This window comes from Streptomyces sp. NPDC018045, assembly GCF_044327445.1.
Lineage (GTDB): Bacteria > Actinomycetota > Actinomycetes > Streptomycetales > Streptomycetaceae > Streptomyces.
This window is the reverse complement of the sequence record NZ_JBIRFL010000033.1, coordinates 1-57523: the sequence shown is the minus strand read 5'-3', so window position 1 is coordinate 57523 and position 57523 is coordinate 1. Positions and strand designations below refer to the sequence as shown.

General features: G+C 72.7%; 47 protein-coding genes and 1 pseudogene (1 of these 48 cut by a window edge). 12 read left to right on the top strand and 36 right to left on the bottom strand.

Annotated elements, in window-relative coordinates:
• Positions 1–1108: the 5' portion of an isochorismate synthase DhbC gene (gene dhbC, locus ACH4EB_RS35090; protein WP_398352386.1), read on the bottom strand. Its footprint begins 98 nt before the window's first position; the window shows 1108 of its 1206 coding nt (coding positions 1–1108); the start codon lies at positions 1106–1108; the stop codon falls past the left edge of the window.
• 129 nt (positions 1109–1237) lie between these two features.
• On the bottom strand, positions 1238–2026 hold the full coding sequence (locus ACH4EB_RS35085) for a 2,3-dihydro-2,3-dihydroxybenzoate dehydrogenase (protein ID WP_398352385.1): 789 nt from the start codon (positions 2024–2026) through the stop codon (positions 1238–1240).
• A 662-nt stretch (positions 2027–2688) separates the two neighbouring features.
• On the opposite strand from ACH4EB_RS35085, the gene ACH4EB_RS35080 reads away from it, so the two are divergent.
• Complete coding sequence (locus ACH4EB_RS35080; RefSeq protein ID WP_398352384.1) at positions 2689–3486, top strand: ABC transporter ATP-binding protein; 798 nt, start codon at positions 2689–2691, stop codon at positions 3484–3486.
• A gap of 244 nt (positions 3487–3730) precedes the next feature.
• Here ACH4EB_RS35080 and ACH4EB_RS35075 read toward each other — a convergent pair whose 3' ends face one another.
• The gene (locus ACH4EB_RS35075) at positions 3731–4930 is read right to left on the bottom strand and encodes a glycosyltransferase (protein WP_398352383.1); all 1200 of its coding nucleotides are present in this window, start codon (positions 4928–4930) and stop codon (positions 3731–3733) included.
• Positions 4931–5194: 264 nt separating this feature from the next.
• Between ACH4EB_RS35075 and ACH4EB_RS35070 the strand changes: the two genes are divergently transcribed.
• The gene (locus ACH4EB_RS35070) at positions 5195–5962 is read left to right on the top strand and encodes a 2OG-Fe dioxygenase family protein (RefSeq protein WP_398352382.1); all 768 of its coding nucleotides are present in this window, start codon (positions 5195–5197) and stop codon (positions 5960–5962) included.
• Between the two features lie 139 nt (positions 5963–6101).
• Here ACH4EB_RS35070 and ACH4EB_RS35065 read toward each other — a convergent pair whose 3' ends face one another.
• Positions 6102–6581, bottom strand: a complete 480-nt coding sequence (locus ACH4EB_RS35065; RefSeq protein ID WP_398352381.1) for a glutamate-cysteine ligase family protein — start codon at positions 6579–6581, stop codon at positions 6102–6104.
• A 470-nt stretch (positions 6582–7051) separates the two neighbouring features.
• Here ACH4EB_RS35065 and ACH4EB_RS35060 point away from each other — a divergent pair, with 470 nt between their 5' ends.
• Together ACH4EB_RS35060 and ACH4EB_RS35055 are read left to right on the top strand one after the other, a co-directional pair.
• Positions 7052–7714, top strand: coding sequence for a HemK2/MTQ2 family protein methyltransferase (locus ACH4EB_RS35060; RefSeq protein WP_398352380.1), 663 nt, complete (start codon positions 7052–7054; stop codon positions 7712–7714).
• On the top strand, positions 7695–8012 hold the full coding sequence (locus tag ACH4EB_RS35055) for a CDGSH iron-sulfur domain-containing protein (RefSeq protein WP_398352379.1): 318 nt from the start codon (positions 7695–7697) through the stop codon (positions 8010–8012). Before ACH4EB_RS35060 ends, ACH4EB_RS35055 begins: the two co-directional genes overlap by 20 nt.
• Here ACH4EB_RS35055 and ACH4EB_RS35050 read toward each other — a convergent pair.
• Together ACH4EB_RS35050 and ACH4EB_RS35045 are read right to left on the bottom strand one after the other, a co-directional pair.
• Entirely contained in the window at positions 7992–8969 is a 978-nt protein-coding gene (locus ACH4EB_RS35050; RefSeq protein WP_398352378.1) for an iron-containing redox enzyme family protein, read from the bottom strand. The two genes, ACH4EB_RS35055 and ACH4EB_RS35050, sit on opposite strands and share 21 nt — an antisense overlap.
• 177 nt (positions 8970–9146) lie before the next feature.
• Positions 9147–10451: an aromatic acid exporter family protein gene (locus ACH4EB_RS35045; RefSeq protein WP_398352377.1), complete on the bottom strand. Its 1305-nt coding sequence runs from the start codon at positions 10449–10451 to the stop codon at positions 9147–9149.
• Between the two features lie 507 nt (positions 10452–10958).
• Here ACH4EB_RS35045 and ACH4EB_RS35040 point away from each other — a divergent pair.
• Positions 10959–11201: a hypothetical protein gene (locus ACH4EB_RS35040; RefSeq protein WP_398352376.1), complete on the top strand. Its 243-nt coding sequence runs from the start codon at positions 10959–10961 to the stop codon at positions 11199–11201.
• Between the two features lie 145 nt (positions 11202–11346).
• The gene (locus ACH4EB_RS35035) at positions 11347–12003 is read left to right on the top strand and encodes a hypothetical protein (RefSeq protein ID WP_398352375.1); all 657 of its coding nucleotides are present in this window, start codon (positions 11347–11349) and stop codon (positions 12001–12003) included.
• A 48-nt stretch (positions 12004–12051) separates the two neighbouring features.
• Here ACH4EB_RS35035 and ACH4EB_RS35030 read toward each other — a convergent pair whose 3' ends face one another.
• The 7 genes from ACH4EB_RS35030 to ACH4EB_RS35000 form a co-directional block, all read right to left on the bottom strand.
• Positions 12052–13107 (bottom strand): cytochrome P450, encoded by a 1056-nt coding sequence (locus ACH4EB_RS35030; RefSeq protein ID WP_398352374.1) that lies wholly within the window; start codon positions 13105–13107, stop codon positions 12052–12054.
• A 48-nt stretch (positions 13108–13155) separates the two neighbouring features.
• Complete coding sequence (locus ACH4EB_RS35025; protein ID WP_398352373.1) at positions 13156–13299, bottom strand: tryptorubin family RiPP precursor; 144 nt, start codon at positions 13297–13299, stop codon at positions 13156–13158.
• A 618-nt stretch (positions 13300–13917) separates the two neighbouring features.
• Positions 13918–15018 (bottom strand): DUF2637 domain-containing protein, encoded by a 1101-nt coding sequence (locus ACH4EB_RS35020; RefSeq protein WP_398352372.1) that lies wholly within the window; start codon positions 15016–15018, stop codon positions 13918–13920.
• A gap of 139 nt (positions 15019–15157) precedes the next feature.
• A complete protein-coding gene (locus ACH4EB_RS35015; protein ID WP_398352371.1) occupies positions 15158–15352 on the bottom strand; it encodes a hypothetical protein in 195 nt (64 codons plus the stop codon).
• Between the two features lie 399 nt (positions 15353–15751).
• Positions 15752–16345, bottom strand: a complete 594-nt coding sequence (locus tag ACH4EB_RS35010) for a helix-turn-helix domain-containing protein (RefSeq protein ID WP_398352370.1) — start codon at positions 16343–16345, stop codon at positions 15752–15754.
• A 251-nt stretch (positions 16346–16596) separates the two neighbouring features.
• A complete protein-coding gene (locus ACH4EB_RS35005; protein ID WP_398352369.1) occupies positions 16597–18438 on the bottom strand; it encodes a trypsin-like serine peptidase in 1842 nt (613 codons plus the stop codon).
• A gap of 139 nt (positions 18439–18577) precedes the next feature.
• Positions 18578–20533, bottom strand: a complete 1956-nt coding sequence (locus tag ACH4EB_RS35000; protein WP_398352368.1) for a lytic murein transglycosylase — start codon at positions 20531–20533, stop codon at positions 18578–18580.
• A 1671-nt stretch (positions 20534–22204) separates the two neighbouring features.
• Between ACH4EB_RS35000 and ACH4EB_RS34995 the strand changes: the two genes are divergently transcribed.
• The gene (locus tag ACH4EB_RS34995; RefSeq protein WP_398352367.1) at positions 22205–22381 is read left to right on the top strand and encodes a hypothetical protein; all 177 of its coding nucleotides are present in this window, start codon (positions 22205–22207) and stop codon (positions 22379–22381) included.
• 465 nt (positions 22382–22846) lie between these two features.
• Positions 22847–24034 (top strand): Ig-like domain-containing protein, encoded by a 1188-nt coding sequence (locus tag ACH4EB_RS34990; protein WP_398352366.1) that lies wholly within the window; start codon positions 22847–22849, stop codon positions 24032–24034.
• A gap of 107 nt (positions 24035–24141) precedes the next feature.
• Here ACH4EB_RS34990 and ACH4EB_RS34985 read toward each other — a convergent pair whose 3' ends face one another.
• From ACH4EB_RS34985 to ACH4EB_RS34945, 9 genes and pseudogenes are all read right to left on the bottom strand, one after another.
• Positions 24142–24633, bottom strand: coding sequence for a VanZ family protein (locus ACH4EB_RS34985; protein ID WP_398352365.1), 492 nt, complete (start codon positions 24631–24633; stop codon positions 24142–24144).
• A gap of 202 nt (positions 24634–24835) precedes the next feature.
• A pseudogene (locus ACH4EB_RS34980) lies at positions 24836–24925 on the bottom strand (IS5/IS1182 family transposase); the annotation flags it as partial.
• Between the two features lie 299 nt (positions 24926–25224).
• Positions 25225–26553: a class I SAM-dependent RNA methyltransferase gene (locus ACH4EB_RS34975; RefSeq protein WP_398352364.1), complete on the bottom strand. Its 1329-nt coding sequence runs from the start codon at positions 26551–26553 to the stop codon at positions 25225–25227.
• Between the two features lie 188 nt (positions 26554–26741).
• The gene (locus ACH4EB_RS34970; protein ID WP_398352363.1) at positions 26742–28793 is read right to left on the bottom strand and encodes an APC family permease; all 2052 of its coding nucleotides are present in this window, start codon (positions 28791–28793) and stop codon (positions 26742–26744) included.
• Positions 28794–29053: 260 nt separating this feature from the next.
• Positions 29054–34090 (bottom strand): DNA repair ATPase, encoded by a 5037-nt coding sequence (locus tag ACH4EB_RS34965; RefSeq protein WP_398352392.1) that lies wholly within the window; start codon positions 34088–34090, stop codon positions 29054–29056.
• Positions 34091–34331: 241 nt separating this feature from the next.
• On the bottom strand, positions 34332–36341 hold the full coding sequence (locus ACH4EB_RS34960) for a flotillin family protein (protein ID WP_398352362.1): 2010 nt from the start codon (positions 36339–36341) through the stop codon (positions 34332–34334).
• Between the two features lie 96 nt (positions 36342–36437).
• Positions 36438–37040, bottom strand: a complete 603-nt coding sequence (locus ACH4EB_RS34955; RefSeq protein WP_398352360.1) for a hypothetical protein — start codon at positions 37038–37040, stop codon at positions 36438–36440.
• 187 nt (positions 37041–37227) lie between these two features.
• Positions 37228–38319 (bottom strand): PucR family transcriptional regulator, encoded by a 1092-nt coding sequence (locus ACH4EB_RS34950; RefSeq protein ID WP_398352358.1) that lies wholly within the window; start codon positions 38317–38319, stop codon positions 37228–37230.
• A 138-nt stretch (positions 38320–38457) separates the two neighbouring features.
• Entirely contained in the window at positions 38458–40479 is a 2022-nt protein-coding gene (locus ACH4EB_RS34945) for an NAD-binding protein (RefSeq protein WP_398352390.1), read from the bottom strand.
• A 380-nt stretch (positions 40480–40859) separates the two neighbouring features.
• Here ACH4EB_RS34945 and ACH4EB_RS34940 point away from each other — a divergent pair, with 380 nt between their 5' ends.
• Both ACH4EB_RS34940 and ACH4EB_RS34935 read left to right on the top strand, forming a co-directional pair.
• Positions 40860–41528 (top strand): potassium channel family protein, encoded by a 669-nt coding sequence (locus ACH4EB_RS34940; protein WP_398352356.1) that lies wholly within the window; start codon positions 40860–40862, stop codon positions 41526–41528.
• Positions 41525–42193, top strand: coding sequence for a TrkA family potassium uptake protein (locus tag ACH4EB_RS34935; RefSeq protein WP_030021240.1), 669 nt, complete (start codon positions 41525–41527; stop codon positions 42191–42193). Before ACH4EB_RS34940 ends, ACH4EB_RS34935 begins: the two co-directional genes overlap by 4 nt.
• 252 nt (positions 42194–42445) lie before the next feature.
• On the opposite strand, the gene ACH4EB_RS34930 is transcribed toward ACH4EB_RS34935, so the two are convergent.
• The 4 genes from ACH4EB_RS34930 to ACH4EB_RS34915 all read right to left on the bottom strand — a co-directional run bounded on the left by ACH4EB_RS34930 (position 42446) and on the right by ACH4EB_RS34915 (position 47163).
• Positions 42446–43306: a DUF3159 domain-containing protein gene (locus tag ACH4EB_RS34930; protein ID WP_398352355.1), complete on the bottom strand. Its 861-nt coding sequence runs from the start codon at positions 43304–43306 to the stop codon at positions 42446–42448.
• Positions 43307–43309: 3 nt separating this feature from the next.
• Positions 43310–43708 carry an OB-fold nucleic acid binding domain-containing protein gene (locus ACH4EB_RS34925; protein WP_398352353.1) on the bottom strand — a complete coding sequence of 133 codons (399 nt, stop codon included), beginning with the start codon at positions 43706–43708 and terminating at the stop codon, positions 43310–43312.
• A gap of 79 nt (positions 43709–43787) precedes the next feature.
• Positions 43788–44471: a response regulator gene (locus tag ACH4EB_RS34920; RefSeq protein ID WP_030021237.1), complete on the bottom strand. Its 684-nt coding sequence runs from the start codon at positions 44469–44471 to the stop codon at positions 43788–43790.
• Between the two features lie 124 nt (positions 44472–44595).
• Entirely contained in the window at positions 44596–47163 is a 2568-nt protein-coding gene (locus tag ACH4EB_RS34915; protein WP_398352352.1) for an ATP-binding protein, read from the bottom strand.
• Between the two features lie 317 nt (positions 47164–47480).
• On the opposite strand from ACH4EB_RS34915, the gene ACH4EB_RS34910 reads away from it, so the two are divergent.
• A complete protein-coding gene (locus ACH4EB_RS34910; RefSeq protein ID WP_398352350.1) occupies positions 47481–48029 on the top strand; it encodes a GNAT family N-acetyltransferase in 549 nt (182 codons plus the stop codon).
• A gap of 107 nt (positions 48030–48136) precedes the next feature.
• Here ACH4EB_RS34910 and kdpC read toward each other — a convergent pair whose 3' ends face one another.
• From kdpC to ACH4EB_RS34875, 7 genes are all read right to left on the bottom strand, one after another.
• Complete coding sequence (gene kdpC, locus ACH4EB_RS34905) at positions 48137–48790, bottom strand: potassium-transporting ATPase subunit KdpC (protein WP_398352349.1); 654 nt, start codon at positions 48788–48790, stop codon at positions 48137–48139.
• Positions 48791–48796: 6 nt separating this feature from the next.
• Positions 48797–50911 carry a potassium-transporting ATPase subunit KdpB gene (gene kdpB, locus ACH4EB_RS34900; RefSeq protein WP_398352389.1) on the bottom strand — a complete coding sequence of 705 codons (2115 nt, stop codon included), beginning with the start codon at positions 50909–50911 and terminating at the stop codon, positions 48797–48799.
• Positions 50912–50952: 41 nt separating this feature from the next.
• Entirely contained in the window at positions 50953–52629 is a 1677-nt protein-coding gene (gene kdpA, locus ACH4EB_RS34895) for a potassium-transporting ATPase subunit KdpA (protein WP_398352347.1), read from the bottom strand.
• Positions 52630–52637: 8 nt separating this feature from the next.
• Complete coding sequence (gene kdpF, locus ACH4EB_RS34890; RefSeq protein ID WP_073760453.1) at positions 52638–52727, bottom strand: K(+)-transporting ATPase subunit F; 90 nt, start codon at positions 52725–52727, stop codon at positions 52638–52640.
• A gap of 313 nt (positions 52728–53040) precedes the next feature.
• Positions 53041–53823, bottom strand: a complete 783-nt coding sequence (locus ACH4EB_RS34885; RefSeq protein ID WP_398352345.1) for a DUF3710 domain-containing protein — start codon at positions 53821–53823, stop codon at positions 53041–53043.
• Position 53824: 1 nt separating this feature from the next.
• Entirely contained in the window at positions 53825–54346 is a 522-nt protein-coding gene (gene dut / locus ACH4EB_RS34880) for a dUTP diphosphatase (protein WP_398352344.1), read from the bottom strand.
• Complete coding sequence (locus ACH4EB_RS34875; protein ID WP_398352343.1) at positions 54343–54936, bottom strand: PaaI family thioesterase; 594 nt, start codon at positions 54934–54936, stop codon at positions 54343–54345. Before ACH4EB_RS34875 ends, dut begins: the two co-directional genes overlap by 4 nt.
• A gap of 58 nt (positions 54937–54994) precedes the next feature.
• Between ACH4EB_RS34875 and ACH4EB_RS34870 the strand changes: the two genes are divergently transcribed.
• Positions 54995–55438, top strand: coding sequence for a DUF3093 domain-containing protein (locus ACH4EB_RS34870; protein WP_398352342.1), 444 nt, complete (start codon positions 54995–54997; stop codon positions 55436–55438).
• A gap of 176 nt (positions 55439–55614) precedes the next feature.
• On the opposite strand, the gene ACH4EB_RS34865 is transcribed toward ACH4EB_RS34870, so the two are convergent.
• The 3 genes from ACH4EB_RS34865 to ACH4EB_RS34855 form a co-directional block, all read right to left on the bottom strand.
• Positions 55615–56466 (bottom strand): hypothetical protein, encoded by an 852-nt coding sequence (locus ACH4EB_RS34865; protein ID WP_398352341.1) that lies wholly within the window; start codon positions 56464–56466, stop codon positions 55615–55617.
• Between the two features lie 15 nt (positions 56467–56481).
• Complete coding sequence (locus tag ACH4EB_RS34860; protein ID WP_003982531.1) at positions 56482–56784, bottom strand: DUF4193 domain-containing protein; 303 nt, start codon at positions 56782–56784, stop codon at positions 56482–56484.
• A 545-nt stretch (positions 56785–57329) separates the two neighbouring features.
• Positions 57330–57523 (bottom strand): sensor histidine kinase (locus tag ACH4EB_RS34855; RefSeq protein ID WP_398352340.1); only part of this gene is annotated, 194 nt, incomplete at its 5' end.

Sequence of the window (57523 nt, the reverse complement as noted above, 5' to 3'; positions counted from 1 at the left end):
CGGCGTACAGGCGCAGGGCGCGCTCCTCGGCCTCGGCGCAGCGGATGGTCACCACCCACTCGCCGTCGCCGGACGCGTCGCCCCAGCCGACCATGCCGGTGAAGAAGCCGCGGTCGAACGGTTCGGTGTCGGCTATCACCTGGCGGGCGGTGTCGGTGGGGGTGCCGCAGACCGCCGGGGTGGGGTGCAGGGCGCAGGCCAGTTCCAGCGCGGAGGTCTCCGGTGCGGCGAGGGTGCCGGTGACGGTGGTGGACAGGTGCCACATGGTGGCGGTGCGCAGCAGGGTGGGCCGGCCGGGGACGTCGAGGTCGGCGCAGTACGGGGCGAGGGCCCGGTGGACGGCGTCCACGACGACGGCGTGCTCGTGCAGGTCCTTGGCGGACTCCAGCAGGGCGGCGGCCCGGCGGACGTCCTCGGCCAGGTCGTCGCTGCGCGGCGTGGAGCCGGCCAGGGGGTTGGCGACGACCCGGTGGCCACGGCGCGAGACGAGCAGTTCGGGGCTGGCGCCCAGAAGGGTGCGGCCGGGCGCGGTGGGCAGCGCGAAGGTGTAGCCGGAGGGGTCGCGGCGGGCCAGGCGCTGGAGCATCGCGGGGATGTCGAGCGCTTCGGGGGTGGTCAGTTCGAGGGTGCGGGCGAGGACGACCTTGCTGAACTCGCCGCGCCACATGCGCTCGACCGCGGCGGCCACGCCGGCGCCGTACTCCTCGGGGGCCGGTACGGGTCTGATGTCCCACCGGGCCGCGGCGGGCGGGTCGGCGGGCAGCGCGATCAGCGGGTCGGCGGTGAGCGGCGGCGCGGTCCGCGCGGTGGCGGGCACGGTGAGCGCGGCGGGGGCCGTCTGGTCGAAGGGCACGGCGCCGACGACCAGGGGCGCGCCGTGTCCGGCGGCCCGCGCGGCGTCGAGGGTGGCGGCGACCCGCTGCGGCAGGGGGCGTTCGTCGTGCGGGACTTCGCTGTGGGTGCCCTGCGCGAGGAGGGTGCGCGTGGGGGTGCCGAGGAAGCGGGCGCCGGGGGTGTAGGCGCCCAGGAGCGAGGTCGCCGCTCCTACGGCGGGGTGGGCCGGCTCGGCGAGGGGGACGTGCGTGGCGACTTCGGGTGCCGTCGGCACGGGAGCTCCAATTCTCGGAAGGCTGCGAGGTTCCGGGGCTGGCTGGTACGGGTGGTGGTGCGGAGGGGGTGAGCGGTCGTGCGGGGCGGGCGCTCCCGGCGGCCGGTGGGCGGCGGGGCGCGGCGCGGGTCACCGCAGGGTGGCGCCGCCGTCGACGTACAGCTCCTGCATCGTGATGTGCCGGGCGCGGTCGGAGGCGAGGAAGACGACCGCGTCCGCGATGTCGGAGGGGTCGGCGATCCGGCCGAGGGGGATGCCGGTGCGGTACGTCTGCGGGTCGCCGGCGATCACGCGGCGGGGTGCGTCGTCGTCGGTCCACAGCGCGCGTTGCATGGCGGTGTCGGTGGAGCCGGGCGCGACGATGTTGCAGCGCACGCCGCTGCGGGCGAGTTCGAGCCCCAGGCACTTGGTGTACATGGCCGCCGCGGCCTTGGAGGCGGCGTACGCGGCCATTCCGGTACGGGGGATCCCCGCGGCGTTGGAGCCGACGGTGACGATGCTTCCGGAGCCGCGTGTGGCCATGTGCGGGGCGACGGCGCGGGAGGTGTGGAAGACGCCGGTGGTGTTCACGGCGAAGGTGTCGGCCCAGTCGGCGTCGGAGAGCTCGGCGGCGGCGCCGGGGCGCAGGACGCCGGCCACGTTCACCAGGACGGCGATCGGGCCCAGTTCGCGTTCGACGCGTTCGACGGTGGCGTCCACCGCGGTGCGGTCGGTGACGTCCATGGCCTCGGTGGTGACCGGTCCCGCGGTGCCGCCTTCGGGCGGCGGGGCCGCGGGTGCGGTGCGGTCGGTGGCCACGACGTGGGCGCCCTGTCGCGCCAGGGCCGCGGCGACCGCGGCGCCGATGCCCTGCCCGGCGCCGGTCACCAGCGCGATGCGCCCGGTGAATTCGGCGCGGCCCGGTATGTGCTCAGGCATGAGCAACCTCCCCATTTTGTTAGGCAAGCCTAACCTAATATAGGACAGGTGCCCAGCCACTCCGGCATTCCGCGCGCACCCAGGGCAAATGGTTAGGCTAGCCTCACCTTATGCAAAACCAGCGTGCGAGCATAGCCGCCGGGTCCCGCGAACACGGAGCCGAGGGCGGCACGTTGCCGGACGCGGTGGCGCGAAAGGGTGCCCGGCCCCCTGCTCATGACCCGCACTTTGCCTCCGCGTGGCCCGGCACGGGCGCCGGGGCGGCCACCCCACGCCGGACCGTCGCGCTCGCCTCGGGGCAGCCGGTTGCCCGCTCCGGGCCGTCATCCGTAACCCACTCGCCGGGACCGGTCCGCCCGGCGTCATCGCCGAGGCCTCGCCGGGTGTCGTCGCGGGCGGCACGCTGACGGGTCCGGACAGCGGCTGTGCTCACCGTGGCAGCGCGTTCGCGGGCGATCGTCGCCGGCGATCCGATGCCGCTCATCACGGGCCACGGGGGGGTGCGGGGGGGGCGGTCATGACCGAGTCGGCCGCCGAGAAGCGCACGCCGGGCAAGGCGGGGCGGCAGTCGCACTTCCGCCGATTGGCTTTAAGGTTAGCCTTACCTTATGACAAAGCGGCAAGAGGTGTGACCTCTCGCCCCCGGGGAAAGGCCGGCATCAGTGGAACTCCGCGTCGAGCAGCTCACCGCCGGATACGCCGGCCACCCGGTCGTCGACGGGGTGGACCTGACGGTCGCGTCGGGCACGGTGGTGGCGGTGGTCGGTCCCAACGGCTGCGGCAAGTCCACGCTGCTGCGCTGCATGGCCCGTCTGCACGAGCCCGCGTCGGGCCGGGTGTTCGCGGGCGACGCCGACGTGTGGCAGCTCAAGCAGCGGGCGGCGGCCCACCGCATCGCACTGCTCCCCCAGTCCCCGCAGGCGCCCGAAGCGGTCACCGTGGCGGGCCTCGTCCGGTACGGACGCCACCCGCACCAGGGCCTGTTCCGCCAGTGGTCCCCCGAGGACGAACGGGCCGTGACGCGCGCCCTGGAGGCGACCGGCACCACCGGCCTGGCCGACCGCCGCCTCGACCAGCTCTCCGGCGGCCAGCGCCAGCGCTGCTGGCTGGCCATGGCCCTGGCCCAGGAGACCCCGGTCGTCCTGCTCGACGAACCCACCAGCGCCCTCGACATCGGCCACGCCGTGGAGGTGCTGGACCTGGTCCGCGAGGTCGCGGCGGCCGGGCGGACCATCGTCATGGTCGTCCACGATCTCGCGGCGGCGGCCCGGTACGCCGACACGGTCATCGCCATGCGGGCGGGCCGCGTGGTCGCCGCGGGCCCGCCGCGCGAGATCATCGACGCGGCGCTCGTGAAGGAGCTGTACGGCGTCGACGCGGAGATCCTCGCCGCGCCGTCCGACGGCTCCCCGGTGGTCGTCCCGACGGCCCGCGCGGCCGCGGAGCCCGTACGGTCCTGAAGCGCCCGTCCCCGGGAACGCGCCCGGCCCCGGGGACGTACCCGCCGTCCGCACGGCCGGGGCGGTGCGTCGGCCGAGCCGTACGGCCGCGACGGCACGGCGCCCGAGCAGCGCGCCTGAAGGTGCGCGGCCGGGGACACGACGCGCCCGCCCGGTGACGGACCCGCCGGCCCCCGGCCGGTTGCGCCTCAGGCCCGGCCCTCGGCCGGTGCCACTTCAGGCCCGTCCCCCGGCCGGTTGCGCCTCAGGCGATGATCTTCTCCAGGTCGTCCACGACCTGTCCGACGTCCGGCAGGGCGAGGCTGGCGCGCTGCGCCTGCCGGATGCGGGCGGCGATGCCGCGGTCGTCCAGGATCTCCCGGCAGACGGCGGCCACCGCCTCCGGCGCGGTGTCGGTCAGATGCCGTCCGAGGCCCAGCTCCTGCACCCGCCGGGCGTTGGAAGGCTGGTCGCCGAAGTTCGGGAGCACCGCCATGGGCGTGCCCGTGCGCACCGCTTCCCGGACGCTGTTGTAGCCGCCATGGGTGACGAACAGGTCGGCGCACTCCAGCAGCAGCGGCTGGGCGAGACGATCCGTCAGGCGGACGTGCGCGGCGGGCTCCACGCCGGCCGGCTCGATGCCGCCGGTCGCCACCACGGCCGTGCAGTCCAGTCGGGACAGGCCCGCGACGATCGTGGCCAGTTGCTCGGCCGGGTCGGTCATCCCCGCCGGCAGCGGCGTGCCCTCGGGCAGCACCTCGTGGAACATCGGCAGTGCGGTGCCCACCGCGGCGAACACCAGCGGCCGGTCGGTGGGCAGTTCGGCCACCCAGCCGGGCAGCCCGGCGGTGCGGTCGACGACGGTGGACTGGCGGTAGGCCAGGACCGTGGCCGGGAACTGGGCGAAGGAGTACGCGGCGGGCAGGTAGTCGAAGCGGCCGTGCGGGTAGAGCGAGCCGGGCGACTTCTGCACGGGCAGGCCCAGCCGCTCGCGCAGCCTGTTCAGCCCCGGCAGCAGGACCGCCGGGTCGAGCACGTTGACCGTGCCCGCGGGGATGGGCAACTGCGGGATGCCGAGCCGCTCGGCGAGCAGGCACGCGCCGAAGTCCATGCCGTCCCGGATGATGACGTCCGGGCGTACGGTGCGCGCGAGTTCGGCCAGGATGTCATGGCCCTGGACGGCCATGTCGCCGGCGAGCCGGTCGACCAGGATCCGCAGGTGCACGTCCTCGTCGGAAGCGGCGTCCGCGCCCTGCGCCTCGTCGACGTCCTGCTGCCAGCCCGACGCGAAGTCGATCCGTGGCAGACAGGCCTCCACCTGGACGGCGTCCGCGGCGAAGACGGGCGCCACGTCGGACGTCGTGGCCACCGTGACGTGGTGGCCGGCCCCGGCCAGGGCGCGGGCCAGGGGCAGCAGGGCTCTGCCGTGCGACGGTGAGCCGGTCGCGGTGCACAGGACGCGCATGGGTTCCTCTTCTCCGGGCGGGGGCGGTGCGATCACCGTAGGAAGCCCCGAAAACGTGTGTCAAAGAAAGGTGACGGCATACGGCGACATTGAGTCATCCGGCATGAACAGGCCGCCGGGTGGGCAATGCCGGGGCCATGATCCACCGCGGCGTTCCCGCACCACGGGCCGGGTGCGCGCAAGATGCGATCAGCGGCCGGCCGCCACACGATGGGATCACGCAGGCGCTGCGGCGCACGCCCGGCAGGAAGGCGGACAACCGACGTGGAGCACATCGACGACCGCTCGGCGCCGTCCGGCAGCGGCGGTGCGGCCGGGGCGGACTCCCCGGTCGAGGCCGCGCGCTCGTGCCTGACCCACTCAGCCGTCTGTCTGATGTCCCCGGCCGCGGTCCGGGCGCAGATGGGCGCGGACGACGAGGCGTGGGCGCGCTTCGCCGCGCACTGGGACGAGCTGGGCGAGGACCGGTACGCGGCCGAGCAGGGCACCCGCAGGCTGCGTCGGTACGGCCAGTTCTCCCTCACCCCGGCCACCGGGGAACTCGTCCAGCTTCCCCACACTCCGTTCGTGCAGCCGAAGGACACCAACCCGCTGTACGAGACGGTGGACCGGCACTTCGATCCGCTGACCGACGCGTTCGTCTCCGACCCGCTCCTGAAGCCGCTGTTCACCCTGCTGGGGCAGGCGGCGGCCGCTCTGGACGACGCCGGACGGTGGATCGTCAAGGTGCATCCCTTCCGGGTCGTGGCGACGGCCGACGACGCGGGCGACCCCACCCCGGAGGGCCGCCACAAGGACGGCGTCACGCTGGTGTCCTCCCTGCTCGTCAACCGCGACAACGCCACCGGCGGCCAGAGCAGCGTCTACACCCACGACGGGCGGGAGTTGCTGTCCACCACCCTGTACCGGCCGGGCAGCCTGCTGCTGTCGGACGACCGGGACTCGCTGCACTGCGTCTCCCCGATCCGGCCGATGGACCGCTCGCGTCCCGCCTACCGCGACGTGCTGGTGACCACCCTCACGGCCGCGTGAGGAGTGCCGTTCCCCACCGCGGCAGGCACCCACCGGGGCGCCGTTCCCCAGCATCGCCTGTCGCCCACCGGGGCGCCGTTCCCCACCGCCGAACGACCCGAACCGACGTGCCCCGACCCGATGGGTGACGCCTGACGTCTCACGGATGCGTGACCGCGACCGCCGGGCGTTCCGGGGCGCCCGCGGTCAGCTCCGTGAGGTCGTCCACACCGTCGCCCGGCCGGCCGTCGCGCGCCGCGCGCCAGCAGGCCGCCCGGACCAGCTCGCCGCACACCCGCGGGCCGCGGTCGCCGTCGCGCACCAGCTCGACCGACCGCGCCACCAGCGCCCTGACCGGTCCCGCGAGGGCGACGGTGTCCTCGGCGTCGGCGGGCACGTCCATGACCCGGACTTCCAGGGTCGGGTGGCGCGGATTGGGCCGTACGTCCCGGAACGGTACGTCGGCGTCGAGCATCGCCTCGGAGGCGTGCAGGGCCCGGGTGAGCTGCCGGTAGTCGTGGAGGGAGGTGACGTACGGCTGCGGGCCGAGCGCCGGGAAACGGCCCCGGACGACGGTGCGCCAGCTCGCGTACCCGGTGTCGCGGCCATCCGCGAACGGCGAGTTGGCGCTCAGCGCCATCAGCAGGGGCAGCCAGGGCCGACGCGCAGATCCGTACGCCCTCGGCGACCGCGGCACCGGCGGCGGCCGTCCGTACCGCGGCCAGCTCCCGGCGCAGGTCGCCGGCGCCCGCGCACGGTGGCGTCTTCACCTCGATCTGGCACCGGTCGAATGCACCGGAGACGAGGTCACCGGCCGTCCGCGCGGCCCGGGCGACGACGCGGTCGCCCGCCGGTACGAGAGCGCCGCTGCCGGGCGGGACGAGGAAGAACTCCTCCTCCACGCCGAGGGTGGGCGCCTGCCCCGGCTCCGCCGGAGGCGGCCCGGGACGCTGTGGACTGCTCACTTCCGCAGCATCGGCCGTCACGGTGGCCCTGTCGCGGCGCGCGGCGCGCGCGGGGCCCCGGGGTGCGCACGGGGTCCGTGCACCGCGCGAACGGCGATATCCGCCCGTCGTGGGATGAACGAGGTATCCGGGGTACCCGTGGCGCGTGTTCTTCATCAAACCGCCCGGCGTGTACGCGCCCCAGGAAGACACCGCGATGCTGGCCGCGGCCCTCCGGCGAGAGACGCTGCGGTCCGGCGCGGAGGTGCTGGACGTGGGCGCGGGCAGCGGTGCCCTGGCGGTCGCCGCGGCCCGGCACGGCGCCGGGCGGGTCACCGCGACGGACGCCGCGTTCGCCGCCGTCCTCACCACGCGGCTGAACGCCTGGTTCGCCGGGTACGGCGGCCGGGTGCGCGCGCACCGGGGGGACCTGCTGCGCCCGGTGTCCGGCCGCCGCTTCGACCTGGTCATGGCGAACCCGCCGTACGTGCCCTGCCCGGCGCCCGTGCTGCCGCGCGGCGGCCGGGCACGGGCGTGGGACGCCGGGCCGGACGGCCGGGCCGTACTGGACCGGCTGTGTGCGCAGGTGCCCGGGCTGCTGGCACCGGACGGTGTGCTGCTGCTCGTCCATTCGCAGCTCTGCGACCCCGGCCGGACCGTGGAACTGCTGACGGACGCCGGGCTCCGGACCGCGGTCACCGACCGGCGGTTCATCCCTTTCGGGCCCGTGATGCGCCGGCGTGCCCCGTGGCTGGAGGCCCAGGGGCTGATCGACCCGGGCCAGGACAAGGAAGAGCTGGTGGTGGTCCGTGCGCAGCGAGCCGCGTGAGCGGGAGGACGTACCGGAGCGCGAGGAGCCCGTACGCCCCGTCCGTAAGGAGGCGCGCCGGGTGGTCCAGGATCCCGGGGGCCCGGTGCTCATCGAGGGCCCGGTCGAGGTGGAGCTGGACGACGGGACCACGGCGCGTTCGGACCGGCCGTTCGTGGCGCTGTGCATGTGCCGCCGCAGCCGGAGCTTCCCGTGGTGCGACACCAGTCACCGCGGCCGCAAGCGGCCCCCGGCAGCGCGTACGGTCCAGGGCGCGGCCCCGCGGCGGGGCGGCGCGTCACAGCGGGGCGAACAGTGAGGACTCGCCCGCCCGCCAGGCGCTGAGCAGGTGCTCGCCCAGCCGGTCCTCCAGCAGCTCGGTGGCCGCGATGCCGAACGCGACGTCCGGGGCGAGCGCGGGCTCCTCCCGCAGCAGCCCCGTCACGATCTGGTGGCGCACCACCTGTTCGTGCACGGCGTCCGCCTCGACGTGCTCGGCGTAGAAGTGCACGGCCGCCCGCCCGGCCTCCAGCCGCTCCAGCGCCTGCGCGAGGCGGCGCGAGCCGGGGGACGAGGTGACCTCCACCCAGGCGAAGTGGCCGACCAGGGCGCCGCGGTGCGCGCGGTGCAGCCCGAAGAGCGACATCAGGTTGTTGACGGCGAGCATCTGCCGCGAGCAGGCGCCCAGGTAGCGGCCGTACGCGCTGTCCAGGCCGAGGTCGTCCATCAGGTCGGCGAAGAGCCGGGAGTGCACCCGGTCGGCGCGGCCCGCCCCGAACTCGTCGTACTCCACCGCCATCATCCCGGCCTTCGCCTGGCCCCACAGGCGCGGCACCACCCACAGGTGCGGGTCGGCCTCCTTGAGGTGGTACAGGGACCGCTGGGCCGCGTACTCGCGCAGATGCCAGGGCTCGCCCTTGTCGCACAGGAAGTGCGAGACGCCGTCACCGTCCGCCGGCTCCACCAGCAGGCCGTCCAGCAGCGTGTCCACGTCGTCCGGCCCGGGGACGTCGGCGCGCAGCGCGCCGAGGAAGGCGTGCTCCAGGGCGGCCCGGAAGCGCAGCAGCTCCGGGTCCCACTCCCAGGTGTCGGCCACCGCGTCGAAGCCCCGGTAGTGCAGCTCGTAGCAGAGGGCCAGGGCGAGGTGCAGGTCGTCGCCGTACGGGTCCGACGCCGCCACCGTACGGCTGTCCGGCAGGTGCGCGGTGCCGGGCGGCCGCTCCAGCGCGGACCCGACCGCCGCTGACAGCTCTCCGCGGGCCGGGGGGCGTTTCACGTCGCGGTCCTTCCCTTCACCCGTACGGGCACGGTGTGCCGTGTGGCCCACGGGTGCCCGCGGCGCCCCGGGGGAAACGCGGTGGCCTGGCCGTACGCGGCCGGATGGGCCGGGGCAGCCGGGGTCCGAGGGGCGGGCGGGCCGGGTCCGACGGTTCCGTGGGCCGGGCGGGGGCGGTCACCGGAGGTCCGAGGGCCGGGCGGGGGCGTCGGCGCGGTCCGGGGAGCGGTCCGGGGTCCGTGGCCTCGCCGGCCTGCCCGGCCGCCACGGGCGGCCCTGCTTCCGTCCCGGCTGCTCCGGCTTCCGGACGCCCTCCGGCACGTCCGGCTCGGCGAAGTGGGTCAGCTCGTGCAGGAGCTGCTTCATCTCCACGAGCAGTTCGCCGCTGGCCGCGGCCGCCGGCGGGTCGTGCTGCTCCCGGAAAGCGTCCGCGAGCCCGTCGTACAGCTCCTGCGCCCGCTCCCGGGCCCGGCGGTAGCGCTCCTCCGCCTCCTCCCGCACACTGTCCGCGATCAGGTCCTCCTCGGCCTGGCACAGCGTCGCCGCCTCGTCCGCGAGGTCCGCGTACCGCCGCAGGAACGCGGCGCCGGGCGCGGTCAGGCGGGCCTGCTCCCCCGCCGTGCCGGCCAGGGTGCGGGTGATGGCCGCGAGATGGGCGACGGCCCGTTCCCACACGGCGTCGGCCTTCTCGGGCGGCGGTGGGGGCGGCCCGGTACGGCGCAGCCGGAAGCCGGGGTTGAAGCGAGAGCTCTCGGCGTTCCATTCACGGGCGCTGGCCAGGGCCCGCAGCACCTGGCCGAGGCGGCGCGCGCGGTCGTTCCAGCCGGCCGCGTCCGTGGCGCTCCATTCCTCGCCGCGCAGGCCCTGGGCCATGGTCCGCAGCAGTTCGGCGCTCTCCCGGGGCAGCCGCCGCAGTTGGTCGTGCACGTTGCGCAGGTGCACCGGCGGGAGGACCAGCGCGTTCACGGCGATGCCGATGACCGCCCCGATCATGGTCTCGACGAGCCGGTGTCCGACCTCGGTCAGCGAGTAGGCGCCGTAGGTGATGACGAACAGGGCGGTGGTCGCGCCGTAGATGCCCTGGGCGCCCAGTCTGCGGTGGGTGCCGGCCAGCGTCGTCACCGGCAGCACGATCAGCATGGCGCCCAGCGTGCTGCCGTCGGTCGCGGCCATCGCCGCGGAGGCCAGCAGGGCGCCCAGCACGATCACCACGAGCTGCTGGAGCCCGGACCGCAGCGAGCGGTAGACGGTGGCGTCGACCAGCGCCAGCGCCGTCCAGGGGGCCATCAGGGCCAGCGGCGCGTTCAGCCACCAGCCCGTCAGCGCCCAGGCCGCGACCGCGGCGCCGGCCGCTTTCAGCGACTGGACGACGGTGTCCCGCTCCGGCCCCGCCCCCCGCAGCGCGGCGCGCACCGTGCGGCCGACCGCGGTCGCCTCCCACCACACCCGCCGCCACCCGGCCGTGCGCCTCGCCTCCGCCAACTCCGCCTCCCGGGCTCACTCCTGTGCGGGTCGGGTCCCCCGCGGTCATCGGTGGCCCGGCGCGCTGGGTACCCATGATCGACCGCGCCAGTCCCGGCGGCGCGGCGCGGGGGCCACCCGGCGCAGGGTGCGGTCGATGGCGCGGAGGGTGTGGTCGGAGGGGTGCTCGGTGGCGCGGAGGGGTGGTCGGTGGCGCGGAGGCCGTGGACGGCGTCTCCGTACGGCGCCGCCGGAGGCCGGGCGCGTGCCCGGACACATGCCCGGACGCGCGGCCCGGACGCACGCCACAGCGCGAGGACGGCGACCGCCGCGCCGCCTTCGAACGCCTCTGCCGGTCCGTCTGCCGCACGGGTGATCCCGGGCACCCGTAGGGGTGGTCGTACGGACCGTGGCGCTTCGAAAGCCGGGGTGTCCGCCTTGACTGGGTGTGCGCCTCGTCCGCGTCCCCGTACCGCTCCCCCGCCCTCGCCCCCTCCACCCCCGAGCACCGTGGAAGTCCTCACCCTGATGCGTATCCGTTCCGCAGTCGTCACAGCGCTCGCCGCGGCCGGCGCGGCCACCCTGGCCACACAGCCCGCCGCCGCGAACCCGGCGTCGAGTCCGTCGGTCTCCGCCCTCACCGAGTCCGAGGTCGTCCGGCTCCTGCGCATTCCGCTGAGCGAGTCCAACGTCAAGGCGGTCCTGGGCCTCGTCGAAATCGCCGCCCGGCCGCTCAACATGGAGAAGGGCGCCTCGCTCACCGGGAAGTGACCCATCGGGCAGACGCCCGCAGGGCGCACACACGTGCGGGCCACTACGCGCGTGTGCGCCCCCGTCTGCGCCTGCCCGCCCCCTCGCCCCGGCGGCACCGTGGAGGACGAGACCGGTACCCCGGACCTTCGACGAGGAGAGCGAAGTGATCCACATCAGCGAGACGCTCATACTGCAGACGGTCGAGGAATTCCTCACCGCGGAGGAGATCTCCCGGCTGATCAAGATCATGGACAGCGAGGCGGCCGGCTGGCGGCCCCGGCACCAGGCCGAGGTGCTCAAGGCCCCCGCGACCGCCCAGGAGGTCCTGGCCGACGCCACCCGGCGGGCCCTGCCCGCGATCCGGCGCAGCATGCCGTCCATCGCCGAGGCCGGTCACTGGGGTTACACCGAACTCGCCGTGGGCCAGGGCGTGCCCACCCACCTCGACGGCATCAGCAGCCCGCGGACACCGCCCCGGCGCATCGGCCGGATCGGGGTGACGATCGCGGACGCGGCGGAAGGCGGCCGGTTCTACATCGAGACGACGTCGGACTCCGCGCCCTGGACCGACACGCTGCTGGGCGCGGCCGACGGGTACGAGCCGGACACCCCGCTCAGCCGCAGCCTGCCGCACGGCCCCGCCGTCCACGAGGACACCCCGCAGTGGCTGAGCACGCCGCGCAAGAGCCGGTGGCTGACGGACGCCGGGCCGGGGGTGGCCGTCGCGTACGGCGCGCAGGTCATCCACGGCGTCACACCGGTGCTCCGGGGCCGGGTGCGCAAGTTCGTCACCGACCTCGTGGACACGGCGACGGCCTGACGACGCAAACGGGACCGGGCGGGACCCCGCCGGGCCCGCACCGCGCCCTCAACGCCGTACGACCCGCACGCGCGACACCCCGAGCAGTCCGGCCAGCGGCACCTCGGCCGAGGTCTGCTCCGGGCTCACCGCGAGGCCCTGTTCCCGCACCAGGTCCAGGAGCCGTTCGGCGAGCGGCATGACCATGTGCCGTCCCCAGCACCGCTCGTTGGCGTGTCCGAAGGGGAGGTAACCGGGCTGGTCGTCGGGGTCCAGCGCCGCCCAGCGCTCGGGGCGGAACTCGTCCGGCGCGTCCCACAGGGCCGGGTCGCGGTGGCTGAGCAGCGGCAGCAGCAGGACGTCGTCGGCCGGCCCGATCCGGTCGTCGAGGGCCGCGAATTCCGGCGACGCGACCCGCAGCAGATTCCACGAGGGCGGCAGCAGCCGCATGGCCTCGTGGAGGATGTGGCGGTTGGGTACGCCGTCGTCGAAGGGCGAGCCGAGCCAGAGCGCGTTGGCGACGAGCGTGGACACGGTGAAGCACACCGGTGCCGCGGCCCGCCGGTACAGGCCCATGGCGTGGCGCCGGTCGCCGTAGCCCGCCGCGGCGGCGGTGAGCCCCGCCAGGCGGGAGACCGGCGCACCGGCACCAGGGCACCCCGGCAGCGCGGCGCCGGCCGCGATCACCGTCCAGGTCAGTTTGGGTGTCCATTCCAGTTTGCGGTCCACCAGTACCTGGAGCCGGAAAGGATCGGACCCGAAAACCAGGTCACGCAGATGGAGATGCCCCGCCTGCGGCCATTCCCCGGAAAGGTCGGCCGCCTTTCCGGTGTCGTTTTCCGGCTTTCCCAGCGCCGCGCGGACGTCCTGCGAAACGGCCCGCATGACGGCGGAGGATTCCGGGCGGCTGATGTCCCTGCCCTGCAACGGCTTGAAGGTCGGCCGCTCGGCCGCGTTGGCCGGTCTGCTGCGCAGCACGGCGTCGATCAGTTCGGGCCCGGCGACGCCGACCGTGCCGGCCTCCAGCCGGAAGACGTCCGCACCGCGGTGCTCGCTCAACAACCGGCCGAGCCGCGGCGCGAAGACCGTGACCCGGTCGCTCCGGTCCGTACCGTACGTACGCATCGGCGGCCTCCGAGAGCCTGGATGGGGAACTTCCGGGTCACGTGCCGATCAGTACCAGATGTACCAGGCGTACGCCTTCAGGCTCTTCTCGCCCTTGAACTTCTTCTTCAGGGAATTGACCAGCTTCATGACAGCACCTCCGAGGGACGGCGAACTGACTGAACCGTGCTCCGACTCAGGCGGAACCGGCACGGCGGATATCCACCACCGCCACAGAATCCGGCTTTCCACTTGCAGTCACCGGAAAGTGAAGCCGAGCACGAAAGACCCGTCAATGTGGCGTGGATCACCGTAAAATCCCGGCATTACGGGTTTGATTCCCCACGGTTACCGGACGCCACGGGGCACCGGGCCCCGCCGGCTCGCGTCCGGGCCCGGCCTGGGGCGGACGGGCCGGACGGGCCGGGCGGACCGGGCGGACCGGGCGGACCGACCAGGGCGCGTGACCCAGCCCGTTCCCCCTTCCTCGCCCCTTCCTCGCCCTCGCCCCCCGTCCCCGTCGTCGGCGTGCTCCGCGACCACGCGACCAGTCGGCGAAGGTCACGGCCTCCTCGCGGGTCAGGGCCCGGGCCGCCCGCTCGGCCTTGTGCTCCGCGAGGACGGTCCGCAGCATCTCGGTCACTTCACTCATACCGGAAAAGCCGTGAATATCCTGCATACGGTCACTCTCGCAAGCCCCGGAGGCGGCCCGGGACGCGTAACAGGCCCGGGAGGCGCGGGAAGCCCGGGAGGCGCGGAAGGTTCGGCAGACACGGCAGGTACGGCTGGACGATGAACGGCAGCCGTCCCGCGCGGCGTGGGGTCCGGCCCTCACCCCGTGGGCCGATGGCGGTGCTGGCCCCGGTTGTTCTGCGCGTGGCGGGCGGCGGGGGGCGGGGCGGTGGCGATGTCGAGTTGGCGGACGAACTGGTGGAAGCAGAGCAGCACGGTCAGCGGCGGGAGGCCCGCCACGGCGACGCCCGCCGGGGAGGGGTGTACGCGGGCGACGCACAGCAGCGTGGCCACGGCGGCGAAGAAGATCACGACGGCCCAGGAATGCAGCGTACGGCGCCGGTAGACGCGGGCGCGCAGGATGGACAGGGTGGCCACGACCCAGGGGCCGTAGATCAGCAGTGGCCACAGCCCCGCGATGTCCGCCGGTGCGACGCCGTTCGCAATGGCGCGCAGCGACGGGTAGGAGGCCACCGCGCCCAGCGCGGCGACGGCGACCGCGATCGCCGCCGTCATCAGTACGGACGTCGCGCTCAGCAGGCGCCTCCAGGACCAGCCGGTGGACCCCGGGCCGGCGTGCGGGTGGGCGCCGTCGGTCCGTTCGGCGAGGTCGGCGGGACCGGCCGGGCCGAACGCCGGCTCGTCCGGCACGAAGGCGGACCCGTCCGGGCCGAACACGGCCCCGTCCTGGTCGAACGCGGCCCCGTCCTGGTCGAACGCGGGCTCGTCCGGGAGGAAGACGGCCCGGGAGGAGCTGAAGACGGCCTCCCCCGGGTGGTAGACGGCCTCCCCGGGATGGAAGGCGGCCTCCCCGGGGTAGTAGACGACGTCGTCAGGGTGGAGGGTGGCGTCGCCGAGGTGGTAGCCGTCGTTGAGGTGGTACCCGCCGCCGTCGACGTGAAAGGCGGCGTCGTTGACGTGGAAGGCGCCGTCGTTGGGATAGTGGCCGAAGCCGTCCGGGTGGAAGCCGCCCTCCGGGGCCGGGAAGATGTGCTCCGCGGCCGGGAACGCGGCGTCCGGGCGGCCGGCCACCGGGGGCTGTTCCGTGGCGTCCCACAGCTCGGCCAGCTCGTGGCCCAGCTCTTCGACAACGGCGGCGTCCCACCCGTCGTCGGCCGTCGCCCGGCCCAGGGGCCCGTCGTGCGGGTACGGAATGCCGCCGGGGAAGGCGACGGGCTCTTCCGTACTCTGGCGTGGCAACCGGTGCCGGCCGGTACCGGGAGGCACGGGGACCCGCGGGGTGTCGTTCACAACAGCTCTCACAGGAATCGGTGGTGGCCGGTGGGGAAGGAGCCGGCCGACGCGCCGCCCGGCGGGGCGGCGGGCGGCGGAGGAGCTGTTACCGGTCGTCCTTGATGCCGTCGAGGGCGGCCAGCAGTTGTTCCAGCAGGTCGCCGGTGTACTCCAGCCGGACGCGCTGCCCGGGGCGCAGCAGGTGGACGTCGGGGCGGACATCGGGCGTGCCGCGGGGCACGGTGGAACTCAGCTCCCAGGTGCCGAGCTGCCGCGTGGGGGAAACGATCGTGTCAGTCATACGTCGTCAACGAATGCGCCTCACAGCGGGTGACTGCGGCATACGGGCGAATCAGAATTAAGATAACTAATTCCTCATAACGGTACTTCGGTGCCGGAACCGGCAGCAGTCGCACCGGCACGAGTGGAACAGACCGGGCGCCGTACGGCCGCCCCATCGGGCCACCGCCCCATGGCACGCCACTGACCAGCGACAACACCATAAGGGGAGAGTCGCGGACAAAGGGTCAGAATCCCCGGCAGAACTGACGCTTTCTCCCCCGCCGTTCCTGGCCGTTCCGTGCCGTTCCTAGCCGTTCCGTGCTGTTCTTTGCTGTTCTTTGCTGTTCTTTGCTGTTCCGTGCCTCTTCGCCGGATCGAACAACGGTGCCGTACGCCCAGATGGGCAGCCACCCACACCTCACTCACCGCAGTCGAGCTTCACCACGGTCGCAACGACCGAGCCCGAGTCGCTGAAGATCGCCGGCCAACGTGGAGGGTGTGGAAGGTGTTGCCGGAGCCGTACCCGTCGCCCTCGGGGGCGGAAGGTTTCGCCCCGCATCCGGCCGTCGCGGATCCGCAGATCCTCTGCGAAGTCGTGCGCCCGCGCCAACCCCGCAGACGCGGCCGTCATCGCCCAGCCCTTTCCCCGGGGTTCGCCAGGAGGCCCCAGCCGGTCCACGACGACCGCCGGGTATGGCTCGTGGCCCTCCAGCAGCATGTCCACCGCCGAGCGCACCGCACACATGTCCTCGCCGTCCAGCGGCCGTTCGCGGTAGACGGGCGCGTAGCCCGCGGCGATCAGCAGGCTGTTGCGCTCGCGCAGCGGTACGTCCAGGTGGTGGGCCAGGCGCAGCACCATCTTCTGGCTGGGCCGGGCGCGCCCGGTCTCCACGCAGGACAGGTGCCGCGACGAGGTGTCGGCGCGCAGGGCCAGCTCCAGTTGGCTGAGCTTGCGCCGCAGCCGCCATGCGCGCAACAGCACACCGGCCCGCGGTGGTTGATCCACTCCCATGCGGCCGACCCTACCGACGCCCGGGAAGACCGGCCATGACCTCCCAGGTCATGACACCCGCCCACGCCCCGCGCCCCACACGGGGGCGCCACCCGACGAGGGCGTGGGCGTGAGTGTGGGCATGGGCGTGGGGCGTGAGCAACCGCCCACGCCCCACGGCCCCACGGCCCCACGCCCCTGACGCCCGCGCGCCGGGGATCGGGCGCCCGCACCCGCTCCAGGCCCTCGCTGCCGGCCTGGTGGAAGGAGAACTAGGCCCCGGGGACCAGGGTCCGTTCGCGGGCGAGGGACGAGGTGGTGGTGTCGCCGTTGAGGGTGAGGCGGCCGTTGGGCCACAGGATGACCGCGTCGTCGCTGCGGGTGGTGCCGCCGCCGAAGGCGCCGACGGCGGCGAGGCTGACGGTGCTCCAGGCCGGTTCCGCGGCGCGCAGGGTGTGCTCGCCGGCCAGGCTCTTGGCGCCGACCTTGTCGTAGGTGGTCACTTCGCCGTCGGACCAGCGTACGAAGAGGTTCTGGTCACCGGTGGCGGGGTTGAAGTCGCCGGCGGCCAGGTCACGGGCGTGCGGCCAGGTGGTGTTGGGCGCGACCAAGCGGGTTTCGGCGTGGAAGCCGGCCGCGTCGACGTTGGTGAAGAGGGTGACGCGGCCGTTGGCCCACTGCACCACCACGTCGTCGCTGCGGGTGGTGCCGCCGCCGAAGCGGCCGGCGGCCATGCCCACCGCCTGCGTCCAGGTGCTGTTGGGTGCCTTGAGCTGGACGGCGTTCTTGAGCTTGTTGGTCTCGTTGACGTCCTTGTACAGGGTGACCTTGCCGTCCGCCCAGCGCACCAGCAGGTCGCCGGTGCCGTCGCCGGTGAAGTCACCGGCGGTCATGACCTGGGCCTTGTTCCACTCCGCGCTCTTGGCCAACTGCACGTCCTTGCCGAAACCATAGGCACCGTTGCCGGGGTAGAGGGAGACCTCCCCGTCCGACCAGCGCACGATCAGGTCGCTGGTGCCCTTGCGCACCGAGGCGCTGTGGAAGCGGCCGGCGGTCAGCGCGCGGGCGTGCTGCCAGGTGCCGGCACCGCCCATCGTGTACTTGCCGTCCAGCGGCAGGTCGGCGACGGCCTGCCGGTAGAGCCAGGTGGCGTCGTCGTCGAACTGGGATGTGTAGGAGGTGTGGTCGTACAGGCCGCCGGTCTTGTAGCCGCCGATGACACCGACGAGGTTGCCGCGCCGGCCGTCGAAGTCCTCCAAGAACGGGCCGCCGCTGACGCCGGCCCGGTAGCCGTCGCAGCGGATCTCCATGAAGCGGCCCGCGTAGGCGCGGGTGTCGTCGGTGCACGACAGCGGCGTCTTCTGCCCGCCGGGATAACCGACGGCCGTCACGCTCTCGCGGGCCAGGCGCGCGGTGTCGACGGGGGTCAGGGTGTTGCCGGGCCCGGCGGCGTCCTCCAGGAGCCGGCCCTGGGCGTTGGGGCCGACGCGCAGGAAGGCGAAGTCGACGTCGTCGTCGGCGGGGTCCTGCTGGTAGCGGTGGTCGATCCAGACCTTGCCGTCCTGCACGGGAAAGATGCCGTACGGCATCTCCCCGGCCTGGCCGGCCTTGGTGGCCCCGGCCCGGTAGCCGGGCACGAAAGCGGCGTTGCGCAGCGAGGTGTTGCCCTTCATGCAGTGCGCGGCGGTCACCACCAGGCTCTTGGTCGGCGAGGTGACGCTGCTGGCGGTGCAGAACTGGTTCGCCGTGGCGGTTCCGTCCTGGCCGCGCAGCAGGAACACGCCCACCGTGGCGATGCCCTCGGCCACCTGGTGGCTCGGCTCCGCGGACCGCTTGCGCCGTACACCGGGGGCCGGCTGGTCGCCCTCGCTCTTCGCCCCGGCCTCGGCCGTTTCCACCGGCACGGCACTGCGGATGCGCTCCGGCGTCCAGTAGCGCGCGGTCTCCTTGGCCTGACGCGCCTGCTCGGCAGGCACGTCCCCCGATGTGCCGGGGGCGGCGGACGGGCCGCTCGGCAGCGGGACGGCGACAGCGGTGGCCGCTGTCGGGGCGGCGAGGGCGAGCGAGGCACAGGCGCCGATGGCGGCAGCCCGCAGCCGAAGTATTCGTCTCATTTTCACTTATCCATGGGCAGAAGTGACCGGACCGGGGCCCGGTCATCCGATGTGGGGTGGGAAGAAAAGTCAGGAGGTGCGGGGCCCGCCCGCAGGCGAGGTGACCGTCAGGAGGTGCGGGGCCCGCCGGGGGGGACCGTCAGAAGGTGCGGGGCCCGCTCGCGGGTGAGGTGACCGTCAGGACGAAGTCGAGCACGGCCCCGGACGGGGTCGCCAGACGGAGGGTGTACGTGCCGGAGTGCCGGCCGGCGCACAGGGCCGGCAGCGTGACCCGGCCGTCCGCATCGGCGGGCGGCAGAGTCCATGTACGTACCGGCTCGCCGTGCGCGTCCCCGACGTACGGGCCGCCCGTACCGAACTCGGTTTTCGGGCCGCTCGAACCGGGCTCGACGTGCGAGCCGCCCGTACCCGGCTCGACGCACGGTCCGCCCGTACCGGGAGCGACGTACGGGCCGTCCGTGCTGGGCACGAGCTTGCCGTCCCGGTCCGCGGTGAGCACGGTGGCCTTGATCCGTACGCCGGCGGCGGGCCGGGCGCGGTACGTGGCCGCGAGCGGCGGGAGGTCGGGGAAGCGGCTGCCGGTCTCGGCCCGCAGCAGCTCGGGCAGGCGCTCTTGCGCAGCCGGGTCCCACAGGCGCAGGCCGTCGGCCGCGGGTTCGGCGGCCGGGCGGACGGTGACGGTCAGGACGACGGCCGGGCCGCGTACGCCGGCAGCGGTCGCGGTGACCGTGAGGCGGCCGGGGCGGCCGCCGGCCTGGAGCGCGGGGGCGGTGGCGATGCCCTCGCGGCCGGACGTCACCGACGCCGTGGTCTCCTCATCGACGCCGGAGAAGTGCCCACCGGTCGGACCCGTGACACGGAAGGTGACCCGAACCCCGGGCACGGCGTGGCCGTGGGCATCGACGGCACGGACCTGCGCAGGCCGGCCGACAGCCCGGCCTGCTTCCGCCTCCAGCTTCTGCACACCGACGCGCTCCAGGCGACTGACAGCACGGTGCCCCGGGGCCGGCCGGGGCTCGGGGGCCGGATCCGGAACGGGCTTGCGGGCAGGCTTCGAGACGGGCTCGCGGCCGGGCTTCGGAGCCGGCTCGCGGCCGGGCTCGGCCACCGGGCGCTGTGATGTGCCAGGCCGGTCCGCCCCCTGGCCGCCCATTCCCCCGGACGTACGGTCCGCCGGGCCACCCCCCGCGGCAGCAGGCACCGGCCTTCCGGCCCCCGGGCCAGGACCGGGGGCCACGTGAGCCCGGGACCCCCGATCCGCCGGGTCCGGGCGATGCGGCGTGGCGGGCGTATTGTCCGGGATCTCGGTGACCTTGGTGCCGCGGTAGGTGTCCATCCACTGCCGTACGGCTTTCACGTACGCGCGGGAGTTGTTGTAGCTGAGCACCGCCCGGTCGAGGTCGGCGGGGCGGCTCAGGTCCCGGTCCCCGGCACACAGATAACGGGCGGTCCCCAGAGCGGCATCGAAAATGTTGTTGGGGTCCTTGACGCCATCACCGTTGCCGTCAGCGCCCCAACTGGCCCACGTGGACGGAATGAACTGCGTCGGACCGACCGCCCGGTCGAAGGCGGCATCCCCGTCCCACCGGCCGCCGTCGGTGTCCCGGATCAACGCGAACTGCACACCGTCCAGCCGCGGCCCGCGGATCGGCCGGGCCGTCGAACCGTCGGCACGCAGGCCGTAACCCGAAGCGTGCACGGACTCCACCCGCCCGATGCCCGCCACCAGCTCCCACGGCAGATGGCACGACGGCTGACTGCCGTGCAGCGCCTCCTCGGCCTTGCGGTAGGCGGCCAGCGCGGTCGCGGGAACACCCGCGGTGCTCGCCGTCCCGGCGCCATCACCGGCCACGGGGTCGTTGCCCCGGCCGTCGCGCAGCAGATTGGGCAGGTCGAGCGCGGGCACACCACGGGGCCGGGCCTGCGCGCTGCCGGGCCCGGAACCGGCCTCATCGGCGCCGGCACGCGCGGGCCCACCGAGCGGCAGGGGGCTGATGGCGGCAGCGGCGGTCAGGCTGGCGGCCAGCGCGCACACGCACAGGCCCTGCCGCACACGGCGCGCGACCAGAGCAGGCAGGGGGGACAACGGTTTCACGGGCGGGCAGGTCCTTGGCGTACGAAGGGAGAGCGGGACGGCGGGGATGGTGCCGTTTTTCGTTGCGGCCCATGAAAGACTTAATCGAGCCTGGAATAAACCGGCCCAACTCGAGCCGGCCCAGCAGGACTTCTACCTCCCGAGCGCCGTCAAGGCTGGGAGCATCAAAGTGTGTGCGTTCCAAAAGGCCAGTCATGGCCGATTCCTATCCCCGTTCATGTTCAGTGGCACTGCTAGGAGTTCCGACGTCCGTCGGCCCACCGCGCACGAAACCTTGTGATGGTTCAACCATCGCCTTGAACAAGCACTACTTCCCCCATGGCCAATCAAATCTGTTCGGAGATCACTGGTCGGAGATCTCCTCAAGAAGAGAGGCGTCGCCGCGAGAAGACACGGCAAAGACCCCCCCGTTTGCGACCGGGCATCAATCCATGGCCAGGCATCAGGAGCCTGAAGAGCCACGGGGCTTCGCGGTCGCTGGTCGACGGCGGGTCAGGCCGTCCGAACAGGGACATTACCTCGCGTTAACGACTGGCCACAACTTAACCCCGCGTGTGCATGGTCACAGCAACCATCGACCGGTCACGCCAGGCCAATACCTACCCGAGGGCCGGAAGAAACTGTTTCCTTTTCAACTTGAGGTGCCGCATACAAACATGCCGCCGGGCCAGGCAAGGCTCCCGCCATCGGCCTGTTGGCCTGCCGTTGTGCACACCACCCAACTTTGCGATCATGCGTGGAGCGCCCATATGCCTTACGGCAAGGAGAAGTGAGTTGTTGTTCAAGAGGACCAAGCGCAAGCGCAAGGATTCTGACCTCGAGGACGCCAAGAGCTCCAAGGGATCCAAGAGCTACAGGAAGACCGCGTGGCCGGCCACGGGAGGCAAGGTCTCCGACGAGGAGGCCCTGGCGGCGGTTGTAGCCTCCACCACTGTCATCAGCTAATCAGCGGCGCACTGGCTGCCTGTCCGGCAAGGGCAGGCAGCCAGTGCGTTGTGGTCTCCCGTGTTCTTGCAGCGTGCCGACTCCATCCGGAGTTCGGACTCGCCGAGCTGGGTGGCCGCACCTGCCAGCTCTTCGCCTAGGGCAGCACATCAGGAGATCTTAAGGCTGGGACCGGGTTGGGTCGTTGGTCCGGGCATGTTGCTGGTTGTGACGGCTGAGTAGATGGCCGAGAGAAACGCCGAACCACACGCTTCGGCTGGGCTGTTGGGGCGGCGGTTGAACCCGCCGGAGCCTCGACGCGTTCGCCCAGTTCGCCGGGGGTGCTGGCGAAGTCGCCAAGGGAAGAACACATGGACTTGCCCCGGGGCCCGGGGAGACGGTGTCCTCGTCCACCGGTCCGGCTGCATTCATGCCAAACGGCTGGACGCTCGGAATGTGCGCCGCCCACGGCTGTTGCTGTGTCGTGCGCAGCCCGCGGGTAGCCACGGGCAGAGCAGCACACAGCCCCACGGCGCCCAGCCCTTTTTGAACGACGTCATCTTCGGCGTGTGGAGCGGCCTCTTTCCCAGCGCAACCCGCGTCGGGGCGGCGTTGCGGGCCGGCTGTGTGCCCGACGGCGGAGAGTGCCACCCGAGCCCCAGAGCCCCGTGCCGCCTTCGAGTGAAGGCGTGCGACTTTGTAGAACTTCCTTGAGCGCCAACGCCGGGGTTTTCTACGTTCGTTGGCATGGAAGAGGGCGCCGCGTCACCCGCCCCCGAACTTCCGGCCGCCGAAGTAGCCGACGCGCTGCCCCTCGATGCCTCCTCCATCGAGGCGACCTGCGCCCGCGCCCTTCGCCCCCGCCGCCTGCTGACGGGCCGCGAACTGGCGGAGACGGCCACCCGACGGACACCCGCGCGCTGACGCCCTTGGCCCAGGCCGCCGCCCAGAACGCCACCCGACTGCTGGGACTTGCTGGAGGACGACCGGATTGAGGTGTCCCTGGAAGAGGAGCGTGCGGCCTCCCCCCGACGGCTGCGGCGCGCAGGGCATGAGGGCGGTCGGCACCGCGTCGTAGGTGGCGGCCCATCCGTAGCGCCGCAGGAGGAACAGGCGGCGCCGCTGTGCGTCGATGATGTCCGGGAGCCGGGCGAGATCGACGGCGGGATGGTCGAGGCCGGCGGGCGGACGGGGCCTACCGGGACGGTTGGGGGATGCCGCTTCAGTCGCGGACGCGGCCGCGGCCGACCGACACCGTCACGTGACGGACATCACGCAGTAAAGGGGCGCATTTGGGCGGAACCGGGACGGTATGGAGGCGGTCTGTGGGGGTGTTGGGGTCGACGTCCGGTTGGCCCGTCACCTCACGTTGTTCCAGGAGTCGCTGCCGTGATCCGTACGCCGTCCGTTCCCCGTGCCCTGCTGCCGCTGCCCGCGGCCGCCGGGCTGCTGCTCGTCACCGCCTGCGGCGGCCCGGCCGGCGAGGAGAGCGGGGCGCGGGACGTGACGGTCGCCATGGCGCCGGCCGACCGGGCCACCGGCGTCGCCCCCGGCTCCCCGGTCGCCCTGAGGGTGACCGGGGGTCAGGGCACCCTCGCCGACGTGAGCGTCACCGACCAGCGCGGGCAGCGCCTCGACGGCTCGCTCTCCGCCGACGGCCGCTCCTGGACCTCCGTCCCGGCCACCCGGCCCAGCAGCACCTACACCCTCGCCTACACCGCCAAGAGCGCGGACGGGAGCAGGCGGAACGGCTCCGGTACGGTCACCACCGCCGCGCCGGAGAAGCCCAACAAGCTGGAGCTCCGGCCCGGCAACGGGGCGACCGTCGGCGTCGCGCAGCCGGTCTCGGTCCTCTTCGACCACCGCGTCGGCGACGCCGAGAAGGTGGACATCGAGCGGAACCTGCGCGTCGAGACCTCGCCGAGGACCGAGGGTTCCTGGGGCTGGGTGAAGGACTCCGGCGGCCACGACCGGATCGACTGGCGGCCCAGGGACTTCTGGAAGCCGGGGACCAAGGTCTCGCTCAAGGGCGAAATCGCCGGTCTGCCCAGCGGCCAGGGCCGCTACTTCGCCCGGAACTACGCCACGTCGTTCACCATCGGCGAGAACCGCGTCGTCACCGTGGATGTCGCCGGGCACCGCATGGCGGTCACCGAGGGCGGCAAGGCCGTGGCCTCGTACCCGATATCCGCGGGCTCCGACACCTACCCCACCCGAGGTGGCACGCACGTCGTCCTAGCCAAGAACGCCAAGGAGACGATGAAGTCCGCGACGGTCGGCCTGGGCGACGCCTACCCGAGCCTGCCCACCACCTCGGTCATCCACCTGACGTCCTCCGGCACCTTCATCCATGCCGCCGACTGGAACGCGGACCAAATCGGCGCGGCCAACACCAGCCACGGCTGCGTCGGCATGCTCAGCTCCGACGCCAGAAAGCTCTTCGACCGCGTCCTGATCGGTGACCCGGTGATCGTGAAGAACACCCGGAACACCGAGATCACCGAACCCGGCAACGGCTTCGGCGCCTGGCAGATGGACTGGCCGGCCTGGAAGAAGCGCAGCGCCCTCAAGGGCTGACCGCCCGGCTGTCGCCGCCTTGCGCCCGGTGTCCGCCAACCGGCCAGCGTTGGGGGCGCGGAAGCCACACCACCGGCGGCCCGCGCCCCAAACCGGCCGGGCGCCGCTCAGAAGTGGGACGCGAACGGGGCCTTCACCCGCCGGGAGAACAGGTCGCGGAGCGTGGCGGCGACCAGGTAACCGGCGGCGCAGCCCGCCGTGTTGGCCAGCAGGTCGTTGACGTCGGCCGTGCGCCCGGACGCGGTCAGGTACTGCGTCGCCTCGATCGTGAGGGAGGCGAGGAAACCCGCGGCGCAGGCCCTACGGAACCCGCCGCGGACGACCGCGAGGAAGATGCCGCCGGGCACGAACATCAGCGTGTTCAGGAGGAAGTCGACGACGTCCGCGGAGTTGGTCACATCGAGCAGCTCGACGTTCACCGCCTGACCGCCCCCGGACCGGGTGCCGAACGTCAGCCCCACGACACCGGCGGCCCACAGCCAGCCCAGGGCCGCGACCGCGCGCAGTGCGACCCGCCGCGGCCGACCGGCGAAGGCCGACGCCACGGCGATGAGGAGGCATCCGAGGGCGCCCACCGCGAGGGCCACACCGAAAGACACGTCCACACCTCCTTCCCCGGGAGACCGGACCACCAGGCCCCGGGGTACCGGAATGCCGGGGTTCCGGTCCCCTTCATTGATCTCCTGTCCGTCCGAAAGGACGTATGCCGCAATTCCTCCGTTCTCGACGAAGACGTGATGCCGGTCACCAGGCCGTGCGCGTCCGGCGGCAAACACGTTGAAGTGCACACTGCCCACAAGGCATCAGCGGCAGGAACTGTGTCACGTCGTCGCGGTGGCCGCCGGTGAGCGAGACCCGCAGCAAAGTGCCGCCACCGTCGGTCAGCGGACGGCGCTTTCGAGCGGTCACTTCGCGCCGCGCTCCGTGGACGCCAGGGTTTCGGCTGACGCTACCTGGACACCGGCCATGACGCCGGACCGCCGGAAGACGACCATGTCGCACGTCGAAACGCAGTCGGTCTCAGTGAATTCCTCGTGGGCAGTCCCGCCGCTGCCCGGCGGCATCTTCCTCGCCCGCCCGAGAGGGCCTGACTCCTCATCAGAACGAGCGTCAAATGAGCGTCATTTCAGCGTCAAGAAATCGCCCGTAACGCCCACGCCGCACATTATGCGCGCACACAAAAACGCAGGTCAGGAGCCCTTTGCCGCCCTCTCCAGGATGACAACACACTCCACATGATGCGTAACCGGAAACAGATCGAACGCCCGCATCCGGCGAGGTGCGTACCCCGCTTCCGCGAAGTACTTCAGGTCGCGGGCCAGGGCTGCTGGGTCGCATGCCACGTATGCGATGCGGCGCGCGTTCAGGGAAGCGAGGTGGGCGACGGTCTGGCGGCCGGCGCCTGCGCGTGGGGGGTCGAGGACGATGAGGTTCACGTCCGTGATGCCGGTGCGAGGCAGGATCTGGTCGACCTTGCCGTGTTCGATGCGGACGCGGTCGAGGTCCTGGAGGTTGTGGCGGGCGTCTTCCACCGCGCGCTTGCTGGATTCGATGCCCAGGACGGCGCCCTTTTCGCCCACGCGGTCGGCGAGGGCGCCGGCGAAGAGGCCGACGCCGCAGTAGAGGTCGAGGGCCATGTCGCCCTTCTTCGGCATCAGGCCCTGCATGACGGCCTCGACCAGGAGGTCGGCGGCCTTGGGGTGGACCTGCCAGAAGCCGCCGTTGCCGACGCGCCAGGTGCGGTCGGCGGCGCGTTCGCGGACGAAGGGGCGGCCGTGGACGCGGTGGACGCCGCCGTCCTTCTCGTGGACGCGGAGCACGGAGACGGGCTTGTCGAGTTCGACGATGGGCAGGCGGCCGCCGGGGCGGGGGGTCAGGACGACCTGGCGGTCGTTCGAGCCGGTGGCGGCGATGGCCTCGACGGTGGCGATCTGGGGCCAGTCGCGCTTCTCGATGCCGAGTTCCGAGACGCCCGGCGCCGCGATCAGGCAGTGGTCGACGGGCTGGACCTCGTGGGAGCGGTGCTTGCGCAGGCCGGGGGTGCCGTCGGGGGCCACGGCGTACTGGACGCGGGTGCGCCAGGCCGGGACCTCGCCCTTGGGGACCTTGTCGCCGGGGGCCGGCTCGACGGTGCCGTCCCAGCGGGCCTCCTCGGGGGTCAGGCCGGCCAGGCGGGCGAGCTGCTCGGTGATCACGTCGGCCTTCAGGCGGCGCTGGGCGCCGGGGGCGGCGTGCTGCCAGTCGCAGCCGCCGCACTTGCCGGGGCCGGAGAAGGGGCAGGGGGCCTCGACGCGGTCCTTGGAGGGGGTGCGGATCTCCACGGCGTCGGTGCGCAGGAAGCGGTCGCCCTCCTCGCCGTCGGTGACGCGGGCGACGACGCGTTCGCCGGGCAGGGCGTGCCGTACGAACAGGACCTGGCCCTCGTCCGTACGGGCGATGCAGTGGCCGCCGTGGGCGACGGGGCCGACCTCGACCTCGTACTCCTCGCCTACCAGCGACTTCTTGGGTTCTGTCTGCATGGTGGGGGAGCTCCTGGAGAGATGGGGCGAGAGTCAGGGGGCGCCGCTCACCGCGGTGCGATGGGCCGGACGCCGACCGACAAGTCTACGGGGCGAGGTGCCGGGGCCCGAACCCGCCGGACGGCGCGGGCCCGGACCCACCACGTGGCAGGTCCGGGCCCGGAAGGAACAGAGGAACAACGGCGTCCCTACTTGCGCGTCGCCGCCTTCTCCTTCTTCGGCTGTGCGACCGGCCCGCGCCGTACCGCCCCCGGCGCGTTCCACTCGGCGCGCTTGCGGGCGCGCTTCTTGGCGGCCTCGGAGGAGTCGAGCTGCCACGGGACGGAGGTGACCATGACGCCGGGCGTGAAGAGCAGGCGGCCCTTCAGGCGCAGGGCGCTCTGGTTGTGGAGGAGGTGCTCGTACCAGTGGCCGACGACGTACTCGGGGATGTAGACGGAGACGGCGTCGCGCGGGCTCTCACGGCGCAGGGACTTGACGTAGTCGATGATCGGGCGGGTGATCTCGCGGTAGGGGGAGGCGAGGACCTTCAGGGGTACGTCGATGTTGCGGCGTTCCCACTCCGTCTTGAGGGCCTTGGTCTCGGCGGGGTCCACGTCGACGCTGACCGCTTCGAGGGTGCCCGAGCGCATCAGCTTGGCGTAGCTCAGGGCGCGCAGGGTGGGCTTGTGGACCTTGGAGACCAGGACGATGGAGTGCACGCGGGAGGGCCGTACGGCCTCGTCGCCGGGGACGTCCTCGGCGGCGATCTCTTCGGCGACGCGGTCGTAGTGCCGGCGGATCGCGGTCATGGTGGCGTAGAAGATGACCATGCCGAGGACGGCGACCCAGGCGCCGTGGCTGAACTTGGTCAGCAGGACGACGACGAGCACCAGGCCGGTGAGGGTGGCGCCGAAGGCGTTGATGGCCCGGGAGCGGTGCATCCGGCGGCGCTTGGCCGGGTCCTTCTCGGTCAGCAGGTGGCGGTTCCAGTGGCGGACCATGCCGACCTGGCTGAGCGTGAAGGAGACGAAGACGCCGACGATGTAGAGCTGGATCAGACGGGTGGAGTCCGCGCCGTAGATGTAGACGAGGACCATGGCCGCGCCGGCCAGCAGCACGATGCCGTTGGAGAAGGCCAGCCGGTCGCCGCGGGTGTGGAGCTGGCGCGGCAGGTAGCGGTCCTGGGCGAGGATCGAGCCGAGCAGCGGGAAGCCGTTGTACGCGGTGTTGGCGGCGAGGAAGAGGACCAGGGCGGTGGCGGCGGCGAGCACGACGAAGAAGAACGTGCCGTCGCCGAAGACCGCGGCGGCGACCTGCGAGATGACCGGGTTCTGGGTGTAGCCGGAGCCGACCGGGACGCCGTTGTGCAGCAGGTCCTTGGCCGGGGTCTCGGCCATCTTCACGTCGGTGGCCATGGCCAGGCCGATGATGCCGCAGAACATGGTGACGGCCAGGCCGCCCATGAGCGCGAGGGTGGTGGCGGCGTTCTTCGACTTGGGCTTGCGGAAGGCGGGCACGCCGTTGGAGATCGCCTCGACTCCGGTGAGCGCGGCACAGCCGGAGGAGAAGGCGCGCAGCAGGAGGAAGACGAGGGCGAAGCCCGCGAGGCCGCCCTGTTCGGCGTGGATGGTGAAGTCGGCGGTGGGCGCCTTCATGGTGTCGCCCATGATCGCGCCGCGCACCACGCCCCAGATGATCATTATGAAGACGCCGGCGACGAAGATGTACGTCGGGATCGCGAAGAGCTTGCCCGACTCCTTGACGCCGCGCAGGTTCATCACCGTCAGCAGCGCGATCATGACGATGGCGCAGAGCGTCTTGTGTTCGGTGACGAAGGGGATCGCCGAGCCCAGGTTCTCCACTCCGGAGGAGATGGAGACGGCGACGGTCAGGACGTAGTCGACCAGCAGGGCGCTGGCGACGGTCAGCCCGGCCTTGGGGCCGAGGTTGGTGTTGGCGACCTCGTAGTCGCCGCCGCCGCTCGGGTAGGCGTGCACATTCTGCCGGTAGGACGCCACCACCGTGAACATCAGCACCACGACCGCGAGCGCGATCCAGGGGCTGAAGTGGTACGCCGACACACCCGCGACGGACAGGACGAGCAGCACCTCGCCCGGGGCATAGGCCACGGACGAGAGCGGGTCGGAGGCGAACACGGGGAGCGCGATGCGCTTGGGGAGAAGGGTCTCGCCGAGCTTGTCGCTGCGCAGTGCGCGCCCGATAAGGATCCGTTTGGGCACGTCGGTCAGTTTGGACACGCAGAGGATGCTAAGCCTTCGTCAAGGCGGTCGCCCACCCGCCACCCGTCCGGGCGGCGGCGATGGGTCCGTATGCCGCGACCGCTTTCCACGGCGGCCATGGCCACCAGCGGTTTCATCGTCCCTGCACAGAACGGGCCGATGCCCTTCGCCCCCTTCTCCTTCCGTACGACTTCTTGACGCCGCGCGTTTTCCGCGTCCCCGGGACAACCGCCGATCCGCGCTCCGGGATTTCTACGCTTTCTTAACGGCCGGGCGCCTTATGCCGTCCCGGCCGCCCGCGGTCTCCACATCTCTTTCACCTCGGCCCAGCGCCGCGCCTGCTCGGGGCCGAGCCGGCCGCGCAGCTCGGCCAGCTTCAGGAGATTGGCCTCGGCGCCGGTGGTCAGGGTCTGCGCCTCGCCGCGGTAGTGATCGTCGATGAGCGCCGCCAGCTCCGTGTCGTTCATCACGGGGACGATGCGCGCCGCCATCTTGCCGGTGTTGCGGTACGAGCCCTGGAGGAGGAACGGCGGCTCGGTGCGGGTGGCGTCCGCCTGCGCGGCGGAGGCGATGTAGGCGCGGTTGACGGTCAGCGCCACGTCGCGCACTTGGAGCAGCCCGCGCAGTACGGAGACGATCTCGCGCAGTTCGGCCGTGCCGTAGGGGTGGGCGAGCCGGTCGGCGCGTACGGAGTCGTCGCCCTCGGCCATCCGGACCAGCAGCCCGAGGTCGGCGCGGTCGCGGGCGGCGAGCGGGGCGAGGACCGGGTTGGCGGGCAGCGCGTTCTCGATGTGGGAGTGGGCGAAGAGCGCCTCCTTGCCGCTGAGGACGTCGCCGAGGTTCCACACGTCGGCGCGGTTGGCGAGCATGTCCGGCAGCCGGAAGCGCTGTCCCGACTCGGTGTACGGGTTGCCCGCCATGCACACCGCGAAGCGCTTGCCGCGCAGGTCGTACGTACGGGCCGTACCGTCGCGCACGCCGTCCATCCGCCGCTGCGCGTCGCACAGCGGAATGAACTTCTGGAGCAGTTCCGGCGAGGTGTGCTGGATGTCGTCGAGGTGGAGCAGGACGTTGCTGCCCGCCTCCAGGGCGAAGGAGATCTTCTCGACCTCGCGGCGGGCGGCGGCGTCGGGGGCGGCGTCGGGGTCGAGGGAGGTGGTGCGGTGGCCGAGGGCCGGGCCGTCCACCTTCACCAGGAGGAGGCCGAGGCGGGCCGCCACGTACTCCATGAGCGTCGTCTTGCCGTACCCGGGCGGCGACAGCAGCAGGAGCAGGCCCTGGCTGTCGGTACGGCGCCGCTCCCCCGCGGCGCCGAGCTGCTTGGCGAAGTTGTCACCGATCAGCGGCAGGTAGACCTCGTCGATGAGGCGGTTGCGGACGAAGCCGGACATGACCCGGGGGCGGTAGGCGTCCAGGCGCAGCCGGTCGCGTTCGGCGGTGAGGAGTTCGGTGCGGCGCCGGGTGTAGGCCCGGTGGGCCGGTACGCGGGTGCGGCGGAATGCCTCGGTCCGGGCGAGCAGCTCGTCCACCCGTACGGGGAGAGTGCCGCCGGCGGTGATCCGCGGATGGCTGCCGAGCAGGCCGCGCACGTCGTCGCCGGTGGGCGCGGTCAGCTCCCGGCGGTCCAGGTCCGGGCCGCAGACCTCGATCGCCACGGCTTCGGGCAGCGCGTCCGCGGCGGTGCCGCGCGCTTCGGCGTACGCGCCGAGCCAGCTCGTGACGAGCTGGTGGCGGGCGGTCAGGTCGCCGTCGAGGGCGCGCAGGTCCTCGGCGAGTTCCTTGACGGCCGGCGCGTCCGGTCCGCCGAGCGCCTCCCGGAAACCGGCCAGCAGGTCACGGGCGGCGGCGCTGGTCGCGAAGCGGGGGCGCCCGCCGCCGGCCAGTTCGGCCACGAGGTAGGCGCCGAGGCCGGAGGCAGGGGCGTCGGCGAGGCCGGAGGCGGGCGTGTCGGCGCAGTCGGGGGCGGGGCTCGTGGTGGGCAGTCCGGTGTCCCGCAGGAAGTCGTACGCCGTCCCGCCCAGCTCGGCGGCGAGCGCCTCCCACCCCGTCGGCGTCCCGAAGGCGGACCGGGCGCGTGCGAGGGAGTGGGCCCGGGTGGCCCACAGCGCGCGGGCGCGGTCGTCGGTGCCGTACGCCCAGAAGAGCTGGGCGGCCGCGCGCAGGTGTGGCGGGTGGCGGAGCGGTCCGGCGGCGGCGTGCAGGCGCAGGAGGGCGGCGAGGATCGCGGCGGCGTCGTGGTCGTGGACGCCCCGGTCGTACCCCTCGTCGTAACGGGTCTCGGCGATCCGGCGGACCAGCGGGAGCAGCGCGTCGGCGGCCGCCGCCTCCCGCAGCGCCGCGAGATCCGGAACCACAGCAGCGCGCGGGCCCGCTCCCGGACCCGGACCCGTCCGCACATCCCGGCCCGCACCCGAGCCCACCCCCATGACCGCCCCCGCCTCCGCCTCCGCCTCCGCGAGGATCAGCCCCGCCAAGTGCTCCGCCCGGTAGACCTGCGGTGATTCGGAGACCAGTGGCTGGTCCCGGAACGCGCGGTGGGCCAGCAGCCGGGGGTCGTCGACGGGCGCGCGGTAGTCGGTTCCGGTGACGGCGTACGCGAGCCGGTCGCCGTGCGGGACCAGGGTCAGGTCGACGGGCTGGGTGTTGACGGCGAAGCGGTGGCGGCCGAGCCGGATGGTGCCGGTGGCGTCGTAGAGGTCGGTGCGGTCGCGCAGGGCGCGGGCGGCTTCCTGGCGTGCGGCGCGCAGTCGGCCGTCGAGTTCGTCGGCGCGTCCGCCGTCGCCGAGGTCGCGCAGTTCGCCGGTGGTGGCGCGGACCTTCGCGACGAGCGGGTCGGCGGCGAAGAAGGCGTTGATCTCGTCGGGGGTGGTGAGGGCGGCGGCCCGGCGGACGACGGTGGCCAGGACGCGTCCGGCGGATCCGGCGAGCCGGTCGGTGTGCCGGGCGCGCGCGTCGAGCTGGGCCTGCTTGCGGGCGGCGAACGCCTCGTGGATCTCCTCACGCTGGGCGGCGATCCGCTCCAGGTGCTCGTCGGAGGTGCCGAAGCGCGCTTCGAGGTCCTCCAGTTGCGGAAGCAGACGGCCGAGTTCGTCGTCGCACTCCTCGGGGGTGCCGGCCGCGGCCAGTGCCCCCGAGACGGCCTGTCCGAGCAGCGCGAACCGGGCCGCGAACTCCTCGCGCCCTTCCGCGTCGAGCAGGTCGCGGCGCCGCGCGTCCAGGGTGGCGCGGGCGCGGTTGACGGCGCCGAGCACCTCGCCCGCGCGGGTCAGGACGGCGGTCCGTACGGTCGTGTCCGCGAGGTCGAGGGTGCCGACGACCTCGGTGACGACGCGCAGTCCCGCGGCCTGTTCGTCGATGCGCGCGGCGAGCGGTTCGGCGTCGGCGGCGGTGGCCACCGCGGCGGCTTCGTCGGTCAGCTCCGCGACGGTGCGATGGGTGGCGGCGAAGGCGTCCTCGCCGCTGAGGAACGCGATGGCCCGTCGGCCGGCGGCGGCCAGGTCGTCGGCGACGCCCGCGGAGAGTTCCGTGAGGCGGTCGAGGTCGATGTGCCGGGTCTCCCGCAGCGTCTCCAGACGGCCCTGGGCGTGGCGGAGTGCGGTGAGGTTGCGGACCCAGGCGTCGGCGGTCGCGGGCTGTTCGCCGCGGACCCGCCGGACCAGCGCGGTGGTGCGGTCCGCGGCCTCCTCCAGGGCGGCGGCGGCCTGGCGGCGCAGTGCGGTGACGCGTGCGAACTCCTCGACGACGTCGACGGCGGCGGCCCGTACGGCTTCCAGCGGCTCGCCCAGCGCGCCGAGCGCGGCCTCGTCCAGCCAGTGGTGCCGGTCCGCGACCCGGGCCGCCGCGGCGGCGATGGCCTCGAACACCGGGCCCGCCGGGGCCATGTCGGTGGCCATCCGGGCGACCGAGAGCGCGTCGGACACGCCGCGTACCAGCTCGGCGTTGCCGATCCGGGCCAGCGGACCGCCGTCGCCGGCCGGCTGCGCCGCGGCGTGCGCGTCGGAGGTGAAGGGGGTGCGCCAGATCTGGACGGGGTGGACGTGGCCCGGCTCGCGGGAGCCGCGCAGCACGACGAGGGTGCCGTCGTCGAGGAGCGCGTGGCCGTGCGCGGTCAGCGGGGTGGCGGACTCCTCACGGACGATGTTGTACGGCAGGAGCAGGGTGCGGCCGACGGCGCGGTCGTGGAAGGCGTAGAGGACGTCCTCACCGTTCGGGGAACGGTGCTCGCGGTCGAAGGCGAGGCCGGTGGTGTCGGTGTCGAAGGTCCTGACGGTGCCGGTGGTGAGGTAGTGGCCGCCGGGGAAGACGATGCCCTGGTCCTCGGGCAGCGCGCGGCACGCCTGCCCGATCGCGTCGATCCGGCGCACGTCGCGGGTGCGGGTGTTGAAGACCAGGTGGCGGTCGGCGGTCTCGTTGTACGGGCGCACGCGCAGCAGGATCAGCGGTCCGACCCGGGCGTGGGCGACCTCGGCGTCGGCGAGGGACTGGAGGGGCTCGTCCACCGGCTCGGAGTAGAGGCCGCCGTCCGTCCCGGTGTCGTTCTCGGCCTTCAGGGTGAGCGCGCCGCCGGCGGTCGAGAGGAAGACCTCGCCCTGGACGGACAGGTGCGGGTGGCGGCCGGGTACGTGGTCCTCGCGGGTGGCGGGGGTCCAGGTGAAGTCGTGGGAGGGCGGGGCGGTGTGGTCGCGTTCGCCCTTGGCGTCCAGGTAGACGGGCGCGTCCTCCCCGGCCGCGGCGGTCTTCCAGCGCAGTACGCGGATGTCGTCGAGCCGTTCGCCGGTCCGGAAGACGGCGAGCAGCAGGGCGCCGGTGCGGTGCAGCCGGAGCAGCCGGGCCTGGCGGTAGTAGCGGTACAGCTCCTCGAAGTCCCGCTGGAAGCGCGGGTCGTCGAGGAGTCCGGGCACCGCGTCGGGCTGCACCGGTTCGAGGCGTACGGCGTCGCCGGTGGTGTGCGGGCGGTACAGGGTGAAGACGTCCGGGACGGTGGTCGCGGCCGCGCCGGGCTCCGGCCGGGCGTTGCGGCCGGTCAGCAGCAGTCCGCCGACCTGGGCGACGTCCCGGATGACGGCGGCGTCGGCGGTGCGCAGCCCTGCGGTGCCGAGCAGGGCGAGGTCGGTGCCGCCGAAGGCCTCGACGCGGCGGGCGTTGAGGGCACGGGCCCGGTCGGCGAGGTCGGCGGCGGCGCCCGCGAGGCGGTCGCGCAGCAGCTCGTACGTACCGTCGGCGGGGCCGTCGCCGTGGGCGGTGTCCGGTGGCGGGGTGCCGTCGGGGCTCTCGGGGGCGTGGCCGTGGCCGTCGCGGGCGCCGGTCTCCGTCACGAGGTCGTCCTGCACGAGCTGCGTCTCCTGTCCCTGCACGTGGGCCTTCTCCCGGTCCCCGCACGGCCCGCGCCCGCCTGCGCGCGTCGGCCGGCTCCATGCTGTGCTGTCGCGTCTGTGTCGTGGCCGCGTACGGGTGTCCGTCCCCGTACGCGGCCGGGTCTGCCCGGGCGGCCGGGCCGCGGCGGAGTGCGTCCCCCCGGAAGCACTCCCCCGCGGCCCGTCCCGCCCCGGGCGGCGGCTACTTCGCCGCCACCGCCGCGCCGTTGGCCGGGGACGGTCCCGCGACCGCCTCGGCGATCCGGGTGTCCGCCAGGCCGTTGGCGTGTGCGGCCTCCAGCAGGCTCTGGAGCTGTCCGGACTGCGGGCCGCCCCGGTCGATGAGCTTGGTCAGGGCTCCCGCCAGCGTCAGGTCCCGCAGCCCGGCCGCGCCGAGCCCGCCGAGCATCGTGGTGAGGTCCTTGGTGAAGGTGGACCCGTTCTTGTCCAGCCACGGGCCGGCGGCCGTACGGACCGTCTCGGAGCGCTCGACCAGCGCGTCCAGCCCCTTGGCCGCGCCGATCGAGCCGGCCAGCCGGTCGAAGAAGACGCTCTCGCCGCCGACGATGTCGATCTTCGCGTTCTCCAGGCCGGTGGCCAGCACCTTCGCCTGCACCTCGGCGATCTGCCGCTGGGTGTCCAGGCCGGCCAGACGGACCTCCTTGTCGGCCGCCACGCGCAGCCGGTACTCCTCGTGCTCCCGGCTCGCCGCGTCCAGCGCCGCCATCGCCGCGGCCTTCTCGGTGAGTCCGGCCGCCTCGGCCTTGAGCAGCGCCTCGGCCGCCGTCGCCTCGGCCCGGCCGGCCTTCTCGACGGCGGCCGCGTTCCGCTCCCGTACCGTGACCTCGGCCAGTCCGGCGGCCGCCGCCTCGGCCTGGGTGCCCTCGGCGAGCCGGATCTTGGCCTGGGCGTCCAGGTCGGCGGCCTTGCGCCGGCCCTCGGCCAGTGTCAGCGCCTCGGCGGCGCGGTGCGCCGCGGACTGCTCGGCGGCCTCGGCCGCCTTGATGTCCTTGACCAGCCGCTGCTGTGCCTCGGCCTCGGCACGGATGACCAGCGACTGCCGCTCGCGCTCGGCCTCCTCGACCGTACGGAGCTTCTTGATCTCCTCCTCCTGGGCGGCGACGGTCTTCTCGACCGCGATCCGCTCCCGTACGACGTCGGCGATCTCCCGCTTCTCGGCCTCGACCTCCTTGTCGGCGGCGATACGGGTGAGCTGGGTCTCCCGCTCGCGGGCGATGACCTCAAGGAGGCGGTCCTTCTCGATGCGCTCGTTCTCGATGGCGATGACGCGCTCGCGGTTCTTCTGCGCCACCGCGATCTCGCGTTCGCGGTTCTCGTTCTGGACGCCGAGGGCTTCCTCGGTCTTCAGGTGCGCGGACTGCGAGCGCAGCCGCTCCTCGGCCTGCACGCGGGCCGTCTCGGCCTCCTCCTTGGCGCGGACGGTGGCGATCTCGCGCTGCTGGCGGATCTCCGCGTCGGCCTGCCGGCGCTCCAGTTCCAGGACGGCCTCCCGGGCGTCGACGTTCTGCCGGGTGATCTCCTTCTCCTCGTTGCGCCGGTATTCGTTGGTGCGCACGTGCTCGATCGCGGTCAGCTCGGTGATCTTGCGGATGCCCTGCGCGTCGAGGATGTTGTCGGTGTCGAGCTGCTCCAGCGGCGTCTGCTCCAGGTAGTCGATCGCCGCGTCCTCCAGGCTGTAGCCGTTGAGGTCGGTGCCGATGACGGCGATGATCCGGTCCCGGAACTCGTCACGCATGGTGTAGAGGTCCTGGAAGTCGAGCTGCTTGCCGACGGTCTTGAGGGCCTCGGAGAACTTGGCGTTGAACAGTTCCTGGAGCGTGCCGACGTCGCTGGCGCGCTCGGTGCCGATGGCCTGGGCGACCTTCACCACGTCCTCGCGGGTCTTGTTGACCCGTACGAAGAACGCGATGCGGATGTCGGCGCGGATGTTGTCCTTGCAGATCAGGCCCTCGTGACCGGTGCGGCCGATCTCGATGGTCTTCACCGAGATGTCCATCACCTCGGCCTTGTGCAGCACCGGCAGCACCACCGAGCCGGTGAAGGTCACATCGACCTTGCGGTACTTGGAGACGATCAGCGCCTGGCCCTGGTGGACCTTGCGGTAGAGGCGGGTGAGGGCCAGGACCGTGACGAGCACGATCAGCACGGCCACGGCGATGGTCACGCCGATTCCTACGGTGATGGCATCCATCGGTACATCAGTCCCTGCGGTGTGTCGGGGAGTCGACGGGCGCGGCGGCGGCGCGTTCGGCGCGGCGCGGCGCTCCGGTCGGTGATCGGTCGGCGTTCAGGCGGCCGGGCCGTACGGGTCCAGCGCGGCGTCGAAGGGCGCGACCCGGAAGAACTCGCCGTCGGCGTCGTAGTCGAAGATCAGCGCGCTGCTGCCGGCGGTGAGGCCGGTCTCCTCCGTACGGACCTGGATGACGGCCGTCGATCCGTCGTCGGCGCGTACCTCGGCCTGGCCGAAGTCGGACGAGACCCGGCCGGTGCGGATGACGCACACCCGGCCGACGAAGTCGTTCCGTGAGGCGACCCGTTCAGGAGGCAGCAGGCGGCGGGCCAGGCGCACCGCGACACGGGTGCCGGCCCAGGCCGTGAGCAGCGCGAGCGCCAGTGCGGCGGCGCGCAGCGGCGGGCTCTCGGTCAGCGCGGCACCGGCCAGGGACACGGCCCAGGCGATCAGCACGCCGAGCGAGAGGGTGACCGTCACGGGCAGTCCGGTGGCGCCGGCGAAGCCGCCGTCGACACCCTCACCCCCGTCGAGGATGTCGACGCCTGCCCCGCCGACCAGCACCAGCAGCCAGTACACGGCCACCACCAGCAGCGCGAAGGTGAAGCACACGGCCGGGAAGGCGAGCGCGGCTCGGGTGAATGCCCCGAAGTCCCCCATGGCTGGCCTCCCCGTTCGTGTGTGTTCCTGCCGGTTCCAGGATCGTGACAGGGCCACAGGGGGTCGCACATTGCCGGATCCCGGCAATCTTTATGCGTTCCTGATCACCTGTTAACGGGACACGGTCTTGCCGTCAGGGGCGTCCGGGCGGTAGAGGAACGGGCCGAAATCCGCCCCGCACGGCGCGCTACAGCGGCTTGTCCGGCCAGCCGAGCAGCCGCGCGCCCATCGCCGCCGTCTCCAGCGTGAAGCGTTGCAGGCCGTCGGCCGGGTCGTAGCCGGTCAGGAACTTGATGCGCGCCAGGCGGTACGACAGGGTGCGCACGCTCACCTTCAGGCGGCGGGCGGCCTCGGCGTTGACGTACCCGGACGCGGCCAGCGCCCCGATCGTCTCCAGCAGCGGCCCGGCGCCGCCGCGCGACTGCGTCAGCGGCCCGAGGACCGTGTGCACGAGGTCCGCCATGGCCGCGCGGTCGCGCAGCAGGACGGGGAAGACCAGCAGATCGGCGGCGCGCAGGACCGGTTCGTCCAGCTCCAGTTGCTCGGCCAGCTCCAGCGCGCCCAAGGCCTCCTCGTACGAGGACACCACGCCGCCCGCCCCGGAGTGCACCCGGCCGATGGCGACCCGCCGCGCACCGGGCCGGCCCACGTCCGGCCAGCGGGCGTACGTGGCGAAGGCGTCCAGCACCGTACGCTCGCGGCTCGCGCCGACGCAGACCAGCCGGCCCTCCTTGGTCGTGATCAGCACGTCGCGGTCGCCGAACCGGCCGAGCAGTTCCCGTTCGACCCGGCGGGCGACCGGGTGGATGTCGTCGAAGGGCTCGTCGCCCTCGGCGACGGCGACGGCGTGCTCATGGGCCAGCCGCAGCCCGAACCGCTCGGCGCGCTCCGCCAGCCGCCCCAGGTCGCTGCGCCCGTACAGCAGGTCGTCGACGAACTCGCGCCGCGCGGCCTCCTCCTGGCGTACGGCGAGCCGCTGCGCGCGCTCGTGCCCCTCGCCGAACGCGGCGATGGCGGCGTCCACCGCACCCAGCACGGCGTCGCCGGTACGGGCCCGCTCGGCCGCGCCGGCGGCCCGCGCCACCCCGGGCAGCGTGCCCCAGACCCGCCGTGTCTCCCCCAGGAAGAGTCCGACCAGTCCGCGCAGCCCGTGGCCCGACTCGGCGGCCCGCTCGCCCAGTTCCCGCAGCGCGTCCAGTTCCGCGCGCCGGGGCAGCCGCCCGGTGTCGGACACCTCGGCGAGGAGGGTGGTGTAGCCCTCCAGGTACTCCGGGGACATCCCGCCGTCCTTCACCGTCCGTACTCCCTGCCGCCGCACCGTGCACCGCCCCGGCCTTCGGGGCACCGTCCATCCTGCCGGATGGGTCCGGGGTGTCCGGACCGGTACGTCGCGAGGTGTGCGCTTTTGCGTGCCGCCCTATGCCTCCTGCCGGACCGGCCCTGCCGCGCGCGGATGCCGGGTGATCAGCTCGCCCAGCCCCTGGCGGGTGGTGACGAGCAGGACGCGGTCCCGTGGCCGCAGTTCGTAGCCCTCCCCCAGCTCCTGTACGAGCCGGGCGCGGCCGCGTTCCGGCGCTTCCTGGGCGGCTCCGGACGCCGGGTCCGCCGGGTCGTCGGAGGCGGAGGTGTCCACGGCCAGGACGCGCAGCAGACCGGGCCGGAACACGTCGGCGATCGTCCGGCCCTCCAGGGCCGCGTGGCCGCGCACCTCGACCCGGGCGACCAGCACCACCCGCCGCTCGACGGGGATCGCACCGATGATCTGACGGCCCATCATCGCGCCGGCGAAGGCGGGCGCGGCCAGGAAGCTGACACTGCGGCTGCGGGTGCGCGCCCGGGGGTGGGCGGCGCGCAGTGTGCGGTAGACGGCGGTGGCGAAGCGGTCGTCGAACAGGCGCAGCGTCACCCGAAGCTGCGGCTTGACCGAGCGGGCGTAGAGGGCGGCCTCCAGATTGGTGGTGTCGTCGCTGGTCAGAGCGAGCAGGGCATGCGCGCGCTGGATCTTCGCCGCTTCCAGTACGCCTTCGTGCGTGACGTCCCCCACGACGGTCGGCACCCGCAGCCGGCGTGCCAGCGCGATGCCGCGCGCTTCGGGGTCCGCCTCCACACACACCACGGGGGTACCCAGCTCGTGCAACTGGGCCAGCACCCGCGTACCGACCTTCCCGAGGCCCAGCAGCACCACGTGCCCGGACAGCCCGCGCGGCGGGCGGCGCAGCGCGGTGGCGTTGCGGAAGGTGCCGAGCCCTTCCAGGGCGGCGGCCACCAGGACCGGCAGCAGCAGCAACCCGGTGAGGCCGGACAGGAGTTGCAGCACCTTGCGGGAGACCGGCTCGCCGATCGCCGGTTCGTTGATGGCGAAGAGGTCGAGGAGCGAGAGGTAGGTGGCGTGCAGCGGGGAGTCGCCGGTGGTCAGGGAGGAGGCGACGGCCAGCGCGAGCACGGCGCCGACGACGCCGGCCAGCGACCAGCGCAGCCTGCGGGAGAAGAAGGAGCCCAGCGGCACGCCCCGGCCGCGCAGGCTGCCCGGCCCCCACCGGACGCCGCCCGTGCCGTCCCGCCGCGCCGTGCGCTGCGGGCCGTTCCGGCTGCCGGGGCGCGGCTGGCGGCCCTGGTAGGTGACGGTTTCCAGGACGACGGTGCCGCGCCCGGCGGCCGCCGCCGCGGTGGCTTCGTCGGGGAGCAGCTCGGGGCCGTCGTCCGCGGCCGGCCCGTCCCCGCCCGACGGGTCCGCGGCCACGTCCGCCGTGCCGGACAGGACGGCCAGCGGGCACAGCCCGAAGGCGGCACCCGTGTCCTGCCGGGCGGGGCCGCGCTCCACGGCGCGCAGCAGCAGGCCGTCGGCCTCGATGACCTTGCTGGTGCCCGCGACGGCGGTGGCCGCCAGTGCGGGGGCCACGGTGTCGGCGTCGGACAGGACCGTGGTGGACGCGTCGGCCTCTTCGGCGTCGGGGGCGCCGACCGCCGCGGCCTGGTCCAGCAACTGTTCCAGGTACTGGCCGAGTTTGCGGTTGTAGAGCCGGATCACCAGCCGCAGCCGGGGATTGAGCCGCCGGGCCCGCAGCGCGGCGTGGATGTTGGTCTCGTCATCGTCGTACACCAGCGCGAGCGCCCCGGCCGTGCCGATACCGGCCTCGGCCAGCGTGTCGTCGTCGGCCTCCGCCGCCTCCAGGACCCGGATGGGCTCGTCGGGCGGCCGGTCGGCACCACCGGCCCCGCCGCCGGGAGTGTCGGGGGCGTCGGGCTGCGTCCGCACCATGGCGGCCGAGACCCGCCCCAGCAGGGCCTGGGCCCGCCCCAGGGCTCCGGCGGGCGGCGGGATGCGGGGCCGGTGCGGTTCTCTGGCGGAGGGGACGACGAGCGTCACCCGCTCCCGGTAGACGTCCTGGAGTTCGGCGGCGAGGCGGCGCGCGAGGGCGTCGTCGCCGCAGACGACCATATGCGGGACGACTGCGCTCTGTTGGGGCTGCTGAGGCACGGTGGACACGACGCTCAGCGTGCCTCACGGAGCGGGCCCGGCGCACATGATCACGACCGGTCGCGGGGCGTGCCGCGAGGCGAAGCGGGCCGGTCCCGGACAGGCCGGGCGCGCCCGTCCCGGATGTCCCGGCCCCTTGATCGCCGACCAGATTCCCGGCCGTACCGCAAGGAACCTTACCCTTCGCTTATGTTCTCTTGTCGCGTTCTTAACGCCCAGGACGGCCGTGCGGGCGAACTGCGTGGATGCAGCCGCTCCCACGCCAGGTAGCGTGGTCGCCGAACACGCCAGGTCGAAGCAGCCGGCGTCACAGCACAGGGAAAGGTGCGAGGTAGGGGCCGATGCACATCGTCATCATGGGGTGCGGGCGGGTGGGTTCCGCGCTCGCACAGACCCTGGAGAGCCAGGGTCATACGATCGCGGTGGTCGACCAGGACCCGACCGCCTTCCGCCGCCTGGGCTCCGGCTTCGGCGGCCGCCGGGTCACCGGGGTCGGTTTCGACCAGGACACCCTGCGCGAAGCCGGGATCGAGGAGGCGGGCGCCTTCGCCGCCGTCAGCAGCGGCGACAACTCCAACATCATCGCGGCCCGGGTGGCCCGCGAGATGTTCGGCGTGGAGAACGTCGCGGCCCGGATCTACGACCCGCGCCGCGCCGAGGTCTACCAGCGCCTGGGCATCCCGACGGTCGCCACCGTGCGCTGGACCGCCGACCAGATGCTGCGCCGGCTGCTGCCCTCCGGGGCCGAGCCGCTGTGGCGCGACCCGAGCGGCGGCGTCCAGCTCGCCGAGGTGCACACCTCGCCGTCCTGGGTGGGCCGCAAGATCAGCCAGCTCCAGGAGGAGACCGGCGTACGGGTCGCCTTCCTCACCCGGCTGGGTGAGGCGATGCTGCCGACGTCGCAGACCGTGCTTCAGGAAGGCGACCTGGTGCACGTCATGATGCGCACCGACGAGGTCGAGAAGGTGGAAGCGGTGTTCGCCGAAGGGCCCGAGGAGGCGCACGCATGAGGGTCGCGATCGCGGGCGCGGGCGCGGTGGGCCGGTCCATCGCGGGCGAGCTGCTGGAGAACGGGCACGAGATCCTGCTCATCGACAAGGCGCCGACGGCGATCTCGGTCGAGCGGGTGCCGCTGGCGGAGTGGCTGCTGGCCGACGCCTGCGAGATCACCTCGCTGGACGAGGCCGCGCTCCAGCGCTGCAACGTCGTCATCGCGGCGACCGGCGACGACAAGGTCAACCTGGTCGTCTCGCTGCTCGCCAAGACCGAGTACGGCGTGCCGCGGGTGGTGGCCCGCGTCAACAACCCCAAGAACGAGTGGCTGTTCAACGAGGCGTGGGGCGTGGATGTCGCCGTCTCCACGCCGCGCCTGATGTCGGCGCTGGTCGAGGAGGCGGTGAGCGTCGGCGACCTCGTACGGCTGCTGCGCTTCAGCCACGGCGACGCCAACCTCGTCGAGCTGACGCTGCCCCCGGAGGCGGCGCTGGCCGGCACCCGGGTCGGTGACGTCGAGTGGCCGGAGGACACCTCGCTGGTCACGATCATCCGCGGCAACCGGGTGCTCACCCCCAACAAGGAGGACGCGCTGGAGGCCGGTGACGAGCTGCTGTTCGTGGCGGCCCAGTCGCGCGAGGAGCAACTGGAGGACCTGCTGTCGGTACGCCGCGAGGCGTGACCGCGGGCGGCGGGTGACACACGACGCCGGAGGGCCCGGGAACCAGGTGGTTCCCGGGCCCTCCGGCGTCGTACGGGTTCCGGGGTGGCGCCACGTGCCGTCGTATCGGCTGCCGGGCGCCGTGTGACGCACCGGCGGTCCACGGGTGGCGGCCGTGTGCCGTACCGGGCGCGCGGATGGCGCCACGCGCCGTACCGGGCCCGCCGGTGGCGCCGCCTGCCGTCGTCCGGCCGCGGCGCCCGTGCCGCGCCGTCAGCCCCGGTGCCGCGGTGCCCGGCCCGGCGGCTCGGCGGCCATCGCCTGCGGCGTGACGTCCTGGTAGAGGTCGTCGGCGACCCGGTCCAGGACCTCGCTCTCGGCGGCCTGGCGCTCCCGCTCCGCCTTCGTCTCCTCCTCGGCCTTCTCCTTGGCCTCCAGCTCCGCGAAGACGTCGATCGGCGCCGGCGCCTTGGCCAGGAACACCCAGGTCAGCCAGACCGCCAGCAGGAACGGCGGGATCTTCAGCGCGATCAGCACCCAGCCCAGGTGCGTGGTGTCCGCCCACCAGTACAGCGGGAAGAGGATCGCGCACTTGGCGAGCAGGATCGCGCCCCAGGCGTAGCTGGCCTTGGCGTACGCCTTCTTGCGGCCCGGGTTGCGGGTGCGCCAGGAGAGGTTCTCCTTGAACACCGGCCCCAGGATCAGGCCGATCAGCGGAGCGCCGGCCAGCGTGGTGACGATGTAGGCGACGCCCAGCCCCAGGGTGTAGAGCATCCCGGGCAGGTAGAAGTCCTTGGCGTTGCCGGTCATCATCGCGAAGACCACGCCGAAGGCCACCCCGAAGACGCCGCTGAAGGCGTGCTTGACGGTGTCCTTGCGCACCAGGCGGGCGGCGGCCAGCACCAGCGAGACCGCCAGCGCGGCGATCGCGGAGATGTGCAGGTCCTTGTTGACCGTGTAGATCGTGACGAACAGCAGGCCGGGCAGCACGGTCTCGACCATGCCGCGCACGCCGCCGAAGGCCTCGAACAGGGCGGCCTCGGTGACGGCTCTGCCGTCCGCCGCGGGGTCCTGCTCCTGGGCCGGCTCGCCGGCCGGTCCGTTGATTCGGTTCGGTCGGTCGTCAGACGTCACCGGCTACTCCTGTCCGAGTGGTCGGAGTTCGTATTTCGGATTGAACAGCACCCGGCGTCCGTGGCTCAAGGAGATCCGGCCGGAGGCGATGAGCTTGCGGCCCGGCTCTATGCCGGTGATGGCACGCCGGCCGAGCCACACCACGTCCAGTGCGGCGGAGCCGTCGAACAGCTCCGCCTCCAGGGCGGGCACACCGGCGCGCGGTCGCAGCGTCACATGCCGCAGGGTGCCGGTGACCTTGACTATCTGCCGGTCGTCGCAGTCGCAGATGCGGGTACAGCCCGTGGCCTGCGCGTCCTGTTGCAGCTCGGCGGACTCCAGCTCCTCCTCGGAGGAGGACAGCCTGTCGAGCATCCGGCGGAAACGGCCTGCCGGCTTCTCGGATCGGGTCCCAGCGCTCATGAGGCCAGCGTACCGGTGTACGGGGCCCGGGATCACGGCCCCGCTCGCCGCCGTACCGCCCGGTCGCCCGGGCCCGGGGTCACTGTTCGAAGCGGTAGCCCATACCGGGCTCGGTGACGAAGTGCCGGGGGTGCGAGGGATCGCTCTCCAGTTTCCGGCGAAGCTGCGCCATGTAGACCCGCAGGTAGTTGGTCTCGGTGCCGTACGACGGGCCCCAGACCTCCTGGAGGAGCTGCTTCTGGCTGACGAGACGGCCCGTATTGCGGACCAGGACTTCCAGCAGATGCCACTCGGTCGGCGTAAGGCGCACGTCCCGGCCGTCGCGGTTGACCTTCTTCGCGGCCAGGTCGACGGTGAAGCCCTCGGTCTCCACGACCACCTCGTCCTCGGCGGGCCCGGTCGGCTCGGCGCGGCGCACCGCGGCCCGCAGCCGGGCCAGCAGCTCGTCCATCCCGAAGGGCTTGGTGACGTAGTCGTCCGCCCCGGCGTCCAGCGCCTCGACCTTCTCGTCGGAGGTCTGCCGGGCGGAGAGCACCAGGATCGGCACCCGGGTCCAGCCGCGCAGCCCCTTGATCACCTCCACGCCGTCCATGTCGGGCAGACCGAGGTCCAAGACGATCACGTCGGGGTGGCGGGCGGCGGCCAGCTTCAGGGCGGTGGCCCCGTCGGGGGCGGCGTCGACCTCGTACTTGCGCGCCTTCAGGTTGATCACGAGGGCCCGTACGATCTGCGGCTCGTCATCGACCACAAGCACCCGGTTCACTGTCGTTCTCCTCGTGGTGGGGAAACCCGCCGGGCCGTGCCCGCGGGGTGTCGGCTGGATGGCGGCTCCAGGGGGCCGGGGGACGTCACGGGCGGTGCCGCCGCGTCGGCGGCGGGGCGTCCGTTCACGTCGTCGCCTGGGCCGGGAGGTCGGGCCGCGCCGGCGGCCCGCCGGGCGCGGCGCGCAGCGTGAGAACCATGGTCATGCCCCCGCCGGGGGTGTCCTCGGCGGCGAGCGTGCCGCCCATCGCCTCCGCGAAGCCGCGGGCCACGGCGAGGCCCAGGCCCACGCCCGCGCCGCGCGGGGCGTCCCCGTACCGCTGGAAGGGCTCGAAAATACGGTTCTTGGCGCTGTCCGGCACCCCGGGGCCGCGGTCGGCGATCCGCAGTTCGACGCGGTCGCCGAGCGCGCTGGCGGACACCAGCACGCGCTCGCCCTCCGGGCTGTACTTGACGCCGTTCTCGACCAGGTTCGCGACGGAGCGCTCCAGCAGCCCCGGGTCCACGGCGACGATCGGCAGTTCCTCGGGGATGTCCAGGGTGACGCTGCCCTCGGGGACGCCGCCGAGCGCCATCGGCACCACCTCGTCCAGGTCGATCTCGCGGATCAGCGGGGTGACCGTACCGGTCTGCAGGCGGGACATGTCCAGCAGGTTGCCCACCAGGTGGTCCAGCCGGTCGGCGCCCGCCTCGATGCCCTCCAGCAGCTCCGCCTCGTCCTCCTCGGACCAGGCCACGTCGTCGGAGCGCAGCGAGGTCACCGACGCCTTGATGCTCGCCAGCGGCGTTCGCAGGTCGTGGCTGACGGCGGCCAGCAGCGCCGTACGGATGCGGTTGCCCTCGGCCAGCTCGCGGGCCCGCTCCGCCTCGCCGACCAGCCGCTGACGGTCCAGTACGACGGCGGCCTGCGCGGCGAAGGCGGCCAGCACCCGGCGGTCCTCGGCGGGCAGCACCCGGCCGGTCAGCGCCAGCGCCATGTGGTCGCCGACCGGCATGTCCACGTCCGCGTCCTCGGGCCGTTGCAGCGGCTTGGCGTCCGGGGCGCCGTCCGCGGCGCCGCCGACCCGGCCCGCGCAGGTCCACGGCTCGACGTCGCCGGCCCGCTCCAGCAGCGCGACGGAGTCCATGCCGAACGTCTCCCGTACCCGCTCCAGCAGCGCGTCCAGCGTCGTCTCGCCGCGCAGCACGCTGCCCGCCAGGAAGGAGAGGATCTCCGACTCGGCGCGCAGCCGCGCCGCCTGGTGGGTGCGGCGGGCGGCCAGGTCGACGACGGAGGCGACCGAGACGCCGACCGCGAAGAAGATCAGGATGGCGACGATGTTCTTGGGGTCGGCGATGGTGATCGAGTGGGTGGGCGGGGTGAAGTAGAAGTTCAGCAGCACCGACCCGACCGCGGCCGCGGCGAGCGCCGGCAGCAGCCCGCCGAGCAGCGCGGCGGCGACGGTCAGGAAGAGGAAGAGCAGGACGTCGTTGGCCAGCCCCGGGCCGTTGTCGATGGCGGTGAGCAGCACCGACAGCAGGACGGGCGCGATGGCGCCGACCAGCCAGCCGGCGATGATCCGGGACCGCCCGAGCCGGGCGCCGCGCGCCACGGGCAGACCGCGCCCCTTGGCGACCTCGTCGTGCGTGACGATGTGGACGTCGAGGTCGGGACCCGAGTCGCGGGCGACGGTGACGCCGACGCCCGGCCCGAAGACGTACTGCCACGTCTTGCGGCGGCTGGAGCCCAGCACGATCTGCGTGGCGTTGACCCCGCGCGCGAACTCCAGCAGCGCGTCCGGTATGTCGTCCCCGATGACGTGGTGGAACGTACCGCCGAGGTCCTCGACGAGGGTGCGCTGCACGGCGAGTTCCTTGGGTGAGGCGGAGGTCAGCCCGTCGCTGCGCGCGATGTAGACGGCGAGGACCTCGCTGCCCGAGCCCTTGGCCGCCATCCGGGAGGCGCGGCGGATGAGCGTACGCCCCTCGGGGCCGCCGGTGAGGCCGACGACGATGCGCTCGCGCCCGGCCCAGATCTTGGAGACGCTGTGCTCGGAGCGGTACTGCTGAAGATATTCGTCCACCCGGTCGGCCACCCACAACAACGCCAGCTCCCGCAGAGCCGTCAGATTGCCCGGCCGGAAGTAGTTCGACAGCGCGGCGTCCACTTTGTCCGGCTTGTAGATGTTGCCGTGCGCCATCCGGCGCCGGATCGCCTCCGGCGACATGTCGACCAGCTCGATCTGGTCGGCCCGGCGGACGATCTCGTCCGGCACGGTCTCGCGCTGCCGCACGCCGGTTATCGACTCGACGACGTCACCCAGCGATTCGAGGTGCTGGATGTTGACCGTGGAGATCACGTCGATCCCCGCCTCCAGCAGCTCCTCGACATCCTGCCAGCGCTTGGTGTTGCGGGAGCCGGGCACGTTCGTGTGCGCCAGCTCGTCGACGAGCGCCACGGCCGGCTTCCGGAGCAGCACCGCGTCCACGTCCATCTCGGTGAAGGCCGAGCCCCGGTACTCCAGCTCCACCCGCCGGGTCTGCTCCAGGCCGTGCAGCATGACCTCCGTACGGGGCCGGTCGTGGTGCTCGACGAACGCCACGACGATGTCCGTACCGCGCTCCGCCCTCCGGTGCGCCTCGGACAGCATCGAGTACGTCTTGCCGACGCCCGGTGCAGCGCCGAGATAGATCCGTAGCTTGCCGCGTGCCATGGCCCCATTGTCTTACGTGAAGGCCGCCCCCACCGGGCTGAACCTGAGCCGACCCTACCGACCCCGCACCCTCATAAAAGCCGCAGGTGACGGCTTTGGGCCAGGTCTTGACGGGACTCTGATACGGGGGCCGGGCCGACCGGCGCGGGCCCGCCGCGGCCGGTTCCACGCCCCGGACCTGCGGTCGCTCACCCCTGCACGCCGGGGGTGGCGTACGGCCGGCGGGGACACCGGCTGACCCCACCCGCCCCGCTCCCCGGCTCCGGCTGCCGCCGCGCCCGGAACCCTGTTGGCCCTCCCCCTCCGAATCCCCGAACATGGCAGCCATGACCGGCATACACCCCCGCCTCGTCCACACCGCGGAACTCGACGCCCGTACCCGCGCCGCGGCCAGGACGCTCCTCGACGACGCCTTCGAGGGCGACATGTCCGAGGAGGACTGGGACCACGCGCTGGGCGGCGTGCACGCCCTGGTCCGGGAGGGCGACGAGCTGATCGGCCACGCCAGCGTCGTCCAGCGCATGATGCTGCACGACGGCCGGCCCCTGCGGTGCGGTTACGTGGAGGGCGTCGGCGTCCGCGCGGACCGGCGCGGCAGGGGACACGGCGCCGCCATGATGACGGCCCTGGAGCGGGTGATCCGGCACGCCTACGACCTCGGGGCCCTGAGCGCCTCCGAAGGCGCCGCGGCCTTCTACACGGCCCGCGGCTGGCAACTCTGGCAGGGCCCGTCCGCCGTCCTCTCCCCGACCGGTCTGCGCCGCACCCAGGAGGAGGACGGCGCCGTCCACGTCCTCCAGGCCGGCACCCCGCTGCACCTGACGGGAGAGCTCGCGTGCGACTGGCGGAGCGGGGACGTGTGGTGACAGCGCCCGGACGGGGCGGCTCGGAGAACGGCGAGCGGCCCGCCCGTGGACCACGGGCGGGCCTGCCGCTTGGGGCGCGGGCCGGTGACGGCAGCCGGCGCCCTTGACTACGTGGCCAGTTCCTTGAGCCCCATGTTGAGCTTCAGGACGTTGACCCGGGGCTCCCCCATGAAGCCCAGCACCCGGCCCTCCGTGGTGTCCGCCACCAGGCGTGCGACCTTCGCGCGGTCCAGGTGGTTCTCCTTCGCCACCCGGTCGACCTGGAGCTTCGCGTACGCCGGGGAGATGTCGGGGTCGAGACCCGAGCCGGAGGAGGTGACGGCGTCGGCGGGGACCTCGGACTGCGGGACGCCGTAGGTCTCGGCGACCCACCGCTTGCGTTCCCTGACGGCGGCGATCAGGTCGGTGTTGCCGGCGCCCTGGTTGGTGGCGCCGGAGACCTGGAGGTCGTACCGGGTGTTGATGCCGTTGGTCTTGTTGCTGCCCAGGCCGGCGGACGGGCGCGGCTGGAAGTACCGCAGGTCCGGGACGGGGTTGCCCTTGCTGTCCTGGCCCTTGTCGTAGCGCTGGCCGAGGAGTTCGGAGCCGACGGTCCTGCCGTCCTGCCGTACCTCGGAGCCGTTGGCCTTGCCGTGGAAGGCGGCCTGGGCGACGCCGGTGACCACCAGCGGGTAGAGCACACCGCAGACCACGGTCAGGACGAGCAGGGCGCGCAGTCCGGCGCCGAGGAGGCGGGCGGTGTTGCGTACCGAGTTGTTCATGGAACGTCACCCGATTCCGGGGATCGCGGAGATGAGCAGGTCGATGAGTTTGATGCCGACGAACGGGGCGATCAGGCCGCCCAGCCCGTAGATGCCGAGGTTGCGGCGGAGCATCCGGTCCGCGCTCACCGGGCGGTAGCGGACGCCCTTGAGGGCCAGCGGTACGAGCGCGACGATGATCAGCGCGTTGAAGATGATCGCGGACAGGATCGCGGTCTGCGAGCTGTGCAGCCGCATGATGTTGAGGGTGTCCAGGCCCGGATAGGCCACCGCGAACATCGCCGGGATGATCGCGAAGTACTTCGCGACGTCGTTGGCGATCGAGAAGGTGGTCAGCGCGCCCCGGGTGATCAGCAGTTGCTTGCCGATCTCGACGATCTCGATGAGCTTGGTCGGGTTGGAGTCCAGGTCCACCATGTTCCCGGCCTCCTTGGCGGCCGAGGTGCCGGTGTTCATGGCCACCCCGACGTCCGCCTGGGCCAGGGCCGGCGCGTCGTTGGTGCCGTCGCCGGTCATGGCGACCAGCTTGCCGCCCGCCTGCTCGCGCTTGATCAGCGCCATCTTGTCCTCGGGGGTGGCCTCCGCAAGGAAGTCGTCCACGCCCGCCTCGTCGGCGATGGCCTTGGCCGTCAGCGGGTTGTCGCCCGTGATCATGACGGTCTTGATGCCCATCTTGCGCAGTTCGACGAAGCGTTCGCGCATGCCGTCCTTGACGACGTCCTTGAGGTGGATGACGCCGAGGACGCGGGCGCCCCGCTCGTCCTCCAGGGCGACCAGCAGCGGGGTGCCGCCGGCCTCGGAGATGCCGTTGGCCAGCCGGTCGGCGTCGTCGGCGACGGTGCCGCCCTGCTCCTCGACCCAGGCGATGACCGAACCGGCCGCGCCCTTGCGGACCTTGCGCACGGTGCCGTTCTCGGTCACGTCCACGCCCGACATACGGGTCTGGGCCGTGAAGGGCACCCATTGGGCGTCGGCCAGTTCGCCCTGGTGGCGTTCGCGCAGGCCGTACTTCTCCTTGGCCAGGATGACGATGGAGCGGCCTTCGGGGGTCTCGTCGGCCAGCGAGGAGAGCTGGGCGGCGTCCGCGACCTCGGCCTCGGTCACGCCCTTGACCGGGACGAACTCGGCGGCCTGGCGGTTGCCGAGGGTGATGGTGCCGGTCTTGTCGAGCAGCAGCGTGGAGACGTCACCGGCGGCCTCGACCGCGCGCCCGGACATCGCCAGCACATTGCGCTGGACCAGGCGGTCCATGCCCGCGATGCCGATGGCCGACAGCAGTGCGCCGATCGTCGTCGGGATCAGGCAGACCAGCAGCGCCAGCAGTACGATCATGGGCTGCTCGGCGCCCGCGTAGATCGCGAACGGCTGGAGGGTCACCACGGCCAGCAGGAAGACGATGGTGAGCGAGGCGAGCAGGATGTTCAGCGCGATCTCGTTCGGCGTCTTCTGCCGGGCGGCGCCCTCGACGAGGTTGATCATCCGGTCGATGAAGGTCTCGCCGGGCTTCGTCGTGATCTTGATGACGATGCGGTCGGAGAGCACCTTCGTACCGCCGGTGACCGCGGACCGGTCGCCGCCGGACTCGCGGATGACCGGAGCCGACTCGCCCGTGATGGCGGACTCGTCGACCGACGCGACGCCTTCGACCACGTCACCGTCGCCCGGAATGATGTCACCGGCCTCGCAGACGACGAGGTCGCCGATGCGCAGCCCGGTGCCGGGGACCCGGGTCTCCGTACCGCCCTCCAGCCGCCGCGCCACGGTGTCCGTCTTGGCCTTGCGCAGCGTGTCCGCCTGCGCCTTGCCACGGCCCTCGGCGACCGCTTCCGCCAGGTTGGCGAAGATCACGGTGAGCCAGAGCCAGACCGCGATGGCCCAGCCGAACCAGTCGGCGGGGGACGCGACGGCGAAGCACGTGGTCAGCACCGAACCGACCTCGACCACGAACATCACCGGGGACTTGACCATCACCCGGGGGTCCAGCTTGCGCAACGCGTCCGGCAGCGACCTGACCAGTTGCCCGGGGTCGAAGAGGCCGCCACCGACACGGCCGCCGCCGTCCGGCGGGTGCCCGCCGGGTAGGTCCTGGTGGGGCGCGCGGGTCGGGGTTGCGGTGGACATGGAGCGGCGCTCCTCTTGCTGTACGTCGTTTACGTCGGTGGTCATGACAGCCCTTCCGCGATCGGGCCGAGGGCCAGCGCCGGGAAGTACGTCAGGCCGGTGATGATCAGGATCGTGCCGACCAGCAGTCCCGCGAAGAGCGGCTTCTCGGTACGGAGCGTGCCCGCCGTCTCGGGGACCGGCTGCTGCTCGGCGAGCGAGCCGGCCAGAGCCAGGACGAACACCATCGGCAGGAAGCGGCCGAGCAGCATCGCGAGGCCGATCGTGGTGTTGTACCAGGGGGTGTTCGCGTTCAGGCCGCCGAAGGCCGAGCCGTTGTTGTTGGCGCCGGAGGTGAACGCGTACAGCACCTCGGAGAAGCCGTGCGAACCGGCACCCAGCGCCTTGGTGTTGAGCATCGAGCCCAGCGCGTCCGGCAGGACCATCGAGACGGCGGAGAAGCCGAGCACGAGGGTCGGGGTGACGAGGATGTAGCAGGCCGCGAGCTTGATCTGGCGGGTGCCGATCTTCTTGCCGAGGTACTCGGGCGTACGGCCGACCATCAGGCCGGCGATGAACACCGCGATCACGGCCATCACGAGCATCCCGTACAGACCGGAGCCGACGCCGCCGGGCGCGATCTCGCCGAGCATCATGCCCAGCAGTTGGATGCCGCCGCCGAAGGCCGTGAAGGAGTCGTGGAAGGCGTCCACGGCGCCGGTCGAGGTGAGGGTGGTGGCGACCGAGAAGATCGACGAGCCACCGATGCCGAAGCGGTTCTCCTTGCCCTCCATCGCGGCGCCGGCCGCCTGGAGCGCCGGGCCGCCGTGCGCGAACTCGGTCCACATCATCAGGGCGGTGAAGCCGAGCCAGATGATGCCCATCGTGGCCAGGATCGCGTACCCCTGCCGTACGTTGCCGACGATCCGGCCGAAGGTACGGGTCAGCGCGAACGGGATGACCAGGATGAGGAAGACCTCGAAGAGGTTGGTGAAGCCGTTCGGGTTCTCGAAGGGGTGGGCCGAGTTGGCGTTGAAGTAGCCGCCCCCGTTGGTGCCCAGCTCCTTGATGACCTCCTGGGAGGCGACCGCGCCACCGTTGGTCTGCTGGGTGCCGCCCATGAACTGCCCGACCTCGTGGATGCCGGAGAAGTTCTGGATCGCACCGCACGCGACGAGGACGAGCGCGCCGATGACGGCGATCGGTATCAGGATGCGCACGGTGCCGCGCACCAGGTCGGCCCAGAAGTTGCCCAGGTCGCCGGTACGGGTCCGGGCGAAGCCGCGTACGAGGGCGATCGCCACCGCCATGCCCGTCGCGGCCGAGACGAAGTTCTGCACCGCCAGGCCGGCCGTCTGCACGACGTGGCCCATGGCCTGCTCACCGCTGTACGACTGCCAGTTGGTGTTCGCGACGAACGACGCCGCCGTGTTGAACGCCTGGTCCGGGCTGATCGACGCGAAACCGAGCGACAGCGGCAGGCCGCCCTGGAGGCGCTGCAGCAGGTAGAGGAAGAGCACACCGGCCACGGAGAAGGCGAGGACGCCGCGCAGATAGGCGGGCCAGCGCATCTGCGCGTCCGGGTCGGCGCCGATGCAGCGGTAGATCACCTTCTCGACGCGCAGGTGCTTGCGCGAGCTGTACATGGCGGCCATGTGGTCGCCGAGGGGTCGGTACGCCAGGGCGAGCGCCGCGACGAGCGCGGTGAGCTGGAGCACGCCGGCCAGGATGGGGCTCATCGGGACGCTCAGAACCTCTCCGGGAAGACGAGGGCGAGGACCAGGTAGCCGAGCAGGGCGACGGCAACGATCAGCCCGACGACGTTCTCGACGGTCACAGCCTCGTCACCCCCTTGGCGACGAGGGCCACCAGCGCGAAGACCGCGAGCGTGGTGACGACGAAGGCCACGTCGGCCATCGTGTGCTCCTAGTGGGATCGGTGGAACGGACCCCTAGAGCAAACCCGCAACCTGACCGTTTACGACCACCGTTGACGCCTCCCTTACGGCCATTAGCGCCCCGTTGACGATTCTCATACGCCCCCCGCCCTGACCTGCAAAAACCCGATGGGCCGCACCTCCTCAAAAGGAGGCACGACCCATCGGGGCGCGGGTTTCCGGCCGCGTCGGCGCCCTCGGGGAGCGCCGCGCGTCAGCGGATTTCGGTGATTTCGGGGCCGCGTTCGAGGCGTTCGACGCCGCCGCCGAAGCGGGAGGTCTCCGCGGGCTCCTGCTGGACGCCGTCGGGGACCATCTGGGCGTCCTCGGGGAGCTTGAGGACGATGGGGTCGCGGGGGGCCATGGGGGCCTCGCCGCGGACGACCACGGTGTCCTTGAAGATGTGCTCCAGGATGCCGGCGGCCTCCGGCTGGACCGCGCCCTGGCCGGAGATGACGCCGCGCAGGAACCAGCGCGGGCCGTCGACGCCGACGAAGCGCACCACCTGGACGCCGTTGGTGCCGTCCGGGAGCTGTACGGGGACCTGGGCGCGCAGTTCCCAGCCCAGCGGGCCCTCGACCTCGTCGATGACACCGCCCTGCTGGGTGATCCCGACGCCGATCTCCTCGCGGACCTCGCCCCAGATGCCCTCCTTCTTGGGAGCGGCGAACGCCTGGAGCTGTACGGCGCTGTCCTGGAGGACGACGGTCGCCGCGACGATCGCGTCGCCCGCGACCTCCACGCGCAGTTCCATGCCCTCGACGCCGGGCACGAACATGCCGCCCAGGTCGACCCGCCCCTCGGCGGGGTCCGTGACCTCGGAGAGGTCCCAGGGGCCGTCGGGGCGCGGGGCCGGGGGCAGGTTCACCCGCCGCTCCTCCTCGCCGGGCCCGGCGGCCTCGTCCGCGGAGGTCTCGTCCGAGGCCGTCTCGTCGGCGGCTTCCGCTGCCTGGGCCGACTCTGCGGGAGCCTCGTTCTTCTTGCGACGTCCGAACACGTCACTGTCCTTCCCGGTCGGCACCGACCGATGCGTATCCATTCCCACCCGTGGAGCCGTCCACCGCCGCATGACCGCCGGTGGAACCGAATCCCCCCTCGGCCCGCGCCGAGCCGGGAAGTTCCGCCACCTCGTGGAAGCGCACCTTCTCGACCTGCTGGACGACCAGTTGGGCGATCCGGTCGAATCTCTCGAACCGCACGCTCTCGCGCGGGTCCAGATTGACCACGATCACCTTGATTTCCCCACGGTACCCGGCATCCACCGTCCCGGGGGCATTCACGAGTGCCACTCCGCACCGGGCCGCCAGGCCCGAACGGGGGTGCACGAACGCCGCGTACCCGTCGGGCAGCGCGATGGACACTCCGGTGGGAAGAACCGTCCGCTCCCCCGGCGCGAGTTCCGCCGCTTCGGTGGTCACCAGGTCGGCGCCCGCGTCACCGGGGTGGCCGTAGGCGGGCAGCGGCACCTCCGGGTCCAGACGCCGGATCAGCACATCCACCGGATTGCGTACCTGACTCACGGGTTCACCTCAAAAGCACGAGCTCGTCGGACCTGATCCGGATCGGCCATGGCGGCCTGGATCTCGGCCGGCCGTCCGTTGTCGATGAAGTGGTCGACCTTGACCTCGACGAAGACGGCGTCGGCGCGCACCGCGACCGGCCCCTCGGGCCCGCCGATGCGGCCCACCGCCGTCGAGTAGATCTTCCGGCCGTGGACGGCGGTTATCTCCGCGTCCAGGTGCAGCACCGTGCCGACCGGTACGGGGCGCAGGAAGTCGGTCTCCAGGCGGCCGGTCACCGCGATCACCCGGAGCAGCCAGTTCAGCGAGCCCAGCGTCTCGTCCAGGGCGGTGGCCAGTACGCCGCCGTGTGCGAGGCCGGGCGCGCCCTGGTGGGCCTCCTGGACCGTGAATTCGGCGGTCACCCGTACGCCGTCCTCGGCGCGGGCCCGCAACCGCAGGCCGTGGGCCTGCGCCGCGCCGCAGCCGAAGCAGTGGTCGTAGTGCGCGCCGAGGAGTTCTCCGGGCGCGGGGGCTTCGGGGTGCCGCACCGGGGCGGCGGCGTCGGCCGGTGGCGTCAGCCGCGTCGGGGCCTTGTCGGTTCCACTCACGAGTGCAGACCCTACCCGCGCGCGTAACCGGCCCGCGCCGCCGTGCCAAGCTGGAGCCATGCAGTCGTACGAAGAACGCCTCACCGCGCCCCGCTCCTGGTGGGTGATCGCCGGCCTGATCGGCGTGGCCTGCGCCCTGATGCTGCTCCCGCTGGGGACGCTGCCGATGCTCGGCGGGCTGATCGGCGGCGCGGCGCTGTCCGCGGTGGCGGTCAGTTCGTACGGCTCCGTTCGGATCCGCGTCGTGGGCGACTCGCTGATCGCGGGCGACGCCCGGATCCCGGTGGCGGCGCTGGGTGAGGCGCGGCCGCTGGATCCCGAGGAGGCGCTGGCCTGGCGTACGCACAAGGCCGACACCCGCGCCTTCATGCTGCTGCGCAGCTACATCCGTACCGCCGTGCGGGTGGAGATCACGGACCCGGCGGACCCGACCCCGTACGCGTACCTCTCGACCCGTGACCCGGAGCGCCTGGTGGCCGCGCTGGCGGCCGTACGGGCCTGAACCGCTCCCCAGGGGGCTGCGGGGGCGATCAGGGCGACGTCGGGCGGCACAGCGGCCTTCCCGAGCGTGTTGTGGCCGCCGCGGCACGGCGGTCCGGGGCGCTCAGCGGGCCTTCGGCGGCTGTCCGGCGCTTCGGGGTCGGCTCCGCCGGGCCGTTCGGCGTCTCCGGCGGGCCCTCAGTCGTTCCCCGGCGGCAGGGCCGTCGTCGGGGTTTCTTGCGGGGCGCCGGCGTCCGGGAGGGCGTCCCACGGCACCTGTCCGGCGCGCAGGTCCTTGCGGATCTTGTCCGCGAGCTTCTTGGTGTCCCGCCGGTTCATGAACGCGCCGACCGCGGCGCCGACCATGAACGGTGTCAGGTTCGGCAGGTTGCGCAAAGTGCGCTTCATGATCTGCTGGCGCAGTTCGCGTTTCATCTGGCCGCCCAGCGCCGCGTTGACCGTCGTGGGCTTGGTGACGTCGATGCCGCGTTCCTCGGTCCAGGACGTCAGGTAGGCGGTGGCGCGCTGTTTGAGGTTCCCCGGCGGGCGCAGGCCGTAGACCTCGTGCAGCTCGGCGATGAGCTTGATCTCCACGGAGGCCACGCCGACGATCTCGGCGGCGAGCTCGGCCGGCATGGCGGGCGGCACCGGCAGCATCGCCGCCGCGCCCACCCCCGCGCCGACGGTGGCGGTGCCTCGCGTGGCGCCGGAGACGAGTTTGTCGGCCAGTTCCTCGGGGGTCAGCCCGGGGAACTGCCGACGCAACGTCGCCAGGTCGCGGACCGGGATCCGCGGGGCGTTGTCGATGATGCGCTCGGCGGCGGCCGCCAGCCCCTTGCGGGCGCCCGCGCGGCCCTTCCTGGTGCCACGGCCCACAGCGGCCGCGAGCGAGGCCGCACGGCCTCGCTCCTTCGGTGCACCGGACGTCCGCTCCGGGGGCAGGGCGGTCGGGTCGGCGGGCACGGGCGCGTTTTCGTCGCGTGATCGTGCGCCGGCCGCCGGGCCTTTCTCGCCCTTGCGTCCCTTACGGAACGGGTTCACGCCTGCCATGGCGTCGACCGGTCCTCAGGCCGCGCAGTCGCGGCAGATCGGCTGGCCGTTCTTGTCCTCGGCGGCCAGTTGGCTGCGGTGGTGGACCAGGAAGCAGCTCATGCACGTGAACTCGTCCTGCTGCTTGGGCAGCACCCGGACGGCCAGTTCCTCGTTGGAAAGGTCGGCGCCGGGCAGCTCCAGGCCCTCGGCCTGCTCGAACTCGTCGACGTCGACGGCCGAGGCGGACTTGTCGTTCCGCCGCGACTTCAGTTCCTCGATGCTGTCCTCGTTGAGGTCATCATCTGTCTTGCGTGGGGTGTCGTAATCCGTAGCCATGTCGCTCTCCCCCTCTGGGTGTCTGCGGTGTCTCCAGCGCACGTAACGCGTGAGAGGCCGGACTTGTGCCCGACCTGAGGCGGAGATTTTGCCTCACATCAAGGTCTGTTACTCAATCGACACCCAACCGCACCCCTGAAGAGGTGATCGGTTTGGATGGCGATCAGGACCGTACACGGTCCGAATGTCGCACCTCGCGCACGCCATCACGTGTACTTCCCGTGATCAAGGCCCCTGGAAACCCGGATTTTCCCGGCTTTCCGCCGACTGTTTCGATCACGGAGAGTGGGTGGCCCGAATCTCGCGTCTGTGAGGGATCACACACGGACGGACGGTCGGACGGACCGCAGGAATTCAGCGCAAAGCGAACTCGGCGAAGGATCCCTGGCCGCCCGCCGTCACGTCAAGCCGGGGTGGTCGGCGTGCGGAGGGCGACCAAGAGTGCCAAGAGGTCGGGTCCCGGGTCAAAAAGGACAGCAGGACGGGCGGCGGGCCCTGGGCGAGGGCCGTGCCCCTCGCCCGCGCTCCCCGCCCGCCTGCGGCCCTCACAGCGGCAGGACGACCCGCATCTCCAGGCCGCCGCCCTCGCGGGGTGTCGCCGTGATGCTGCCGTCGTGGGCGCGCACCACGGACCGCACGATGGACAGGCCCAGGCCGACGCCCTTGTCGCTGCCGGTGCGTTCGGTGCGCAGGCGCCGGAAGGGCTCGAAGAGGTTCTCCACCTCGTAGGCCGGGACGG

Excerpts from the sequence above, each read along its gene's own strand:
- kdpC (WP_398352349.1), bottom strand. The coding sequence starts at position 48,790 with ATGAACAACTCGGTACGCAACACCGCCCGCCTCCTCGGCGCCGGACTG.
- kdpB (WP_398352389.1), bottom strand. The coding sequence starts at position 50,911 with ATGTCCACCGCAACCCCGACCCGCGCGCCCCACCAGGACCTACCCGGC.
- ACH4EB_RS35015 (WP_398352371.1), bottom strand. The coding sequence starts at position 15,352 with ATGACTGACACGATCGTTTCCCCCACGCGGCAGCTCGGCACCTGGGAG.
- ACH4EB_RS34945 (WP_398352390.1), bottom strand. The coding sequence starts at position 40,479 with ATGGTCGTCTGCGGCGACGACGCCCTCGCGCGCCGCCTCGCCGCCGAA.
- ACH4EB_RS34950 (WP_398352358.1), bottom strand. The coding sequence starts at position 38,319 with ATGTCCCCGGAGTACCTGGAGGGCTACACCACCCTCCTCGCCGAGGTG.
- ACH4EB_RS35010 (WP_398352370.1), bottom strand. The coding sequence starts at position 16,345 with ATGGGAGTGGATCAACCACCGCGGGCCGGTGTGCTGTTGCGCGCATGG.
- ACH4EB_RS35005 (WP_398352369.1), bottom strand. The coding sequence starts at position 18,438 with ATGAGACGAATACTTCGGCTGCGGGCTGCCGCCATCGGCGCCTGTGCC.
- ACH4EB_RS34870 (WP_398352342.1), top strand. The coding sequence starts at position 54,995 with ATGCAGTCGTACGAAGAACGCCTCACCGCGCCCCGCTCCTGGTGGGTG.
- ACH4EB_RS35075 (WP_398352383.1), bottom strand. The coding sequence starts at position 4,930 with ATGCGCGTCCTGTGCACCGCGACCGGCTCACCGTCGCACGGCAGAGCC.
- ACH4EB_RS35040 (WP_398352376.1), top strand. The coding sequence starts at position 10,959 with ATGCGTATCCGTTCCGCAGTCGTCACAGCGCTCGCCGCGGCCGGCGCG.
- ACH4EB_RS34995 (WP_398352367.1), top strand. The coding sequence starts at position 22,205 with ATGGAAGAGGGCGCCGCGTCACCCGCCCCCGAACTTCCGGCCGCCGAA.
- ACH4EB_RS34860 (WP_003982531.1), bottom strand. The coding sequence starts at position 56,784 with ATGGCTACGGATTACGACACCCCACGCAAGACAGATGATGACCTCAAC.
- ACH4EB_RS35085 (WP_398352385.1), bottom strand. The coding sequence starts at position 2,026 with ATGCCTGAGCACATACCGGGCCGCGCCGAATTCACCGGGCGCATCGCG.
- ACH4EB_RS34910 (WP_398352350.1), top strand. The coding sequence starts at position 47,481 with ATGGCAGCCATGACCGGCATACACCCCCGCCTCGTCCACACCGCGGAA.
- ACH4EB_RS34940 (WP_398352356.1), top strand. The coding sequence starts at position 40,860 with ATGCACATCGTCATCATGGGGTGCGGGCGGGTGGGTTCCGCGCTCGCA.
- ACH4EB_RS34960 (WP_398352362.1), bottom strand. The coding sequence starts at position 36,341 with ATGGATGCCATCACCGTAGGAATCGGCGTGACCATCGCCGTGGCCGTG.
- ACH4EB_RS34865 (WP_398352341.1), bottom strand. The coding sequence starts at position 56,466 with ATGGCAGGCGTGAACCCGTTCCGTAAGGGACGCAAGGGCGAGAAAGGC.
- ACH4EB_RS34975 (WP_398352364.1), bottom strand. The coding sequence starts at position 26,553 with ATGCAGACAGAACCCAAGAAGTCGCTGGTAGGCGAGGAGTACGAGGTC.
- ACH4EB_RS34925 (WP_398352353.1), bottom strand. The coding sequence starts at position 43,708 with ATGAGCGCTGGGACCCGATCCGAGAAGCCGGCAGGCCGTTTCCGCCGG.
- ACH4EB_RS34955 (WP_398352360.1), bottom strand. The coding sequence starts at position 37,040 with ATGGGGGACTTCGGGGCATTCACCCGAGCCGCGCTCGCCTTCCCGGCC.
- ACH4EB_RS34915 (WP_398352352.1), bottom strand. The coding sequence starts at position 47,163 with ATGGCACGCGGCAAGCTACGGATCTATCTCGGCGCTGCACCGGGCGTC.
- ACH4EB_RS35065 (WP_398352381.1), bottom strand. The coding sequence starts at position 6,581 with ATGGCGCTGAGCGCCAACTCGCCGTTCGCGGATGGCCGCGACACCGGG.
- ACH4EB_RS35030 (WP_398352374.1), bottom strand. The coding sequence starts at position 13,107 with ATGCGTACGTACGGTACGGACCGGAGCGACCGGGTCACGGTCTTCGCG.
- ACH4EB_RS34935 (WP_030021240.1), top strand. The coding sequence starts at position 41,525 with ATGAGGGTCGCGATCGCGGGCGCGGGCGCGGTGGGCCGGTCCATCGCG.
- kdpA (WP_398352347.1), bottom strand. The coding sequence starts at position 52,629 with ATGAGCCCCATCCTGGCCGGCGTGCTCCAGCTCACCGCGCTCGTCGCG.